At 60.4% G+C, this 57,671-nt stretch carries 53 protein-coding genes and 1 pseudogene (2 of these 54 cut by a window edge); 15 read left to right on the plus strand and 39 right to left on the minus strand.

Features of this window, described 5'->3' with window-relative positions:
* The 3 genes from EOS_RS18245 to EOS_RS18255 all read left to right on the plus strand — a co-directional run.
* Positions 1-1,219, plus strand: partial view of an ABC transporter substrate-binding protein gene (locus tag EOS_RS18245; protein ID WP_047848065.1) — the 3' portion only. The gene continues 353 nt to the left of window position 1, outside the view; only the last 1,219 of its 1,572 coding nucleotides appear in the window; its start codon lies off the left edge, out of view; the stop codon is at positions 1,217-1,219.
* A gap of 11 nt (positions 1,220-1,230) precedes the next feature.
* On the plus strand, positions 1,231-3,150 hold the full coding sequence (locus EOS_RS18250; RefSeq protein WP_047848148.1) for a CocE/NonD family hydrolase: 1,920 nt from the start codon (positions 1,231-1,233) through the stop codon (positions 3,148-3,150).
* 151 nt (positions 3,151-3,301) lie between these two features.
* Complete coding sequence (locus EOS_RS18255; protein WP_047848066.1) at positions 3,302-4,402, plus strand: porin; 1,101 nt, start codon at positions 3,302-3,304, stop codon at positions 4,400-4,402.
* Between the two features lie 53 nt (positions 4,403-4,455).
* Here the strand turns inward: EOS_RS18255 and EOS_RS18260 are convergent, their stop codons facing one another.
* The 6 genes from EOS_RS18260 to EOS_RS18285 all read right to left on the minus strand — a co-directional run bounded on the left by EOS_RS18260 (position 4,456) and on the right by EOS_RS18285 (position 12,050).
* Positions 4,456-5,613: a glycoside hydrolase family 53 protein gene (locus EOS_RS18260; RefSeq protein WP_047848067.1), complete on the minus strand. Its 1,158-nt coding sequence runs from the start codon at positions 5,611-5,613 to the stop codon at positions 4,456-4,458.
* Between the two features lie 83 nt (positions 5,614-5,696).
* On the minus strand, positions 5,697-7,670 hold the full coding sequence (locus tag EOS_RS18265) for a beta-galactosidase (protein ID WP_047848068.1): 1,974 nt from the start codon (positions 7,668-7,670) through the stop codon (positions 5,697-5,699).
* 37 nt (positions 7,671-7,707) lie between these two features.
* Entirely contained in the window at positions 7,708-8,559 is an 852-nt protein-coding gene (locus EOS_RS18270) for a carbohydrate ABC transporter permease (protein ID WP_047848069.1), read from the minus strand.
* 19 nt (positions 8,560-8,578) lie between these two features.
* Positions 8,579-9,484: a carbohydrate ABC transporter permease gene (locus tag EOS_RS18275; protein ID WP_047848070.1), complete on the minus strand. Its 906-nt coding sequence runs from the start codon at positions 9,482-9,484 to the stop codon at positions 8,579-8,581.
* Between the two features lie 65 nt (positions 9,485-9,549).
* Positions 9,550-10,803: an ABC transporter substrate-binding protein gene (locus EOS_RS18280; protein ID WP_047848071.1), complete on the minus strand. Its 1,254-nt coding sequence runs from the start codon at positions 10,801-10,803 to the stop codon at positions 9,550-9,552.
* Between the two features lie 107 nt (positions 10,804-10,910).
* Positions 10,911-12,050: an ABC transporter ATP-binding protein gene (locus EOS_RS18285; protein WP_047848072.1), complete on the minus strand. Its 1,140-nt coding sequence runs from the start codon at positions 12,048-12,050 to the stop codon at positions 10,911-10,913.
* 201 nt (positions 12,051-12,251) lie between these two features.
* Between EOS_RS18285 and EOS_RS18290 the strand changes: the two genes are divergently transcribed.
* The gene (locus EOS_RS18290; RefSeq protein ID WP_047848073.1) at positions 12,252-13,268 is read left to right on the plus strand and encodes a LacI family DNA-binding transcriptional regulator; all 1,017 of its coding nucleotides are present in this window, start codon (positions 12,252-12,254) and stop codon (positions 13,266-13,268) included.
* 107 nt (positions 13,269-13,375) lie between these two features.
* Here the strand turns inward: EOS_RS18290 and EOS_RS18295 are convergent, their stop codons facing one another.
* On the minus strand, positions 13,376-14,080 hold the full coding sequence (locus tag EOS_RS18295; RefSeq protein ID WP_047848074.1) for a Crp/Fnr family transcriptional regulator: 705 nt from the start codon (positions 14,078-14,080) through the stop codon (positions 13,376-13,378).
* Between the two features lie 191 nt (positions 14,081-14,271).
* Here EOS_RS18295 and EOS_RS18300 point away from each other — a divergent pair, with 191 nt between their 5' ends.
* Positions 14,272-15,039, plus strand: coding sequence for a class II aldolase/adducin family protein (locus tag EOS_RS18300; protein WP_047848075.1), 768 nt, complete (start codon positions 14,272-14,274; stop codon positions 15,037-15,039).
* 133 nt (positions 15,040-15,172) lie between these two features.
* Entirely contained in the window at positions 15,173-16,216 is a 1,044-nt protein-coding gene (locus EOS_RS18305; protein WP_047848076.1) for a 2-dehydropantoate 2-reductase, read from the plus strand.
* A 104-nt stretch (positions 16,217-16,320) separates the two neighbouring features.
* On the opposite strand, the pseudogene EOS_RS48160 reads toward EOS_RS18305, so the two are convergent.
* Positions 16,321-16,416: pseudogene (locus EOS_RS48160) on the minus strand (NADP oxidoreductase coenzyme); the annotation flags it as partial.
* Positions 16,417-16,464: 48 nt separating this feature from the next.
* Entirely contained in the window at positions 16,465-17,205 is a 741-nt protein-coding gene (locus tag EOS_RS18310; RefSeq protein ID WP_047848077.1) for an SDR family NAD(P)-dependent oxidoreductase, read from the minus strand.
* Between the two features lie 241 nt (positions 17,206-17,446).
* On the opposite strand from EOS_RS18310, the gene EOS_RS18315 reads away from it, so the two are divergent.
* The gene (locus tag EOS_RS18315; RefSeq protein ID WP_047848078.1) at positions 17,447-18,367 is read left to right on the plus strand and encodes a LysR family transcriptional regulator; all 921 of its coding nucleotides are present in this window, start codon (positions 17,447-17,449) and stop codon (positions 18,365-18,367) included.
* A gap of 157 nt (positions 18,368-18,524) precedes the next feature.
* On the opposite strand, the gene EOS_RS18320 is transcribed toward EOS_RS18315, so the two are convergent.
* From EOS_RS18320 to EOS_RS18360, 9 genes are all read right to left on the minus strand, one after another.
* Positions 18,525-19,823 (minus strand): L-fuconate dehydratase, encoded by a 1,299-nt coding sequence (locus tag EOS_RS18320; RefSeq protein WP_047848079.1) that lies wholly within the window; start codon positions 19,821-19,823, stop codon positions 18,525-18,527.
* Positions 19,824-19,931: 108 nt separating this feature from the next.
* Positions 19,932-20,873 (minus strand): ABC transporter substrate-binding protein, encoded by a 942-nt coding sequence (locus EOS_RS18325; protein WP_047848080.1) that lies wholly within the window; start codon positions 20,871-20,873, stop codon positions 19,932-19,934.
* A 108-nt stretch (positions 20,874-20,981) separates the two neighbouring features.
* Positions 20,982-22,007, minus strand: coding sequence for an ABC transporter permease (locus EOS_RS18330; protein ID WP_047848081.1), 1,026 nt, complete (start codon positions 22,005-22,007; stop codon positions 20,982-20,984).
* A gap of 24 nt (positions 22,008-22,031) precedes the next feature.
* Positions 22,032-23,543, minus strand: a complete 1,512-nt coding sequence (locus EOS_RS18335) for a sugar ABC transporter ATP-binding protein (RefSeq protein WP_047848082.1) — start codon at positions 23,541-23,543, stop codon at positions 22,032-22,034.
* Between the two features lie 393 nt (positions 23,544-23,936).
* On the minus strand, positions 23,937-25,067 hold the full coding sequence (locus EOS_RS18340) for a porin (RefSeq protein ID WP_053063955.1): 1,131 nt from the start codon (positions 25,065-25,067) through the stop codon (positions 23,937-23,939).
* Positions 25,068-25,110: 43 nt separating this feature from the next.
* Positions 25,111-25,656 carry a hypothetical protein gene (locus EOS_RS18345; RefSeq protein ID WP_047848083.1) on the minus strand — a complete coding sequence of 182 codons (546 nt, stop codon included), beginning with the start codon at positions 25,654-25,656 and terminating at the stop codon, positions 25,111-25,113.
* Positions 25,657-25,731: 75 nt separating this feature from the next.
* Positions 25,732-27,075, minus strand: coding sequence for an MFS transporter (locus EOS_RS18350; RefSeq protein WP_047848084.1), 1,344 nt, complete (start codon positions 27,073-27,075; stop codon positions 25,732-25,734).
* Between the two features lie 118 nt (positions 27,076-27,193).
* The gene (locus tag EOS_RS18355) at positions 27,194-27,553 is read right to left on the minus strand and encodes a protocatechuate 3,4-dioxygenase (RefSeq protein WP_047848085.1); all 360 of its coding nucleotides are present in this window, start codon (positions 27,551-27,553) and stop codon (positions 27,194-27,196) included.
* Positions 27,550-28,395, minus strand: coding sequence for a gallate dioxygenase (locus EOS_RS18360; protein ID WP_047848086.1), 846 nt, complete (start codon positions 28,393-28,395; stop codon positions 27,550-27,552). Before EOS_RS18360 ends, EOS_RS18355 begins: the two co-directional genes overlap by 4 nt.
* A gap of 393 nt (positions 28,396-28,788) precedes the next feature.
* Here EOS_RS18360 and EOS_RS18365 point away from each other — a divergent pair, with 393 nt between their 5' ends.
* Positions 28,789-29,490 carry a GntR family transcriptional regulator gene (locus tag EOS_RS18365; protein ID WP_047848087.1) on the plus strand — a complete coding sequence of 234 codons (702 nt, stop codon included), beginning with the start codon at positions 28,789-28,791 and terminating at the stop codon, positions 29,488-29,490.
* A gap of 55 nt (positions 29,491-29,545) precedes the next feature.
* Positions 29,546-30,826: a LysR substrate-binding domain-containing protein gene (locus EOS_RS18370; RefSeq protein ID WP_047848150.1), complete on the plus strand. Its 1,281-nt coding sequence runs from the start codon at positions 29,546-29,548 to the stop codon at positions 30,824-30,826.
* On the opposite strand, the gene EOS_RS18375 is transcribed toward EOS_RS18370, so the two are convergent.
* The 3 genes from EOS_RS18375 to EOS_RS18385 are packed head-to-tail and all read right to left on the minus strand — an operon-like array spanning position 30,814 to position 33,378.
* Entirely contained in the window at positions 30,814-31,941 is a 1,128-nt protein-coding gene (locus EOS_RS18375) for a 4-oxalomesaconate tautomerase (RefSeq protein ID WP_047848088.1), read from the minus strand. The two genes, EOS_RS18370 and EOS_RS18375, sit on opposite strands and share 13 nt — an antisense overlap.
* A gap of 16 nt (positions 31,942-31,957) precedes the next feature.
* Positions 31,958-32,653, minus strand: a complete 696-nt coding sequence (locus EOS_RS18380) for a 4-carboxy-4-hydroxy-2-oxoadipate aldolase/oxaloacetate decarboxylase (RefSeq protein ID WP_047848089.1) — start codon at positions 32,651-32,653, stop codon at positions 31,958-31,960.
* Positions 32,650-33,378: a PIG-L deacetylase family protein gene (locus tag EOS_RS18385; RefSeq protein ID WP_047848090.1), complete on the minus strand. Its 729-nt coding sequence runs from the start codon at positions 33,376-33,378 to the stop codon at positions 32,650-32,652. The genes EOS_RS18380 and EOS_RS18385 overlap by 4 nt, the downstream gene beginning before the upstream one ends.
* A gap of 248 nt (positions 33,379-33,626) precedes the next feature.
* Between EOS_RS18385 and EOS_RS18390 the strand changes: the two genes are divergently transcribed.
* Both EOS_RS18390 and EOS_RS18395 read left to right on the plus strand, forming a co-directional pair.
* Positions 33,627-34,835, plus strand: coding sequence for an aspartate transaminase (locus EOS_RS18390; protein WP_047848091.1), 1,209 nt, complete (start codon positions 33,627-33,629; stop codon positions 34,833-34,835).
* A gap of 42 nt (positions 34,836-34,877) precedes the next feature.
* A complete protein-coding gene (locus tag EOS_RS18395) occupies positions 34,878-35,552 on the plus strand; it encodes an RraA family protein (protein WP_047848092.1) in 675 nt (224 codons plus the stop codon).
* Positions 35,553-35,632: 80 nt separating this feature from the next.
* Here EOS_RS18395 and EOS_RS18400 read toward each other — a convergent pair whose 3' ends face one another.
* The 14 genes from EOS_RS18400 to nac form a co-directional block, all read right to left on the minus strand.
* Positions 35,633-36,397 carry a glucose 1-dehydrogenase gene (locus EOS_RS18400; protein ID WP_047848151.1) on the minus strand — a complete coding sequence of 255 codons (765 nt, stop codon included), beginning with the start codon at positions 36,395-36,397 and terminating at the stop codon, positions 35,633-35,635.
* Between the two features lie 50 nt (positions 36,398-36,447).
* Positions 36,448-37,296, minus strand: coding sequence for a transporter substrate-binding domain-containing protein (locus EOS_RS18405; RefSeq protein ID WP_047848093.1), 849 nt, complete (start codon positions 37,294-37,296; stop codon positions 36,448-36,450).
* 67 nt (positions 37,297-37,363) lie between these two features.
* The gene (locus tag EOS_RS18410) at positions 37,364-38,092 is read right to left on the minus strand and encodes an amino acid ABC transporter ATP-binding protein (protein ID WP_047848094.1); all 729 of its coding nucleotides are present in this window, start codon (positions 38,090-38,092) and stop codon (positions 37,364-37,366) included.
* A 26-nt stretch (positions 38,093-38,118) separates the two neighbouring features.
* Positions 38,119-38,868, minus strand: a complete 750-nt coding sequence (locus EOS_RS18415; RefSeq protein WP_047848095.1) for an amino acid ABC transporter permease — start codon at positions 38,866-38,868, stop codon at positions 38,119-38,121.
* 2 nt (positions 38,869-38,870) lie between these two features.
* Positions 38,871-39,572, minus strand: a complete 702-nt coding sequence (locus EOS_RS18420) for an amino acid ABC transporter permease (protein ID WP_047848096.1) — start codon at positions 39,570-39,572, stop codon at positions 38,871-38,873.
* Between the two features lie 304 nt (positions 39,573-39,876).
* Complete coding sequence (locus tag EOS_RS18425) at positions 39,877-40,875, minus strand: 2-hydroxyacid dehydrogenase (RefSeq protein WP_047848097.1); 999 nt, start codon at positions 40,873-40,875, stop codon at positions 39,877-39,879.
* A gap of 28 nt (positions 40,876-40,903) precedes the next feature.
* Positions 40,904-41,644: an SDR family oxidoreductase gene (locus EOS_RS18430; protein WP_047848098.1), complete on the minus strand. Its 741-nt coding sequence runs from the start codon at positions 41,642-41,644 to the stop codon at positions 40,904-40,906.
* 46 nt (positions 41,645-41,690) lie between these two features.
* The gene (locus tag EOS_RS18435) at positions 41,691-42,458 is read right to left on the minus strand and encodes a LamB/YcsF family protein (protein WP_047848099.1); all 768 of its coding nucleotides are present in this window, start codon (positions 42,456-42,458) and stop codon (positions 41,691-41,693) included.
* Positions 42,459-42,471: 13 nt separating this feature from the next.
* Entirely contained in the window at positions 42,472-42,900 is a 429-nt protein-coding gene (locus tag EOS_RS43595; RefSeq protein WP_053063956.1) for an acetyl-CoA carboxylase biotin carboxyl carrier protein, read from the minus strand.
* 4 nt (positions 42,901-42,904) lie between these two features.
* Entirely contained in the window at positions 42,905-43,909 is a 1,005-nt protein-coding gene (locus EOS_RS18445; protein WP_047848100.1) for a 5-oxoprolinase subunit C family protein, read from the minus strand.
* Positions 43,906-44,580 carry a 5-oxoprolinase subunit PxpB gene (gene pxpB / locus EOS_RS18450; RefSeq protein WP_047848153.1) on the minus strand — a complete coding sequence of 225 codons (675 nt, stop codon included), beginning with the start codon at positions 44,578-44,580 and terminating at the stop codon, positions 43,906-43,908. Before pxpB ends, EOS_RS18445 begins: the two co-directional genes overlap by 4 nt.
* 92 nt (positions 44,581-44,672) lie before the next feature.
* A complete protein-coding gene (gene accC, locus EOS_RS18455; RefSeq protein WP_047848101.1) occupies positions 44,673-46,022 on the minus strand; it encodes an acetyl-CoA carboxylase biotin carboxylase subunit in 1,350 nt (449 codons plus the stop codon).
* Positions 46,023-46,024: 2 nt separating this feature from the next.
* Positions 46,025-46,498, minus strand: a complete 474-nt coding sequence (accB, locus tag EOS_RS18460; protein WP_235442869.1) for an acetyl-CoA carboxylase biotin carboxyl carrier protein — start codon at positions 46,496-46,498, stop codon at positions 46,025-46,027.
* Positions 46,499-46,656: 158 nt separating this feature from the next.
* On the minus strand, positions 46,657-47,583 hold the full coding sequence (nac, locus tag EOS_RS18465; protein WP_047848154.1) for a nitrogen assimilation transcriptional regulator NAC: 927 nt from the start codon (positions 47,581-47,583) through the stop codon (positions 46,657-46,659).
* 430 nt (positions 47,584-48,013) lie between these two features.
* On the opposite strand from nac, the gene EOS_RS18470 reads away from it, so the two are divergent.
* The 3 genes from EOS_RS18470 to EOS_RS48980 all read left to right on the plus strand — a co-directional run bounded on the left by EOS_RS18470 (position 48,014) and on the right by EOS_RS48980 (position 51,042).
* Entirely contained in the window at positions 48,014-49,117 is a 1,104-nt protein-coding gene (locus EOS_RS18470) for a porin (RefSeq protein ID WP_047848103.1), read from the plus strand.
* Between the two features lie 171 nt (positions 49,118-49,288).
* Positions 49,289-50,323 (plus strand): L-idonate 5-dehydrogenase, encoded by a 1,035-nt coding sequence (locus EOS_RS18475; protein WP_047848104.1) that lies wholly within the window; start codon positions 49,289-49,291, stop codon positions 50,321-50,323.
* A 323-nt stretch (positions 50,324-50,646) separates the two neighbouring features.
* Complete coding sequence (locus tag EOS_RS48980) at positions 50,647-51,042, plus strand: hypothetical protein (RefSeq protein WP_160312511.1); 396 nt, start codon at positions 50,647-50,649, stop codon at positions 51,040-51,042.
* Positions 51,043-51,253: 211 nt separating this feature from the next.
* On the opposite strand, the gene EOS_RS18485 is transcribed toward EOS_RS48980, so the two are convergent.
* From EOS_RS18485 to EOS_RS18495, 3 genes are read right to left on the minus strand one after another with little or no spacing between them, the layout of a single operon-like run.
* Positions 51,254-51,886, minus strand: a complete 633-nt coding sequence (locus EOS_RS18485) for a response regulator (protein WP_047848106.1) — start codon at positions 51,884-51,886, stop codon at positions 51,254-51,256.
* On the minus strand, positions 51,883-53,910 hold the full coding sequence (locus EOS_RS18490; protein ID WP_047848107.1) for a hybrid sensor histidine kinase/response regulator: 2,028 nt from the start codon (positions 53,908-53,910) through the stop codon (positions 51,883-51,885). Before EOS_RS18490 ends, EOS_RS18485 begins: the two co-directional genes overlap by 4 nt.
* Positions 53,907-56,060 (minus strand): ATP-binding protein, encoded by a 2,154-nt coding sequence (locus EOS_RS18495; RefSeq protein ID WP_047848108.1) that lies wholly within the window; start codon positions 56,058-56,060, stop codon positions 53,907-53,909. The genes EOS_RS18490 and EOS_RS18495 overlap by 4 nt, the downstream gene beginning before the upstream one ends.
* Before the next feature lie 135 nt (positions 56,061-56,195).
* Here EOS_RS18495 and EOS_RS18500 point away from each other — a divergent pair, with 135 nt between their 5' ends.
* A complete protein-coding gene (locus tag EOS_RS18500) occupies positions 56,196-57,098 on the plus strand; it encodes a type 2 periplasmic-binding domain-containing protein (protein ID WP_152693143.1) in 903 nt (300 codons plus the stop codon).
* A gap of 8 nt (positions 57,099-57,106) precedes the next feature.
* Here the strand turns inward: EOS_RS18500 and EOS_RS18505 are convergent, their stop codons facing one another.
* Positions 57,107-57,671, minus strand: the end of a protein-coding gene (locus EOS_RS18505; protein ID WP_047848109.1) for a porin. 623 nt of this gene lie beyond the right edge of the window; only the last 565 of its 1,188 coding nucleotides appear in the window; the start codon falls outside the window, past its right edge — the gene reads right to left on this strand; its stop codon occupies positions 57,107-57,109.

The following is a 57,671-nucleotide window of genomic DNA, read 5'->3' on the forward strand; positions in this document are numbered from 1 at the left end:
CGCGCCCTTCTCCGGTGCGGTGGCGAATATCGCGTCCATTGACGTGCTCGATCCGCTCACGCTGCGCATCCATACGAAGACCCCTGCGCCCGGGTTTCTCGAACAGATCGGCATGCTGTTCATCGTGTCGCGACATGCGACTGAAGGCCATCAAAGCAACCAGTACGTGTCGCCAGCTGTAGCAGTCGGGACCGGTCCCTACAAACTGAAACGTTGGGTCCCGGGCGATTATCTCGAACTCGTGCGCAACGACGACTACTGGGGCCCCAAGCCGCCATTCGACACCATCACGGTCCGCTTCGTCGCCAACGACGCCGCGCGCATGTCGGCGCTGCTTTCCGGTTCCGTCGACCTGATTGATAACGTCCCGCCGGTCAATGTGCCACGACTCAAGCGCGAGCCGGCTGTGACGCTTTACTCAGGAGCATCGGCGCGGCTGATCTATCTCGCGCTGGACTCGAGCCGCCAGCAGTCCCCGTTCGTTACCGGCCCGGACGGCGAACCGCTGCGAAGCAATCCACTGCGCGATCTACGCGTGCGGCAGGCTATATCGAAGATGATCGATCGGAGCGCCATCACGCAATATCTGCTGAACGGAGCGGGCGTTCCCGCCGGCCAGATCGTGCCGCAGGGAATGGGCGGTTACTCACCGGCGCTGGCAGCCGATACTTATGATCTCGCGGGAGCGAAAAAACTGCTTGCGCAAGCGGGCTATCCGCGAGGCTTCACACTGACGATCCATTCATCCAACGACCGTTTTTCCTCCGACGGCGACGTCGCCCAAGCCATTGGACAAATGCTCGCTCGCGGCGGCATCCGGATCGCGAACGTGGTCACGCAGCCCTACAACGTCTATGCGGGCGCCGCGGCCAAGCAAAGCTACAGCGCCTTCATCTTCAGTTTCGGCAACACCACGAGCGACTCCACTATCGCGCTCTCCAACGTCATGGCGAGCTATTCGCGGAGCGCTGGAACAGGCGCGTTCAATCGCGCCCGCTACTCGAATCCCGCGCTCGATCATGCGCTCGCCGCGGCCAGCGCCAGCTTCGACCCCGAGCAGCGCGAGCGCTTGCTTGAACAAGCGGCAAACGCGGGATTCCGCGATCTCGGCATTGTCCCGTTGTATTTCCCCGAGAATTTTTGGGCGACGCGCAATGGCGTCACGTTTCACCCGAACAAGGCTGAATACACCACGGCAACTTATGTGGGAATCCGATAAAAATGATCGATATGGTTCACAACAACACATTCGACGCTGCATCCGGACAGGACGCAGCTTGCACCGAGTTCATGATCCCCATGCGCGATGACGTGCGCCTCGCCACGGACGTTTACCTGCCGGCAGGTTTTCGTCCGGGTATCGACGCACCATTGCCGACAATTCTCGAGCGCACGCCTTATGGCAAGCGTGAAGTGTCGCGTTCGGAGATCAACCGTGGAAAGCCGGCAGCGTGTCGTGGCGATATTGCCGCGTATTTCGTTGCCCGCGGCTTCGCGGTCGTGTTCCAGGATTGCCGCGGACGGCATGCATCGGAAGGCGAGTTCACCAAGTACCTGTCCGAAGGGCCGGACGGTTATGACACGCTCGAATGGATCACGCAGCAGGAGTGGTCGACGGGCCGCGTCGGCACCATGGGTCTCTCTTATGCAGCACACACGCAAATGGCCGCTGCGTGCATGAATCCGCCTGGCCTCGTGTGCATGGTGATTGACTCGGGCGGCTTTGCCAACAGCTATCAATGCGGCATCCGGCAAGGCGGCGCCTTCGAACTCAAGCAGGCAACCTGGGCGGTGAATCAGGCAAAGGGGAGCCAGGCGGTATTGAACGATCCGTTGCTCAAGGCAGCACTCGATGCGCAAGATCTGAAGGAATGGTTTTCACGCATGCCGTGGCGGCCGGGTCGGTCACCGTTGCGCTTCGTGCCTGAATACGAGCGGTATCTGTTCGATCAATGGACACACGAAACCTTCGATGAATTCTGGCAGCAGCCCGGCATTTACGCAGAAGGCTTCTATGACACCATGGCGCGCGTTCCGACCGTCCTGATGTCGAGCTGGTACGACGCATATGTACGCTCGACCATGGATAACTTCGCGGCCTTGTCGAAGCTCGATCCCGTTGCTGCGCCGACCTATCTGATCATGGGATCGTGGTTGCATGGCGATCGCAATGTGCCGTTCAGCGGTGACGTCGATTTTGGGCCTGCCGCCATGATCGAAGGGCGGATTGCGGAGGACTGGCTTGCGTTTCGCGCGCAATGGTTCGACCGGTGGCTGAAGCCGGCTACATCAGAAGTCACGCAGCCCGATCCTGTTGCAAGGATCTTCCTGATGGGCGGAGGAAGTGGCGCCCGCAACGCGGAAGGACGCATGCAACATGGCGGCGCGTGGATTCAGTCATCGCAATGGCCGCTGGCCGACACGCGCTTCACCTGTTTTTACTTGCGCGAAGGCGGCGTCTTGTCGGAGCAACTACCTGCAGAAGCGGACGCATCTGTTTCGTATGCGTTCGATCCGTCGAATCCTGTCCCTACCATCGGTGGAGCACTGACATCGGGGGCGCCGGTTTTTGAAGGTGGCGCGTTCGACCAGCGCGAAGATGAACGCTTCTTCGGCGCACGCAATCCGGGCGTCCCGCTCGCCGCGCGCAATGACATTGTTGTATTCGAAACGCCGCCGCTGGAAGAAGACATGGCGGTCGTGGGGCCGGTCATCGTGAGGTTGTGGATCTCGTCGGATGCGCCCGATACCGATTTCACCGCCAAGCTGATCGATATGTGTCCACCCAACAGCGATTATCCGGAAGGCTTCGCAATGAACCTGACCGATGGTATTTTCCGCTGCCGTTTTCATAAGTCGTGGAGCAAACCCGAGTTTCTCGAATCGGGCCGCATATATGAAATAAAAATCGAACCCTTTGCGACCGCGAATTTATTCAAGCGCGGGCACCGGATTCGACTGGATATATCGAGCAGTAATTTCCCCCATTTCGATGTCAATCCGAATAGCGGTGAATCACCTGCCCTGGCGCGCGCTCCGCGAATTGCCGTGAATACCGTGTACCTGGGAGCGGACAATCCTTCGCATCTGGTGCTCCCGATAGTGCCTGTCAACGCGCTCAGAGGCCTGGAGGCGCTCGCCGGCCACTAATCCCGCAGTAAGGGCCGGTACTCGCCGGAAAGCCCTCGAAGCCTATGCAGCGGCGCCCGTTCCATCGGGCGTCAGGGACAACTGTCGCCAGATTTTTTCATGCATCAAGCCAGCAGCAAAACTCAAAGCAATCAACTACAGAGGAAGGATCATGCACAAGCACACTCCGCGTGCAATATTGGCCGCGTCGGTAGGACTCGGCTTTATCGCGACGACCGCACACGCTCAATCGACGGTGACGTTATATGGCATTGTCGATGGAGGATTTACTTATACGAGTAATCAGGGTGGCAAAAGTAATTACCAGGCGACGGCCGGAAGCGAACAGGGCTCGCGCTGGGGTCTGATCGGCAAAGAAGATCTGGGCGGCGGCAACGCGGCGATCTTCCGGCTTGAAAACGGCTTCAATTTGCAGACTGGCGTGGCAAGCGCAAATGGCCGCATGTTCGGGCGCCAGGCGTGGGTCGGGTTGTCCAGCGACAAATGGGGCGCAGTGACGTTCGGGCGTCAGTACAACGCGGCACAGGACTCGCTCGAGCCGCTGCAGGTCTCGGCGGATACCTCACAATACGGCACCCATCCGTTCGACACCGACGATCTGAATAATACGTTCCGCACGGATAACTCCGTGAAGTACGTAACGCCGACGTTTCATGGTTTGCAGATCAATTCCATGTATGGCTTCAGCAACAACGCCGGCAACTTTGCGACGAACCGTTCATACAGTGTGGGCGCGTCCTACGCGGGCGGCCCATGGCGTCTTGGTGCAGCGTACGTTCGTCTCGACAATCCCGCGGTCGACACCACCGGTGCAATTCCTTCGGATAACTACTTTACCTTCATCAAAGGCGTGACGAAGCAGCAGATCTATGGCGCAGGCGGTCTCTACGATTTTGGCCGAGCGAGTGTCGGTCTGATGTACACGAGCACGACCTTCGATCTGACACCGGCTTCGCATCACCAGACGTATCAGAACGCGGAGGCCAGCATTCGCTATCAGATTACGCCCGCGCTCAGGGCTGCGCTCGGCGAGACGTATACCGAGGTGTCGGCGAATACCAAGCCTGCGAGTTGGCACTACTGGCAGACTACAAGCGCCTTGCAGTATTTCCTGTCGAAGCGGACTGATGTGTATATCGATTTGATCTATCAACGCTCGAGCGGCGCGGTTGCTGCGATTGAAGGGACATCGGGTGCGTCGAGCAGCCACACTCAGTTCTTGGCTGTCACCGGCATTCGGCAGAAGTTCTAAAAATCTTCCCAGTCTGCGTCACTGTTTTCGACAGTGACGCTCGGTATATTTGGCTAGCGCCTCCGAAACGCATCCAGCGAAGGCAACGCGTTCCCATGAAAATCGAACAACGTGTTGTTGTCCCACTGATCGCCGGCGCCGACTTTCCATCCGACGTTCGGAGTCGGTATCCATTCGGGCTCCCACCAGAACACGCCTTTGCCGTGGCCACCGGGTATCGCCGCCACGATGTCCGTCACCGCACCGAGAAATTGCGCCTGGCCGGCAGGCGTTGGCGGGAAAGTGGACGAGCCGGTATTGGTCATCGCGTTGGGTTCCGAATCGCCGTCGCTGGTCGTCCACGGATACGCGGTCTCGACGACCATCACATCCTTGTCATAGCGCGTCGCAAGATCGTTCGCATTGTTCTGCAGGTCGCTTAGCGAACCTTGCCACTGCGGGTAGTAGGACAGGCCGATCACATCGAACGTGACGCCGCGCTGTGTCGCGCTGTCGAACCACCAGCGGCTCGTCGCATTGTTGCCGCCACTGTCGAGGTGCAGCATGACCTTGATGCGCTCATCGACCGATTTGACCGCGTCGTGCCCAGCCTTGAGCAACTGCGCGAGGTTATCCCACTGGTCGTACTTGCCGAGCGGCCATAGCATCCCGCCGGTGATTTCGTTGCCGACCTGAACCCACTCGGGATGCACGCCGTCCCGCTTCAGCATCTCAAGGACATTCGATGTGTATTCGGACAACGCCGTACACGTTTGCACGAGATCCTTGCCGGCCCAATCATGAGGCGGATACTGCTTTCCCGGATCGGCCCACCAGTCGCTGTAGTGGAAGTCGATCAGCACGCGCATGCCGAGCGCGGCGGCACGGCGAGCCAGCGCGCGCACGTGTTCGGCATTGTTGTAACCGGCAGCGGGGCTCTGGTCGGCCGGATAGAAGTTCGGATTGCCAGGATCGTTCCACACCTTGATGCGAATCGAGTCGACCCCGTGGCTCTTCAGAATCAGCAGACAGTCGAGCGGCACGCCGTGCTCGTAAAACTTCGCTCCGTGTGCTTCCAGTTCCAGCAGCGTCGACACGTCTGCGCCCTTCGCAAACCGGTTGTCGCGGCCGAACAACTCCAGTGAACCCGCCACGGCCGGTGCGCCGACCGCCGCGCCAACGCCGAGCGCAGCAGCAGACGCCAGCCATCCCATCATTTCTCTTCTGTTCATCTGTCATCCTCCATTTATTGATTGCCTGCTCCGGGTTGAAGCGCTTAAATCCTTGCCTCCGATACCACCCTCCTCCTGCTGATTCAGCGGGTTTGCGCGTCCCTCCACGCGCAGACCTCGCCAGTTGCAAGCTGCGGCTGCCCGAGCACAAAAGTCGCATTGGCTGGCGCGGGTGCTTGCACTTGCTCCGCTCCGAAGTTGAACGCGAAGGTCAGATCGCTGCGTCGGCGAATGCGCAAGCCGTCAGCCAGCAGTTGCACCTCGATGGCTGCATCTTTCGCCGCCTGCTCCAAAACCGCGCGATGCAACGCGTGCGACAACCACGCCGCCACATAGCGAACCCGTCCGCTGGCGAGGATCGCCGGCCATGCGTCGTTGAACTGCGCATCGACACGTGTCTCGCTATTCGCACGAACGTGTTCACGCCAATGCATCGCAACACCGTGCGTGTCGCCGATACAAACCGCGGGCGCAAGCGTCGGGCGCAGTGTTTCCACCTCGAGCACCTGCATCGGCAATACGCGTTGCAGCGCGCCGGGCGGGAGGCTGGAAGGAATCGCGAATGCAGGTGTCTTCGAGCCGCTCCTCGGACCGAATACCCATTGCGCTGAACTCTGCTCGATCTGGTCGACGAGCGCGTCGTCGATCACGGCAATGCTCGGCACGACCACCAGCCGGTACTGCGTCAGATCGGCTTTGCTCGAGACAATATCGACGTCGAGGCCGAGTTCGCGCAACGCCTCGTAGTAATCGAACACCAGTGTCTGGTAGTCGAAGGTTTTGCCATGACGCTGAATCTCGAACATCCACTGCGTCTCGTAGTCGAACACAACGGCGGTGGCTGCGCGGGCCGGTGCCCCGAGTCCGGACAGCGCAGCCGATTCCGCAATCTCGCGCGCCGCCTGCTGCACCTCGAGGCCGCCTGGCGACAGTTCGTTGTTCGGCAGATTGAGCCCGGAATGCATCTGCTCCTGCGCATACGGGCACTGGCGCCAGCGGAAATACGACACCAGTTCCGCGCCGTGCGCGAACGCCTCGTAGGCCCAGAGCCTGACCATGCCCTTCGCCGGCACCGGATTCCACGTTGCCCAGTTCACCGGTCCGGCCTGCTGCTCCATCACCCAGAAACGTCCTGCGCCGATCGCCCGGTAGCGATCGTGGTCGAACGCAGAGACGTCGGGATGCGCGGTGCGTGCGTAACGGGCCTTCTGCTCTTCGGGCAGCGCGATCGATTCGGTTCGCGCGATCGGATAGCTGTCCCATGCGGCCACATCGAGCGCGTTGCCTTCGGCAAACCGGTAATGATCGAACGTTGTGAAAAATCCCATGAAGTTATGCAACAGGTCGGCCGCGGGCGCATGGCGCCGCAGCACCTCGATCTGCTCGCGATGGAAGCTTGCCACCTCATCCGACATGAAGCGGCGGAAGTCGAGCAGATGGATCGGATTGGCGTCGGTGGGCGTGAGGTTCGGCAAGCCGATCGCCTCGAATGACGAATACTCCATGCTCCAGAACACATTGCCCCACGCGTCATTCAGCGCATCGACGTTCTCATAACGGCGCTTGAGCCACGCGTGAAAGCGCGTTAGTGCGGCGCTCGAATAACTCGGCACGGTATCGTGACAGCCGAGTTCGTTATCGGTCTGCCACGCGACAATAGAGGGATGCTGTCCATAGCGCTCTGCCATCGCGGTGACGAAACGCACGCACTCGCGCCGATAGGTTTCGCTGGAAATGTCGTAGTGGCGGCGCGAGCCGAAATTCCAGCGCACGCCGTCCGCACGCACCGGCAACACGTCCGGGTGCGCGTCGATCAACCATTTCGGCGGCGACGCGGTCGGCGTGCCCAGCACGAGTTTCAGTCCCGCAGCCGCCAGTGTATCGATGGCTTCATCGAGCCATTCCCAGACGAATTCTCCGGCGCGCGGCTCCATCCGGCTCCACGCGAATTCAGCAATCCGCACATGCGTAATGCCGAGTTCGGCCATACGCCTTGCATCGTCGGCCCACATCGAGCGTGGCCATTGTTCCGGGTAATAACACACACCAAGTTGCATGAGAGAGTCTCGCTGGTAGATAACGGCAAACGGGCGATCAGCCCTTGCTTGCACCGAAAGTAAGGCCTGCGACGAAATGCTTTTGCATCGCGAAGAACATCAGCACGGAGGGCAGCGCGGCCAGCACCGAGCCGGCGGCGACCAGGTTCCACGCGGTTGTCCATTGCCCTTTGAGCGCGGCGACGCCCACTGTGATCGGCGCGGCCTCGTCGCCTTGCGTGAGGCACAGCGCCCAGAAGTAGTCGTTCCAGACAAACGTGAACACGAGGATGCCGAGCGCAGCGAGCGCGGGCCGGATCAGCGGCAGCACGATACGCAAGTAGATGGCCCATTCGCTCGCGCCTTCCACGCGCGCGGCCTCGATCATCTCGAACGGCAACTGCTTGATGAAATTGCGCAGAAACAGCGTGCAAAAGCCGGTCTGGAACGACACATGGAAAATCACCAGCGCCCACACGCTATTGAACAGGCCCACTTTCAGCGCCATGTCGCGTACCGGGATCATCAGTATCTGGATCGGCACGAAGTTGCCGGCGACGAACGCGAATAGCACGGCGGTGTTGCCCGGGAACCGGTAGGTAGCCAAAGCAAAACCCGCCATCGACGCCAGCAGGATCGCGCCGAACACCGACGGCACCGTGATCAGCACACTGTTGGCGAAGTAATGAAGCATCGGCGTTTGCGTGAGCGCGGTGCCGTAGTTTTCGATCAGCGCGAAATGCTTCGGCCAACCCCAGTAGTCGCCTTGCGACAGTTCGTCCGAAGAGCGGATCGACGTGACGAGCACGGCCAGCATAGGCAGTAACCACACCAGCAGCGCGAGTGGCAGCGACGCTTTGTACAGCGCGCGGTTGAGCGGTTTCCAGCGTTCAACGGGAAGCGGATACATGGCACGTGACTCCTGGAAATCAGCGTTCTTCGCGCAGCATGCGGCGCAGATGGAACACGATGTAGACGAGCATGATGGCGAACAGCACGACGGCGATTGCCGCGGAATAGCCTTCGCGGTAGTACTTGATGGCCTGGTCGTACATGTAATAGGCGAGCACGGTGGAGCTGTCGAACGGACCGCCGCCACTCATCACGGCAATCAGGTCGAAGCTGCGCAGCGCGCCGATCACGGTCAGCACCACGGCCATGAAGGTAGCGGGCCGCAATTGCGGCAGGATCACGTGCCACAACAGACGCACGCCCCTCGCACCCTCCATGCGCGCCGCTTCCACGACTTCTGGATTGATGGAGGTCAGGCCCGTGAGGTACAGCACCATGCAAAAAGGCGTCTGCGGCCAGAGCGCGGCGAAGATGATGCCGAAGGTCGCGGTATGGGGATCGCCGAGCACTGGAATTCCGTGGCCGACGAACAGGCGCAGCAGGCCGAAGGTTGGGTCGTAGAACCAGCTGAACACGAGTCCGACGACCACGCCCGAGAGTACGAACGGCGCGAAGAACAGCGACTTGACGACCCGCATGCCGCGCATCTGCTGGTTCAGGTATAGCGCGAACGCGAGGCCGAGCGGCGGCGCCAACAAGAAAAACGCAAGCCAGATCAGATTGTTTTTAAGCGCCGTGTAGAACGTGTCCGAGTGGAACAGCTCGATGTAGTTATCGAAGCCTGCGAACGTCTTCGGTGTCATTCCATCCCAGTTGTAGAAGCTGAGCGAAATGCTGCTGATGATCGGGTAGACCACGCACAGGCAAAACAACGCACAGCCCGGCAACAGGAAGAAAAACGCGGCGCGGTGCTGATGACGGCGTGTCGTCGAGACGTGGCGGTGCTGAGCCGCCGGTAACCGGCGCGCTGCGGAATGAGACATGATCGGGCCTTGTCGGTAATCGAAGGCGAGCGCCAGCCGTTGATACGCCGCTGGCGCTTCGGGGATTACTTCTTGTAGATGCGCTTGCGCGTCGCTTCGAGGCGAACGAGCACGGCATCGAGCTGCGACGGATCGCTATAGAACTGCTGCATCGCTTTCATCCCTTCGTCGGCCATTTCCTTCGTCATGTCGCGATCGTAGAACTGCGCGATGCCGCCCTTGGTATTCGCAAGCGTCTGGAAACCGACCTTCGAAATCTCGTCTTCAGGTTCGGCCGACTGGCTGTTCGACGGCAGTTGACCCCAGCCCTTCGCAAGATCCGCGTTGATCTGCGGCTGCTCCATGAAGGCCAGCAACCTGTGGGCGTCGGCCTTGTTTTTTGCCTTCGCCGGAATCAGCAGGACGTTGACCGGACCGTCTTCGGCTGTCGGCACATTCGCGTCGATCACCGGGAAACGGAAGAAGCCGGTCTGCGGTCTTATGGACGCCGGAATGCTCGCCGAGAAAAACGTGCCCATCAGCATCATCGATGCCTTGCCGTTCGCCAGGAAAGGCGCAATCGAATCGAGATCGTAGGACAACGCATCGTCGATAAAGTAGTGACCGTCGATCAGCGTTTTCCACGCCGCATAGACTTTTTTCACGCGCGGATCGGTGTACGGAATTTCGCCTGCCATCAATTGCTGATGGAATGCGTTGCCGTTGATGCGCAGGTCGAGATAGTCGAACCACGCGGCAAGCGTCCAGCTATCGCGCGCGGCAACGGCAATCGGCGCAACGCCGCTTGCCTTCAGCTTCTTGCAGGCATCGAGAAATTCATCCCACGTTTTCGGCTCGCCCTTGATGCCGGCCTTTTCAAACAGATCCTTGCGATAGAAGAAACCGTATGCGTCGTAACCGAGGGGCGCCGCGTACTGCTTACCCTTATACGTCGACGCTTCCTTGACCGACGCGTACTGTTGCGACCAGCCGTTCTTGCTCCAGTCCGGCGACAGGTCCTCGAGCAGACCGCGTTGCGCGTAATACGCCATCCGTTCGCCGTCGTGCCACGACACGATGTCGGGCGGATCGGTGGCGAGCCAGCCGCCCATCTGCACCTTGTAGGCCTCTTCGGTGATGTAGGTCACCTTGAGGTCGACGTCTGGATTGGCTTTTTTGAACTTGTCGAACGCGTCCTGCCAGGTCGAGCGTTGATTACCGCGCGCCGATACATTGACGGTAAGCGTGGCGGCATCGGCCGCAGCGCAGCAGAGCGCGCCGGCAACCACTGCGGCCGCAATCGACACATGCGCCAGACGGCGAAGGCGAAGAGCAATCATCTTTTGTCTCCTTGACTACTTTGTTGACCGGCAGCGCGCGGCTGCCAGGCGAGTTAACCGCTCTGTGGCGGAATTCGGCTTGGTGAATTCGGCTGTGCGGCTGTGCTTTACGCCGCAGCTCGCTCAGGCTCGAGCGGACTGCGCCGCAGTGCAATTCCATCTGCGTCGAACAAATGACATGCGGAAGGTGGGACATGAACGCGGATGCGCTCGCCCGAGCCGATCGGCGTATCGCCGGGGGCTTTCGCGACGAGCATGCCGGCCGCGTGATCCGCGTGAATATAGCTGTGCTCGCCGAGCCGTTCCGATAGCACCGTGACGCACTGGATGGCCTGCCCGTCGACATCGAGACACAGATGTTCCGGTCGCACGCCAAGCGTGACCGGCCGGCCGCGCTGCAGGTGCTGGCCGTCGACATAGGCGACTAGCCGTTCGCCGCTTTTCGCCAGCGTGACCGTTACACGGCCCGCGCCGATCGAATCGACAACGGCGTCGACGAAATTCATTCTCGGCGAACCGATGAAGCCCGCAACAAACCGCGACTTCGGATGGTGATACAGATCGAGTGGCGCGCCGGTCTGCGCGACGCTCCCGAAACGCTCGGTATCCGCACCTGCGTGCAATAACACGATCCTGTCGGCGAGCGTCATCGCTTCAACCTGATCGTGGGTCACATAGACAACGCTCGCGTTCGCAAAGCGCTGGTGCAGGCGAGCGATTTCGACACGCGTCTGTGCGCGCAGCGCGGCGTCGAGATTCGACAGCGGTTCGTCGAACAGAAACACGCCGGGTTCGCGCACGATGGCCCGGCCGATCGCCACGCGCTGCCGCTGGCCGCCCGACAATGCTTTTGGAAAGCGATCGAGGAAGCTGTCCAGCTGCAAAATGCGCGCGGCTTCACGCACCTTCCGGTCGATGACGTCCTTGGGCTGCTTCGCGATTTTCAGGCCGAACGCCATGTTGTCGAACACGGTCATGTGCGGAAACAACGCGTAGCTCTGGAACACCATCGCGACTCCGCGCCCGGCAGCGGGAACATCGTTCACGAAACGGCCGCCGATGTGCAGCTCGCCTTCGCTCAGGTCTTCGAGCCCTGCGATCATTCTCAGCAGGGTCGACTTGCCGCAACCCGATGGCCCTAGAAAAACGCAGAACTCGTGCTGCGCGATATCGAGATTCACGCGCCGGATGACCGGCGGATGGTCACCGTACGACTTCTGCACGTTCGTAAGACGAATTGTCGCCATGCTGCCTCCCGGATTTAACCGCTTAAATTTTCGAAAAAAATAAACGACCGACCCTTGTACGGCAGGCATTTAATCGCTTAAATTCGAGTCTCGCGGGAAAATTCATGGTGGGTGTCTCCGTTGTGTTTTCCAGAAGTTATCAACGCCGCCAACCGCTTGCAACATTTGAAGTGCGTTCCCTGAATGTGGGATAAATAGAAAATGGTCACCCTGTCCGAAGTTGCGAAGCGCGCGCACGTCACCGCCGCAACCGTTTCCAACGTTCTGCGCAATCGAGAAAAGGTCCGCCCGGAAACCGCTGACCGCGTGCTGAAGGCGATCGCCGATCTCGGCTACCGGCCCAATTTGAACGCGCGCGCGCTGGCCGAGGGCCGCTCGTCGACCTTGGCCTTGATGCTGTCGAACATATCCAACCCGTTCTACCCCGAGTTCGTGTTGGCAGCCGAGCGCGCGGCGCGCAAAGCGGGTCACTTCCTGATGGTTTGCAATACTGACGACGACGCGGAGATCGGCCGTGCGTATCTGAACCAGATCGCGGGAACGCTGGCGGACGGTGTCCTCGTGATGAACACGGACATCGCCATCAACGACCTGTGCGCTTCGGCCACGCACAACGCGCCGATCCTGCTGGCCATGTGGGAGCACCCGGAGACTCCACCCGCGTTACCTTGCATCGCCGTGGATTTTGCACGGGCGGGCGCACTTGCCGCCGGGCATCTGCTCGAACTTGGCCACCACGACATCGGCATGCTGATCGGTGACGGTTGCGGCGGCTTGCAGGATGCGCGTTCGAATGGGTTTCGCGCGGCGATGCACGAGGCAGGGATCGAAACAGACGCCGGCGCGGTGCTGCAGATACGCGACTCGATCGACGCCGGCTACGCCGCCTGCATGCAATTGATGGCAAACCGGCCGCATCTGACCGCCATTTTCGCGACCAACGATCTGCTTGCGATCGGCGCGGCGCAGGCTTTGATCACGCTTGGCCGCGCGGTGCCCGATGACGTGTCGGTCATTGGTATTACGGACATCCAACTGGCGCATCAGGTGCATCCTGCGTTGACGACCGTCGCGATCCAGACTGCGGCAATCGCGGAGTTGTCGATCGATCGGCTTATCCGCCTGATCGAGGAGCCATCACTGCAGCCGTCGATGGTCCTTGCTCCGCCGCCGCAACTCGTTGTGCGCGCATCGACGGGTCCACGGCGAGCGGGATGAGCTGGAGCTATCGGACCACCGAACGTTAGCGGTCGACATCGGCAATGCTATGGTGCCAGCCTCATGAGCGGCGCACCAACCCAGGACGTGACGAAACGGCGTGATAGTCACGGATTTGGATCGCCGAGACTGGCTGCGCGCAATCGGTCGAAATCCAGAATGGCGATTTCCCCGGACTTCAGGCTCAATATGCGTTGACTTTCGAGGTTCTTGAGCAACTGATTAGTAGTCTGTCGCGAAAGCGACACCATTGAAGCCAGGCTGTCTTGCGAGACCCTTATCCTGCTCTGCGAGGCGTTGAGACCGCCATAACCTCCAGCGATCATCAGCAAACGATTCGCCACGCGCTGTGCCGCGGGCAACAGGGTCATCGCTTCGGCGTTCTCGAACGAAACCCGAAGTCTTTGCGTCATCAACAACGCAAAGTCTCGCCAATAACGGGGCGTGGAATCGAGCAGACCCTGCAGCGCGGGCTCGGGCACGTGCAGCAAAAGCGTCCTGCTGACGGCAGTGACGTCGTTCGGACGTGGTAGGCCATCGAACAACGAGATTTCCCCTACCCATGCAGTCGGTCCGAGCACCGCGAGCAACGCCTCTTTCCCATCCACCCCGAGCGTGCCGATAGCGAGTGCGCCGCCCAGCACGGCGTACAGGCCATAAGACCGGTCGCCGCGCCGATACAGGAATTGGCCCTTCTCCAGCGTGATCAGGGTGGCATGGCTAACGAGGGAGTCCCGCAACTCGACGGGCAGGCCCCGGAACCACGGAGTCGTTTCGAGTTGTGACCGGTAGCGGTGCAGACTGGATTCCATTGGCGTGCTGACTTGTCGGGTATCTGACAGATTTTAGGCGGGGTCGCGAACATTATGTGGACTCGCATCGGACGACGCCATGACTTTGGCCCTTGATGCACCTGCTGCGTCGCCGCGACCCAATGAGCGATTTCCCAAGGCGTTGTCTCAGGTTATTCCATTGCTTGAATCATTGAATAAGGAGTGTCGACGTGGCCTCATCTGCTGTCAGTCTGAAGAACGACGTCTCACCTGCCGAATGGGAAGCGCGAGTCAATCTCGCGGCCGCGTACCGTCTCACAGCGCTGTTTGGGTGGGACGATCTGGTGTTTACCCACATCTCGGCGCGCGTGCCCGGTCCCGAACATCATTTCCTGATCAACCCGTACGGCATGATGTTTGACGAAATCACGGCGTCTTCGCTGGTCAAGATCGACCTCGACGGCCACAAGGTTTCCGAATCGCCGTACGACGTCAATCCGGCCGGCTTCACGATCCATAGCGCCGTGCATGCGGCACGCGAAGACGCCCATTGCGTGATGCACACTCACTCGGTCAACGGCGTGGCCGTGTCGGCTCAGGAAGCGGGGTTGCTGCCACTCTCCCAGCAGTCACTGGGCGTGCTGGCGTCGCTCGGCTACCACGACTACGAGGGCATCGCACTCGATGAAGCCGAGAAGCCTCGTCTCGTTCAGGACCTCGGAAGCAACACCTACCTGATGCTGCGCAACCATGGTCTGCTGACGGTCGGCGCTACGCCAGCGGATGCCTTCGTCGCCATGTACTTCTTTGAAGCGTCCTGCATGATTCAGGTGCGTGCCCAAGCAGGTGGCGGACCGTTGACTCTGATTGCGCAGCAGATTCTCGACGGCATCAAGGACCAGATCCGGATGGCGACGCGGGGCGTCACGGCAGGGGCGCTGGTGTGGCCCGGGCTGCTGCGTCGGCTCGACCGCCGCAACCCCGGCTATGCTGACTGACCGTGGTCCGTTCGCACGATGCACTGCGTACGATGCGATGGCATGTGCTGAGCGAACGGCGTAAGCGTCATGGGCCGCGTTTGCCGATTCAACGCATCGCGGACGGAATGGGGTAGGTCACGTGAGAACCTGTATGGCAAAAATCTGTATCTACGGCGCCGGCTCTATTGGTTGCTATGTTGGCGGGAGGCTTCTTGCCGGGGGCAGCGACGTCAGCTTCATTGGGCGTGCGCGCATGGCCAACCAGTTGCGCGGTCAAGGCATCACGCTGTCGCGGCACGACGATCGCCACTGGCATGTGCCGCCCGAGCGGACTGACGTGTCGACGGCCGCGGCCACCGCCGCCGCAGCCGATCTCGTGCTCGTCACCGTCAAGTCTGCCGCGACACCCGCGGCCGCCGCAGAACTGGCGAACGTGCTTCGCCCCGGCACGATCGTCGTGAGCTTCCAGAACGGCGTTGGCAATGCGGACGTGCTGCGCGCCGCGCTGCCACAGAGCACGGTGCTTGCGGGCATGGTGCCATTCAATGTCGTCGAACGCGGCCCTGGCGCTTTTCATCAAGGTTCCGCGGGCGAGCTGGAGATCAAGCATACGCCGGCCATGCAGCCGTTCGTTGACGAGTTCAGGAAGGCGGGTCTGCCGTTGATCCAGCACGTCGACATGTTGCCGGTGCAGTGGGCGAAGCTGTTGCTCAACCTCAACAATGCAATCAACGCGTTAGCGAACCGGCCTTTGAAGGAGGAGCTCTCGCAACGGGCCTATCGGATCTGCCTTGGCATGGCGCAGAAAGAAGCGCTCGCGCTTCTTAAGCGGGCCGACATACGACCCGCCAGAGTGACGCCGCTTCCGGTCACCTGGATACCGCGTGTTCTCGGCGTACCTGATGCGTTGTTTGAACGGCTGGGCCGCACGATGCTGACGATCGATCCGCTCGCGCGCTCGTCGATGTCCGACGACCTGGCGATGGGGCGCACCACGGAAATCGACTGGATCAACGGCGAGGTCGTGCGCCTCGCTCAATGCCTTGGGCAAACGGCACCGGTGAACGAACGGCTATGCGAACTCGTGCGGGAAGCGGAGCGAGCCGACGTGCGCCCTTCATGGTCGGGCGAAGCACTGCTTGCTGATCTACGGGCTGCAGCGGGTGCCTCGTTGCCTGTGCACGACAGAATCTGAACGCCGGCGGACGCGCATCCGTTCTTCAACATCCGCCGTCGAAGCGTCCCGACATCACCCTTGCTGTTGGTCGTATTTGGTGAGGTACGAAGGACCGCAATGTGTCGCCTGCCTGCCACGGCTACTTCGATCACCCGGCTGGCGAACACCTGGGCGATGGCCGCTCCGATCTTGCCAAGCCCGATGATTGCGTAGCTCATTGAAATCTCCTTTGTGTATTGAAAGATCGTGTCTGAGACCCTCGGGTCTCAGACTTGGCCGATACCACCATCTGCCATCAGATCCGCACCCGTCACGTACGAACTCTGGTCGGACACCAGGAAGAGCGCCGCGCTGGCAATCTCCTCAGCCCGAGCGAGCCGACCGATCGGGACCATGCTCTGGTACATGTTCACCAGATCCTCGCGTGTCGCCGACTGAGAGTCGAGAATCGGGGTGTCGGTGACGCCAGGGCTGAGCAGGTTGACGCGAATGCCGCGATCCTTGAATTCCGCAGCCCAGGTGCGGGCATAGGAACGCAACGCCGCCTTGGTCGCCGCGTAGGCGGTGTGGCCAGGAATGCCCATGACGTGCATGGCCGACGAGACCAAAACGATCGATCCGCCACCTGTCATCATCGGCAGCAATTTCTGCACCAGGAAGACGGGGCCGCGGGCCATGAGGTTGAATGCCTTGTCGAAATGCTCAGGCGTGATGGTGTCGATCGAAGCCTGCTCCGTAAAGCCCGCGTTCGACACGATGATGTCGACGACACCCTTTTCGTCCCTCACTGCCGCAGCGACACGGTCGAGGTCATCGAGGTTCGCAGCGTCAGCCTGGATGGCGGTGACGTTGCGTCCGATCAGTTTGGCGGCCTCGTCGACCTGTGCTTGCCGACGACCAAAGATAAAGACGTGGGCGCCTTCGGCAACAAATCGCTGGGCGATCGCTAAGCCGATACCGCTCGTTCCGCCGCTGATGACGGCAGTCTTTCCTGCGAGAGTGGACATACGATTTACCTTTTAAGAGTTGAAGTTAACGATGGATACCGACGTTGTCGGTGCCGATGATTGAATAAGTCATGAAGATTCCTTGGTCGGACGGTCGTAGATCTGCACGCCGCCGAACGAGCTACTACTTTTCGCGGGCAGTCTGGCTGCATAGGTACGGATGGTGACGACCAACGACACTTCTGAAAAGACGCTATATTGAGATGCAAACCATCTGTGATTGAGATGGAAGGACACTCGAATGCTTGATGGCGTCTCCCTGGACCAGCTCAGAACCTTCATCAGCGCCGTGGATGAAGGCAGCTTTTCGGCTGCGGCTCGGAAGCTCAACCGCGTTCAGTCAGCGGTGAGCGGCTGGATCAGTGGGCTGGAGGACCAAATTGGGGTCGAACTCTTTGACCGCTCGGGTCGTTTTCCAAAGCTCACGCCACAAGGGGCGCTTCTGCTCGCAGACGCCCGCAACATCGTGTCAGGGGTGGACACGCTAAAGGCGCGTGCCAAGCTCATGACTTCGGGCGTCGAGGCTGAACTCTCGGTAGTGGTCGACGTATTCTTTCCGACCGCCGTTGTCAGTGCCGTCGCGAAAGCGTTCGCGAGCTCATTTCCGTTGACGCCACTGCGCCTCTTCGTCGAGGGCTTGGGAGCGGCCTATCAACCTGTTCTGGACGGCCGATGCAGCCTGGGCATCCTGCCGCCGTTGCCGCAGGCATTTCCCTCATTGATTAGCGAGCGACTAGGCGAATTGCCGTTGGTCGCGGTCGCTGCAGCATGTCACCCGCTCGCGAGCTTTGGTCATCGGATACCACGGCGCGAGCTGGCGAAACATGTACAACTTGTGCTCACCGACAGGTCCGACCTCACGGCCGGTCGGGACTTCGCCGTCGCATCGCCGTCGACTTGGCGTCTGGCGGACTTGTCTACCAAATATGCGTTCCTCAAAGACTGCGTGGGATGGGGAGGGATGCCCTTGCACATGGTCGAGAAAGACATCGCTGCAGGCACGTTGGTCGTTCTGGATGTGGACGACATGCCGCGCACAGGTTTCATGTTGACGATGTCCGCATTTCACCAGCCTTCGCAACCGCCTGGGCCTGCAGGCAAATGGTTCGTCGACCACTTGAAGACCTTGTGGCAGCAACCCGATGCCGTCCAGGTGCCTTAGGTAGGTATTTCGCAAACGGTCACTCGTGACCGACCGGAAATGCCCGACTGCTGCCCACTATCAGTCATGTTGGACATCGGCAGTTCGACGCTTCAGACGATCTGGCGCGACTGCCCGCCGCATGTGTGTCGAATACAAAGGCCTCGGGCGCACTGCCTCAGGCCCGCCACGCCGGACCCTCAGGAAAGTCATACTGATCGAGCGACGCCGCATGCATTTCGATGCTGTAGCCGGGACGTTGCGGCGGCATATAACGGCCGTTTCGAATCACGACAGGATCGACAAAATGCTCATGCAGATGATCCACGTACTCGAGCACCCGGTTCTCCAGCGACGCCGACACGCAGATATAGTCGAACAGCGAAATGTGCTGGACATACTCGCACAAGCCCACACCGCCCGCGTGCGGACATACGGGCACGCCAAATTTCGCCGCCATCAGCAGGACGACGATCACCTCGTTCAGACCGCCCAGGCGGCAGCTATCCACCTGACAGAAGTCGATTGCCTGCGCCTGCAGCAACTGCTTGAACATCACGCGGTTATGGCAGTGCTCACCCGTCGCTACGCCGATCGGCCGAATCCGTTGGCGGATGGCCGCGTGGCCGAGAATGTCGTCGGGGCTCGTCGGTTCCTCGATCCACCACGGATCGAATTGCGCCAGGCGCCGCATGTTCGCGACCGCTTCATCGACATCCCACACCTGGTTCGCATCCATCATCAGTTTCCGGTTCTCGCCGATTTCTTCGCGCAGGATGCGAGCCCGGCGCATATCTTCTTCGAGATTGCCGCCCACCTTCTGCTTGAAGTGCGTCCAGCCTTGCGCGACGCCTTCACGGGCGAGCCGGCGGATCTTGTCGTCGTCGTAGCCGAGCCAGCCGGCCGACGTCGTGTAGGCCGGATAGCCGTGCGCCAGCATCTCCTTTTCGCGCTCGCCTCGGGTCTTTGCATGGCGGTGCAGCATGGCGATGGCTTCCTGCGGCGTGATCGCATCGGTCACATAGCGAAAGTCGAGGCAACGCACGAGCTCTTCCGGGCTCATGTCGACAAGCAGCTTCCACACCGGCTTGCCTTCCGCTTTGGCCCACAGGTCCCAGGCCGCATTCACGACAGCCGCCGTCGCCAGATGAATTGCCCCCTTGTCCGGGCCGATCCAGCGCAGCTGGCTATCTGACGTCAGAGCGCGCCAGAAAGCGCCCATGTTCGCGGCGATATCCTCGAGCGTTTTGCCGACAACCAGCGGGGGAAGCGCCTGTACCGCACTCACGCAGATCTCGTTGCCGCGCCCAATGGTGAAGGTCAGGCCATGGCCTGTGAGCGTCTGCGGCGAATCGGTTTCGAGCGTCACGTAGGTGGCGGAGTAATCCGGCGCGGCGTTCATCGCATCGGAGCCATCGAGTGAACGCGAGGTCGGAAACCGAATGTCCCGAACAGACAGCTTGGTGATCGTGGGCATCTGAACACTCTCCTGGGCGACAGCTATCGCCTTCCAATAAGCAAAGAGGGCCGTGGCGTCAAAAGGCGCCGCGACCCGTCCTCTCTCGCCGCGCCCTGGCGGCGACGGTCAATCGTAGAGCACGGCAGCGATCTTGGGATCGCTCATATTGCTCTTGTCGTACCAATAGAAGCCCGTGTCGACTTTCTTCGGCAGCTTCTCGCCCTTCAGCGCCTTCACCGCGGAGTCGACCACGCATTTGCCGATGCCCACCGGGTTCTGCGTGATGGCGCCGGCCATCAGGCCCGAATTGATGTCCTCCTTCTGCTCCTTGCCGGAGTCGTAGCCAATCAGGACGAGCTTTTTACCCGATTCCTTGACGCCGATCGCCGCACCTTCCGCCGAGCCTTCATTCGCGCCGAAAATGCCCTTGAGATTGGGATTGGCCTGGATCATCGTCTTGGCGATTTCCGCCGACTTCAGATGGTCGCCGCCGCCATACTGGACCGAGACAATTTTAATGTTCGGGTGCTTCGCCTTCATCTCATTCAGGAAGCCGTCGCGGCGATCGATGCCGGTGCGGCTGGTCTGGTCGTGTACGACCAAGCCGACCTCACCGGAATCGCCGATCGCCTCGGCCATCTTGTCGGCGGCGAGTGCGGCCGCGGCAATATTGTCCGTCGCACACGTCGTCAGCGGAATGTCGCTGTCAACGCCGGAGTCGAAAGCGATGACCGGTATTTTGGCGGCCTGCGCCCTCTTCAACAGGGGAATAGCCGCTTTGCTGTCGAGCGCGGCGATGCCGAGCGCCTGGGGCTTCTTGGCGAGCGCGGCCGAGAGCATGTCGATCTGCTTATCGACCATGGCCTCGGTTTCCGGACCCTCGAAGGTGATCCTGACCTTATGCTCCTTCGCCCCCTGTTCTGCGCCGGCTTTGACGGCCTGCCAGAACTGGTGCTGGAAACCTTTCGATATGAGCGGAATGTAGGCTTCGTCCGCGCGCGCAAGACTCGTCCCGCCAATGAGCGCGCCAACGCCGACCACGACACCGATTAGTCTTCTTTTCAACATGGTGGTTCTCCTCCTAAGGTGGGCCATTAACCTTCAGCCGTTGTGGGAGCCTTTGGCGCTCCCTTTCTTGATCTTGTCCTGTGCAGCATCAACCTTCGTCAGCCTTCGTCAGCTTTTCTTGCGCCGCAAAATATCGGCATAAACCGCGAGAATGATGATGAGGCCTGTCACCACGATCTGCCATTCCTGGGCGACGGACATGATGCGCAGGCCGTTGGTCAGCACGCTCATGATGAAAGCGCCGATGATCGTGCCCAGGATCGTGCCTGCACCGCCGCTGAGCGAGGTCCCGCCGATGACCACGGCGGCGATCGCTTCGAGTTCATAGCCTTGGCCTAGCGCCGGCTGGGCCGAATTCAGGCGCGAGGCGATGAGCAGCCCGGCGACGCCGCAAATTGCTCCCGCCAGGCCGTAAATGGCGATCTTCCACCTGTCGACATTCACGCCTGAAAGACGTACGGCTTCTTCGTTGCTGCCGAGCGCAAATGTGTAGCGGCCGAGCGCCGTGCGATTAAGCGTGATCGAACTCACGACCGCCAGAAAAAACAGGATCAGGACCGCGTTCGGAATAGGAAGGCTCGGCAGTACATAGCCGATCAGCGAATCCTGAGAGATCCTGTAGAAGTTTTCGGTGTCGGTGAAATAGATCGGCTTGTCGGCCGAGACGACAAGCGAAAGCCCTTTCAGCAACAGCATCATGCCCAGGGTGGCAATGAATGGCGGTATTTTCATCTTCGCCGTGAGGGTTCCCGAAATGGTCCCGCAGATTGCGCCCGTCCCGATCGCAGCAACGACGCCGATCCACATCGGCAAATGCCAATAGGTCAGAAACACGCCGCAAATGACCGCCGTGAAGGTCATCAACGTGCCCACGGACAAATCGATGCCGCCGGTGATGATGACGAACGTGCAGGCGATCGCCAGAACGCCGTTGACCGCCGTCGCCTGCAGAATCCCGAGCATATTGTCCGTCTGCATGAAAGCGGGCGAGGCGAAGCTGAAAAAGACCAGCAGCAGGATCAGGCTCGCGAAGGCGAGCAGCTTTTGCAGAGCGGCCGGTGCGAAGAGGCGGGCTCTGAGGCCGGACGGCCGTCCCTCATTAGCCAGCGCCGAAGTATCCGATGGCAGTGTCATAAAATGGACCTCTCCTCTCGAGGCTCACGCCGCTTTTAAGGTTTCACGCTGCGTCGCCAATTGCATGATGCGCTCTTGCGTCGCCTCTGTGGCTGAGAGCTCGCCGGTGATACGGCCCTCGCACATCACGACAATGCGGTCGCTCATGCGCAAGATTTCCGGCAGTTCCGACGAGATCATCACGATCGCCTTGCCTTCGCTCGCAAGCGAGCGCAGGAGCTTGTAGATTTCGCTCTTGGCGCCGACGTCGATGCCGCGCGTCGGTTCGTCGAAGAAGAGCACGTCGCAGTTGCGCTCAAGCCATTTCGCGATGACGATTTTCTGCTGATTACCGCCCGAGAGAAGCCGCACCTGCTGCGTCGCGGAGGGCGTACGAATCGCGAGCAGATTGATGAAATGGGAAGCTGTCCGGCGTATCTGAGCGCGGCGCAAGAAAAAGTTGAGCGACAGGAATTTGGGCAAGTTGGACATCACGATGTTCGATTCGACGTCCATTCCGGTCGCAAGGCCGAAGCGCTTGCGGTCTTCCGAGAGATAGCCGATACCGCGCGCCACCGCATCGCTCGGGCTCCTGATCGTCGCCTTCACGCCTCTCACTAGAATTTCGCCAGATTCGACCGGATCGGCGCCGAACACCGCTCGGGCGACCTCGGTTCGACCGGCACCCATCAAGCCGGCAAAGCCCAATATCTCGCCTTTGCGCAGCGCGAAGCTCACGTCCCTGACCAGCGGGCCGGCGTTCAGATTTTTAACTTCGAGTGCGACCTCGCCTGTGCCCGCGACGCTCTCAGAAGGCACGGCGTCGGTCAAAGTCCGGCCGACCATCATGCCGATGATCGCTTCGACGCTGGTGTCCCCGGCGGCGACGGTGGCCACATATTCCCCGTCACGCAACACGGTAACGCGGTCGGAAATCTGCTTCAGCTCGTCCATCTTGTGCGAGATATAGATGATTCCCACGCCCCGGCTCTTCAGCTCCCGGATGATGCGGAAAAGCTCGGCGATCTCGGCGTCGTTGAGCGCCGAGGTGGGCTCGTCCATGATCAGGACGCGCGAATCGAAGGACAAAGCCTTGGCGATCTCGACCATCTGCTGGCTGGCGACGGTGAGCGTGCCGACAACCGCGCGCGGGTTGAGAATCACATGCATGCGGGCAAGAATGTCGCGCGCTTGCGCGTTGAGCTTGTCTTCGTCGAGGAACAGGCCGAGGCGTCCGCGCGGCTCACGGCCGATGAACATATTCTGGGCGACGCTCAGATGATTCATCAACTGGAGTTCCTGATGAATGATGCAGACACCCATGGCCTGCGCCTGGCGCGGGCTTGAGAACTCGACCGGCTGGCCGTCATAGAGGATTTCGCCGGAATCCCGGGTGTACACACCGGCGAGGATTTTCATCAGCGTCGACTTGCCGGCGCCATTCTCACCCACCAGCGTATGGACTTCACCCGCCATGAGCTCGAACTGGACCTCGTGAAGCGCCCTCACGCCGGGAAAGCTCTTGCTGAGCCTTTTGACGGAAATGAGCGGCATCACGGCGCGGATTTAACGACAATTCCGCGACCGCCGCTGGCGTCATCGCGAGGAGCGGGTCGAAAAAGCGCCGGGCGTAGCCGGGTATTGCGGCTGAAATCGCGGCTAAAATCGCAACGAGAAGCCAGGTGCATTCCTGGGCCCCCAAAACCGATGTGCCACGATTCTACGACGCTGGATGGCAGGGGCTCAAGCGTAGGCATTCCCTAGTGTCTGAGCAAATGCATCTCGCGCTCGTTTCCCACTATTTGCCGTCCCACCCGTTCCGTTTTGCGTGTGTTTTGTGTGTGCAGCACTCAAACAGGCCGGTGGATCGCGAAGTCGCGAGACGCGGACCCGGGACATCGATGCGCCGCCCGAATAATGGCCCGCAGTTACCCGGGCGGCAATAAACCATCAGAACAGGTGACGAATGCCGACCTGCACGCCGGTTTCACTCTGACCTGCGCCTGGTGTCAGGAACGAGCCTGTTGTGATGCTGGCCCCCGCCATCTTGAACTGCGCAGTGTTGGAATTGTTCAGCCGCGAGACCACGCCATACACTCGCGTTCTCTTTGACAAGTCGTAGTTCATGATCGCGCTCATCTGGCGAGCGTTATTGCCAAGGGACGAACTATCCTTGATGAAAGCATATCCGGCACCGGCGCTCAGGGCAGCACTGAACTTGTAATCCGCGGAAAACGACCAAGTGCTGTGGTAATTGCCAGCCACGTTACCGACCGGACCGACTGTCGGATCGTATTTTCCGGCAGGATTGCTCAATGCATTCCCTGTCGTGGACGAGATCACGTCATTCGCCCTGAAAAAGCCGATATAGATCTTTCCCCGGCCATAGTCGTAGTTTCCGCCTGCCATGATCTCCTGAACACGGACGGTGTTCGTGGCGTTGGCGGCGTTCAGATATGCCAACGCGAAATAAACCGGACCCTGGTTCGTCTGCACCCCGGCCTGATAGACGGCATTTCCAGCCAGCGTCCCGGGTTGTCCCCCGACCGAATAGTGAACTTCGAGCTGAGTGTTCGCCACTTTCGGAGAGATGTAGCTGATGTCGTTATCAACGCGCGCAAGCCAGTTGGCGAAATTGTTATAGCCAGACCCATACGTTGCGGCGCCGAACGCATCCATATTTCCGCTCCATCCGAACATCGGCGTATTCTGCCGGCCGAACCTCACTTCGCCATACGGCGCTGCAATGCCAACCCACGCTTGCCGGTCAAAAAAGCGGTAGGAATTCTGCTGCTTGCCGGTTCCCGGATCAAACCCGCTCTCCAGGGCGAACGTGGTGCGGTACCCTCCCCCAAGATCTTCTGTTCCGCGCAGTCCCCAACGGCTCGTGAGTTCCCCGTTATTCCCGAGCACATACAGAGACGTATTTTTCCCTCCGGTTTTCGTCGACTGATAGCCCCCGAAAACGTCAAGGATCCCGTACAAGGTCAGCGATGACTGCGCGTGCGCCTGCCCTGCACCGATCGCGGCAATGACTGAAATAATTAGTAATGCTTTGTTTTTATCATTCACGTTTTTCACGTCATCTCCTGTCGTTAAACCAATCAGATCAAAATCGGACGGATCAGCGCCCCGGTTGCGAAGCCAACAGCCTCTTCACAATCAGGGCAAGCGGCACGGTAAAGCAGAAGTGAGACATGAACCCACCAATGATCACGACAGGGTCGTAATAATTCGGGTGGTTGTCGGAGGCGATCATGATCGCCACATGCATCACGACCCACGCCAAGATGGCGTAGAACAACGCCACGAAAGTGGCCTCGTACCCGCGCCGGCGAAAGTAGGGCCAAATTGTGGCGAAGAGAATGCCCCACGCAATCGCGAAGACGAAGTGGATCCCCGTGCCCACGACATACGCCCATATCCCGATCGACTCTTGTACGCCCTTGCCGAATACCAAACCCGTTGCATTGCGCGGGATGCCCGCCAAGGGCATCAGGTGTTGCGCCCCTACCCAAATAAGAGCTTCGTAAATCCAGATGATCAAGGCTCCAGCCAGTCCGCCGGCTACTCCTGCGCGAATGATCGCTTCGCGACTCGGTTTGTCGGAAACCTCCGACGTCAATCCGTTGTCGAGATCTTTATCGCTCATGCTTAAATTGCTGCCCATGTCTCTCTCCTCAAAAAACCTCATATAACGCCGATGGACCACACCATTGGACGTGCAAGACTGCTTTGAACGGGCTCACGCATCGGCCATCGGACTGGTAATGAACCGTAGCGCGAGGCGATTCATCACGATGGCCACTGCGGCGATGATTGCCGGAACCGCGAGCACGGAGAACACGGTCGAAAAACTGAACCCGAGGGACAGCAACGCCCCGCCGACGAGCGAACCGAGAATGCCTCCGAGCCGGCCGAACCCCAGCATCCAGCTCACGCCGGTTGCCCGGGCGCGAGTCGGATAACAAGTGGGGGCAAGTGCATTCAGACCGGTCTGGGCGCCGCTCATGAAAAAGCCGGCGCAAGTCACGAGGATCGGGAGCAGACTCGACTTGAGCGTGCCCATTCCCAGCGCAAAGATAAACACTCCTCCCAGCAGATAAGCAGCGCCGATCACTCCGTTGCGGTCCATCCGGTCCATCGCAAACCCGACCACGATCGCGCCCACCGTGCCGCCAAGCTGGAACATCCCGGTGATCGCCGCCGCCCGTTCAACGGGCAAGCCTGCGTCCTTGATCAGCGTCGGCAACCAGCCGGTCAGCAAATAGATGATCAGCAGTCCCATGAAGTACGTGAGCCAAAGCATGAGCGTACTGAACGCGTAACCGTCCGCGAACAACATCCGTACGGGCGCCTTGGCGGAAACCACCGGCTCTGGCGCGGTAAACCTCGTATCGCGATCGAAGGCGTGGCCGCAGACCCGCCCCAGGGTCGCGGCGATACGAGAGGCCTCAACCTTGCGCACAAGCATCAGGCGGGCTGATTCTGGGAGAAGCCACAGAAGCAATGGCACGCTCAGGAGCGGCGGGATGCCGCCGACCATGAACACGGCGCGCCAGCCGAAATGAGGAATCAGGGCCGCTGCAACAAAACCACCGCCGCCGGACCCGAAGTTAAAGCCGGTGAACATGATCGTGAGCAACAGCGACCGGCTGCGCGACGGCACGTATTCGGACAGCAAGGTCGTCGAATTCGGCATGGCGGCGCCAAGCCCGAGACCCGTCAGGAAGCGCAGAACCATCAGTTCGGTGGGAGATCCTGCAAACGCGCACATCAGGCTGAACAGGCCGAAGCAGAATACCGACCCAATAAGGACTTTCTTGCGACCCACACGGTCGGCAGCGGGCCCCGCGACGAGCGCGCCGAGCGCCAGCCCGACCATTGCCGCACTCATCACAGGACCGAACGCAGCACGGCTCACGCTCCAATCATGCATGATGACGGGCGCCACGAAGCCCATCACGGCAGTGTCCAGACCGTCCATCATGACGATCAGAAAACATAGAACGAGTACCAACCACTGGTAAGCCGACATCTTGCGCGCGTCGATAAACGCCTTGATGTCGACCGATTCTGCAAGTTTCATGCGCGTCTCCAGAAAAAAGATTCCCCGCCCCGGGTTCTGTCGACTCCGGGGTCATATTTCCATGCAAAAGAAAGGCGGTTAACCGCTAACCCGGCGCTAACGCGTCAGCCTCATAACCTCAAACCGCCCCCGGCACCTTGCGTGTCTTGAGAAACGCTTCGAGCGTCTCTCCCCGCATACTGGCGTACATGCCCAGGTTCGTAATCTTCACCACCCGAGCAAATTTCTCGAGCACGAAGAAGCACACGCCGTAGCGGATCAGGCCAAGCCAGTCTGTGTTGTCGACCAGTGCCCGCTCCTCCTCGGTCAAGCCTGCTGCGTCGTACGCAGATGCGCGGTCTTCGAGCCAGAGCGCTCGCGGCTGCGGCTCGCGCATCTGCCAGAAAAAACGGTTCAGACGCATCGCCTTGATGCTCTGGCGAATATCGAACGGATAGGTACCGGTCAGTTTTTCGATGCCGATCAGTTGAGGGTTCATTGCGTCACCTCGTCTTCATAGATCGTCACCGCCATCGCGGTGCTGGTCGCGAGATAGTAGCTACGATGAAGCTCGCGAACCCTGGGTCCTAGTGCGCCGCGCATCGCCAGCCACATGATGGTTTCGACGCTCTCGGCGCCACCGAGGCGCGCATAGTCGACGTGCTTCATTGCCGCCAGTCGCTGGGGATCATGGACGATCAGGTCCAGGAACTCCGTGTCCCAGTCCGTGTTGTTGAAGCCGCTCCGCTCTCCGTGAACCTGATGCGACAGGCCTCCGGTACCGACCACTACCACATCGAGATCCTGGTCAAACGACTCGATCGCGCGGCGTAGCGCCTCACCAAGGCGATAGCAGCGGTTTGCTGTCGGCAGTGGATATTGCAGAACGTTGACTTCAAGCGGCACGAGCGCCAATGGCCAGCCGCCCTCGTGCGGCAACATCAGCGACAGCGGCGAGTTGCAGCCATGGTCCAGCGGCCGGTCCTGAAAGATCGTCAGGTCGAACTCGTCCGAGACCAGTTGCTCGGCGATGTGGATCGCGAGATCCGGGTGCCCGGCAATGTCCGGCAGTGGACGTTTGCCCGCGCCCTCGTCTGCGAACTCGTGGTTCGGAGAAACGCCCAGTGCGAAGGTCGGATAGCAGTCGAAGAAGAAGCTGTTTGCGTGATCGTTGTAGAACATCACCATCACGTCAGGCTTGCGTTCCGCCAGCCACTTCGCCACCGGTTCGTAGCCTTTGAAGAGAGGCGCCCATGCGGGATCGTTCTGCTTGCCCTTGTCGTACGCCATGCCTATCGTGGGTACGTGCGACGTGCCGATCCCGCCTACAATCCTTGCCATATCGATGCCTTCCGTTGCTTCCGCCCGCTTTCTTCAAGCGCATAGATTGAATAGGTCGCTTCTGTCCATAGGGTACGAACAAAGGCCTGTTGGGATACGAAGATATACAAAACCGATACTTTCACAAAGTACGGGTTAACCTGATTCGATTCAATAAATTCGCATTTTTCAGCCATTTTTCGTTTGATCGTTGGAATTGAAGTCGCTGAAAGCCGTGCCGTGTAAGGACCATTTGGTATCCCAAATTCGCGACAGAGATGTATTTTCCGTACTGACCGATCTACAGGCCATAACCAAATCAGATGGAAAAATAACGAACTCGCAATCCCCCCCTTCGCGCGTTGTGCGGCAGTTCGCATGCCCCTATACTTCCAACAGGAGAGACAGGTAAACATGAACGAAACCACCCAGCAGGCAATTGTTCAGACGCTGCGCGAAAAAATCCTTTCCGGTGAGCTGGAACCGGGGCAGCGCCTCGTGGAAGCGCAGGCCGCACAATGGCTCGGTGTGTCACGCACGCCGCTGCGTTACGCCCTCAGCGTGCTGTCATCCGAAGGGCTGCTTGAACGGTCGGGCGCGCGAGGCTACGTCGTGCGGCGCTTCAGCGTACGCGACGTCCTGGATGCAATCGATGTGCGCGGAGCGCTCGAAGGGCTCGCCGCTCGTTGCGTTGCCGAACGACGGGTCGACACTGAACTCGCGCGATCGCTCGAAGAATGTCTGCGGGCAGGCGACGCAATTTTCAGCGCCGGTCGCCTGAGGGATAGCGATGAAGCGCGATATGCGGCAATGAATGGACGCTTCCACCAGCTCATTGTCGATGCTGCGCAAAATACCGCAGCCAGCGCCGCGCTCAGGCTGAATGACAAGATTCCGTTCGTCTCTCCCTCCACGGTCGTCTTCGATGAAACTGCGAGAGAGCGTCAGTTCGTGATGCTGATGTACGCGCACCGCCAGCATCATGCGATCGTGGGAGCACTTTTGAATGGCGAAGGTGCGCGTGTGGAAGCCTTGATGAAGGAGCATACGAATATTTCGAAGGAAAGCCTCAACCTCTCTTCTTCCAGGCTTCATCTGATTGCCGGGGCAGCATGACGCCGGCTTCATGCCCCCTCTCAACCATCGCGTGCCATTCACCACGACTCTATCCGTGAGCAACAGCGAACTTCTCAATCTCGCCCATCTGCGGGCGTTCAAACTCGTGGCCGATACAGGCAGCGCGACACGTGCCGCCGCTGAGCTCTTTCGCGCGCAATCCGCCGTCACGCGTTCCGTGCAGGAGCTCGAATCCGCGCTCGGTGAATCCCTCTTCGAGCGCAAACCGTCCGGCATGTTGCCCACGCCGACCGGCCGTGCCGTACTTGAGCGTTGCGAGCGGATCTTTGCTGAACTCGAAGAACTCGCGCAGTGGTGCGCGGCAAGGCAGGTACGCCGGCGTGCCCTTGCGGAAGGCGCACTGCCGGCCTATTTGCTCAATACGCGACGGCTCCAGATGTTCGTCGCGCTGGCACGCCACCGCCACATGCCGACGGCTGCGAGCGCGTTTGGCATCAGCCAGCCGGCTGTCAGCAGCGCTATCCGCGTTCTCGAAAGCGGGTCGGGCCTGGGCCTTTTCCATCGCAGCCCGCGCGGCATCCTGCTTACCACCGAAGGTGAAAGCTTCTTGCTGCATGTGCGTCGTGCATTGAACGAATTGCGTCATGTGCCGGACGACATCGCCGCGCAGCACGGAAATATCCAGGGTGCGGTGACGGTCGGCGCGCTGCCGCTCGGCCGGACACTGATCCTTCCCGACGCGATTGGCCGCATGAGCGCGCAGCATCCCGGCGTGCGCGTGGTGACCGACGAGAGTGCCTATGAAACACTCGTGGCCGGTCTGCGAGCGGGGGATATCGATTTCATCCTGGGCGCATTGCGCAGCAACGACGCAGCGAGCGGCCTGCAGAACGAGCGGCTGATGTCGGAAGACATGGTTGTGCTGGCTCGCCGCGATCATCCCCTTGCAAATGTACGTGGACTGACGATCGCTGACTTGCGCAATGCTCAATGGATTCTGCCTCGCAGTCAGGCTCCCGCGCGCGGTCTCTTCGAAGCCCAGTTCCGGCGCGCAAAGCTGAAGCCGCCCATGCCGACCGTCGAAACGGCGGACCTCGCGATCATTCGCGGGTTGCTGTCAGGGACAGACATGGTGGCCGCGCTGTCTGCCCAGCAGTTGTATTACGAGTGCGAGTCTGGTCAGCTCACAGCCCTCGACATTGCGTTGCACAACACGCGGCGCGATATTGGGCTCACCGTGCGCGCCGAAGGCACGCCCTCTCCTGCGGCGCGTGCGTTAATCGATGCAATCCGGCTGGCGGTAGCCGACGTGGCCCGCGCAACCCAAACCGCGGGACATTTATCCCGGCGCAAAGAGCCGCATCAAACAGTTTGAGACGACTGGCCGTTGAACACGGAGGGGGAAATACCCACGACTCCATCGAACAGCCATCGGGCGGTGCGAAGCAGGGCCGCGCTCAGCACTTCAGGCTTCATAGGATCGCCACCGAGCACAAGCTCCACTGTGAACTCGCCGGTCGGATGTTCGACGGACACTCGCACGTGCTCGCCCTCCGGTTTCACATTGGCAATGCCTTCGCAGACCGTGCCAGGCAGCACGGCAGCCGTCGCGACGCTCACTGCACCCAATACGCCGATCGATGCGTGGCACCGGTGCGGAATGAAGCTGCGCGTGCAAATTGTCCCCTCGTTGCGCGGCGCGGCGACGAGGCACATCTTCGGCACCGTGCGCCCGCTTACGTCACCGAGGTTCATCAGCGGCCCAACCACAAGGCGAATTGCTTCAATACGCGCCTTCAACTCGTCATCCGCGTCGAGCTGCTCGCGTGTCTCATAGCCGGTGCGGCCCAAGTCGCTTGCGCGCATTAGCACAAGCGGCATGCCGTTATCGATGCAGGTTACGTCGACACCATTGATTGTGTCCATCAGACGACCTGTCGGCAGTAAAGAACCGCAAGTCGAGCCTGCGGTATCCCGGAACTTGAGCGGGATGGCGGCAGCGGTGCCTGGCACGCCGTCGATCCTCGCGTCCCCTTCGTACATCACGCGACCACCGGGCGTCAGCACAGTCGCCACTGCAATCTGCCCTGTGTTCACCATATGGATGGCGACCTGCGTACTGCTCTGTCGCGCATCGACGAGACCGCGCTCGATCGCGAAAGGACCCACACCCGCGAGAATGTTGCCGCAGTTCTGCCCGAAGTCGACCCGCGCTTCGTTGACTACGACCTGAGCGAACAGGTAGTCGACGTCGGCGTCGTTTCGCGTAGAACGCGAGACGATCGCAACCTTGCTCGTCAAGGGATCGGCGCCACCGATCCCATCGATCTGACGCGGATCGGGCGAGCCCATCACGGCAAGCAGCACGCGATCGCGGGCGGCGGGATCGACGGGCAGGTCCGAGGCCAGAAAATAGGCCCCCTTTGACGTGCCGCCGCGCATCATCATGCATGGAATGCGGGTCTGGCTGCTACGTGCAGTTGCGGACATCGGTACCCTCCTTCCTTCAAGCGTCCGAAGCCGACTCGACGTAGCGCAGGCCCTTTTCCGCAAGCCGCTCGCGCATGGAGTAATAGTCGAGCCCAAGCGTGCCGCCGGCGAGCACAGCACGCGTTTTCTCTTCCTTGGCCAAGCGTGCCTGCGAAGCCTCGGCCACGCGTGACACCGTGGCGAGCGGGACCACCACGACACCGTCGTCATCGGCCACGATCACGTCGCCCGGATGCACGATCTGCTGTGCGCACACCAACGGGATGTTGACCGAACCAAGCGTTTCCTTGACCGTGCCTTGTGCGGAGACCGCTTTCGACCAGACCGGGAAATTCATCTCTTTCAATGCGCGCACGTCGCGACACCCGGCATCGATGATGAGACCGCGCACACCGCGCGCCGCGAGCGAGGTAGCGAGTAGCTCTCCGAAGTATCCATCTTCGCAGGGCGATGTGGGCGCCACAACCAGCACGTCGCCCTCACGACACTGCTCGACTGCGACGTGCAGCATCCAGTTGTCCGATGGCGGTACGAGCACGGTGACGGCCGATCCGGCAATTGTCGCGCCCGGGTAAACCGCACGCATATACGAGGCCAGCAGGCCGAGCCGGCTTTGCGCTTCATGCACGGTCGCAGCGCCCGCCTGTTGCAGCACCGCGATGTCGTGCGCATTGGCGCGCGGAATGTTTGTCACCACCACGCCGCGTTTCATGCCAGGTCTCCCGTCACTGCGGGCGTCAGTCGCATATAGCCTTCAGCGTATTTGATGTCGAGAGCCGCCGTGATGCCAATGTTGCGCTTGGCCTGCACGCCGCGCTGCAGTGCAACCCGCGTGTAGTAGTCCCACAGGTGCTCCTGACCGGCCATGCATTCGATTGCACGCCGTTTGATGTCCCACACCTCGGTGATATCAAGGAACGTGTTGGGTATCCACTCGCATTGTTCGGTCTGATGGGGCTCGAAAGCGTACACCGGCGGTGCGCCAACGATCTTCTGCCCGGGATTGTGACCCTCGGCCTGCGCGATGATTCGAGCTTCCTGCGCGACATGCATCGCGAGCGGATGATCGAAATTGTAGGGGTCTTTTGGCGAGTGACTCAGCACGAACGCCGGCTGCACTTCCCGATAGACATCGACAAGCCGCATTAGTGCTTCGTCCGACACGCGCAACGGATAATCGCCGAGATCAAAAAAGTCCACTTCGGCGCCAAGAATGTCTGCCGCCCGCTCCGACTCCTCCCGACGCGCCGCCTTGACCTTCTCCACGGTCATCTCGCCCTTGCGCCAGAGCTTCGCCGACTCTCCACGCTCACCAAAAGACAGACACACCACCTTGACCCGATATCCGTTTTGTTTGTGCAGCGCGATCGCGCCACCTGCTCGCCATACAAAGTCGGCGCTATGCGCGCTGACCACCAGCATCGATTTTTCTGCCATTTCCCGCTCACCTTTATTCAGCCGTTGCCAGAGCTAATTGTAGGAGCCGAGGCGCTCAACCGATCAACGAATCAGCCGTCGTATGCCATCGAATCTATTTATTGGGCACCACGTTGCAGGTCAGGCGGGCGACCGGATCGAACCATGCCATAAGCGTTTCTTCTCACGCGAGACCAAAACCGTCTTGGCTTAAATTTTCCGTCGCTTCTACTGTTACGGGTAATCCCACAGCCGTTGCAAGGAGTTCCGTGAGCACTTCCCGAATCGCCGCTCGAGTGCGGCGCATCAAGCCGTCTCCAAGCACGTCCGCGGCAGACCGCGCCAACGAGTTGCGTCGCCAGGGCAAGTCAATCGTCAATCTGGTGGTCGGCGAACCCGATTTCGATACCCCGAAACATATTCGCGAAGCCGCCGCTGCCGCCATGGACAAAGGCGACACCCGGTACACGCTGATGGCCGGCAAGCTCGAACTTCGTGAAGCCATTGTGGCGAAGCTGGCTCGCGAAAACGGCCTGGCCTACGCGCCGAACGAAATCATTGTCACGAATGGCGCGAAAAGCGCGATCTATAGCGCATTTTCCATCACGCTCGAACCCGGCGATGAAGTCATCGTGCCGGCGCCCTACTGGGTCTCGTACCCTGACATGGTGCTCGCCTGCGACGGGACGCCGGTAACAGTTGCATGCCCGGAAGAAAACGGCTTCAAGATCACGCCTTCGCAACTCGAGGCTGCAATCACGCCCCGCACTCGCTGGCTGCTGATCAACTCGCCGAGCAACCCCACCGGGGCCAGCTACACGCTCGCCGAGTACCGCGCTTTGGCCGATGTTCTGGCCGGCCATCCTCACGTGCTCGTCATGACGGACGACATCTACGAGCACCTGCGCTACGACGGCAAAAGCACACCCCACTTCCTGCAGGCCGCGCCGGAACTGCGCGACCGGACGCTCGCGATCAACGGCGTGTCGAAGACTTATGCCATGACCGGCTGGCGAATTGGCTACGTGGCAGGTCCGCGAGACCTGATCGTCGCACTCGACACGCTGCTTTCCCAGTCCTCCGGTAATTGCTGCTCGATCAGTCAGGCGGCTGCGACGGCCGCGCTCAACGGCGATCAAAGCTTCGTGACTGAAAGCACGGCGATCTATAAAAAGCGGCGCGACGTGACGCTCGAAATGATCAATGCCATTCCGGGCTTGAGCTGCCGTCAACCGGACGGCGCGTTCTATCTCTACATCAACTGTGCGGCGTTGCTCGGCAAGAGCACGCCTGAAGGCAAGGTCATCGCCAATGACACTGACGTGGTGATGTATCTGCTCGACAGTGTCGGCGTTGCAGTCGTCGCGGGCGTGGCTTACGGCTTGTCGCCCTACTTCCGGCTTTCAATCGCGACATCACTCGATGTGCTCGAGGAAGGCTGTCGCCGCATTGCTACTGCAGTAAAGGCACTGCGCTAAGCGACGTCGCGGAACTCATTAACCGTTTTCATCGATCACGTCATGTCCACTTATAAAGCCATCCGCAAGAATCCTTCAGCCAGCCAGGCCGATGCCGCGATCCTCGAGTCGTTGCGCGACATTCCCGTGTCGGCATTGAGCGACAACATGCATCGTAATATCGGCACGACAGGTCTTTCGCCCTACCATCAACCAGTCGCGCAGACGATGGCCGGAACAGCCGTCACCGTGCGCTCCCGCGGCGGCGATAACCTGACGTATTTGCGCGCCCTCGAGTTTTGCCGCGCGGGCGACGTGCTGGTCATCGACGCAGGCGGCGACCTCAACAACGCGGTCATCGGCGGCATTCTCACGTTCTATGCTGCGAGCATCGGCATGGCGGGTATCGTGATCGACGGCGCCATCCGCGATGTGGCCGAAATCCGCAGCCGCGTGTTTCCGGTCTATGCCCGGGGCGTTACGCACCGTGGCCCCTATAAGGACGGTCCGGGCGAAATCAACGTGACAGTCTCCGTCGGCGGCATGGTGGTGAATTCCGGCGATATCGTGGTCGGCGATCAGGACGGCGTGCTGGCGATTCCTCAGGAAGACGCCGCAACCGTGATCGAAAAGGCGCATGCGGTGCTGGCGGCTGAAGCGCGCACTATGCAGGCCATGAGAGAGGGCAAGTGGGACCGCGCGTTTATCGATGCGCTCGAGGAGCGGTGCAACAACTAAGGCCGTCCGAGACTTAAAAAAGCGCGTTGTGGTTCCTGTGACCACCAACGCGCTTTTTGCTTTCTTCTGTTTAGAGCGGTTTAAAGCGTGGCCGTCACGCCGCCATCGACATAAAGAATGTGTCCATTGACGAAGTTCGACGCGGAACTCGTGAGGAAGATGGCGGCACCCACCAGATCCTCCACATCACCCCAGCGCCGCGACGGCGTACGCCCGACGAGCCATGCGCTAAACGTTTCGTTGTTGACAAGCGCCTCGGTCAGCTCGGTCTTGAAGTAGCCCGGCCCGAGCCCGTTCACCTGGATGCCATGCTTGCCCCAGTCGATCGCCATGCCCTTGGTCAACATTTTCACTGCGCCTTTTGTCGCCGTATAGGCTGCTATATCGGGGCGTCCCAGTTCGCTTTGAACGGAGCAGATATTGACGATCTTGCCGGCGCCACGCGTGATCATGAAGCGCGCGACCGCCTGTCCGACCAGGAACACGCTGTCCACGTTCGTCCTCATCAACTCTTGCCACTGCTCGTGCGAAAACTGGTCCAGAGGTGCGCGACGCTGCATCCCGGCGTTGTTGACAAGAATGTCGATGGGTCCGTGCTCACGTTCGATGGTCTCGATCGCCGCCGATACCGACGACGGTGACGTCACATCGAAACTCATTGCATCGACACTCAAGCCTTCAGCGCGCAGACGCTCCACCGCTTCCGCAAGGCGTGCCTCATTCCGGCCGTTAAGCACCACCGTCGCGCCGGCTGCCGCGAGTCCTCGAGCGAGCGCAAAACCGATCCCGGTACTCGAGCCAGTAACGAGCGCCCGCTTACCCGACAAATCAAACATCTTGAGCATCTGATTCAAAAACGTCTCCTTGTTATTCGTGCGTTCACGATACGCCGTGCTCAGGAAACCGGCGTGAACTTGAGCTGATCGATCGGCGTCACCTTGTCGGTACGCGAGAGGCCGTAAGGCGTCTTCGGGCCGAGCCACTTGTCGAAAATCGCGCTCATTTCACCGCTCGCCTCAAGCGTCGTCAGCGCTTTGTTCACGGCGCCGAGCATGGCCGGCTCGTTCTGACGCAAGCCAACGGCGATGGGTTCGAGCAACATGGGTTCGGATGCAATCGCGACGGCGCCGTCAGATCCTTCGACCTGCTTGGTAATCTTGATCGCGGTCATCTGGTTGGTCACGAAGCCCTTCACCTTTCCCTGCTGCAGTGCCAGGAAGGCGGAACTGGTGTCATGGAACGTCACCGCCTGACCGTCCTTGATCGAGATAGGGATTGATTGCGCCGAAGTCGAGCCATCGGCTGCGCTGATTTTTTGCCCTGCGAAATCGGCGAGCTTTTTCCCGGCGTCGGCCTTCTTGACGACCAGCACTTCCTTGGTCAAATAATATGCATCGCTAAAGGAAACTTGCGTGGCTCGGGTCTTGGTGTAGGCGAGATTCGCGACCACCATGTCTACGCGGCCCAGTTTCAGTTGCGGAATGCGCGCTTCGACGGCAAGTGGCTCAAGACTCACTTTTACGCCGATCTGCTTGGCAATCGCCGTGCAGATATCCACATCCATACCTTCGAGCTGACGCGTCTGCGGGTTCGGATACGAGAACGGTTCTACATTGGAGTACACGCCGCAACTCAAGGTACCGTGCGCCTTGATATCGGACAGCTGATCTGCCTGGGCAGACGCGATGCACGCGACCCACCCTGTAAGCGCCAGCATGCTTGCTAATCCCGCTTTTGAACGCATCGAAAAACTCCTGACCTGGATTGAATTAAGAAAGACCTGGCTTGAAAACCGTGATACGAACGCCTCTTTAGTGGGTGCGCAAATCCGACAGGAAACGCTGGGCCCGTTCATGCTTCGGGTGCAAGAAAAACGCTTCCGGCTCGGCAGTCTCGATGATTTTTCCCGCATCCATGAACCACACGCGATCCGCCACTTCGCGAGCGAAACCCATTTCATGAGTCACGCACATCATCGTCATGCCGTCCTGCGCCAGGCTCTTCATGACGCCGAGCACTTCACCGACCATCTCGGGATCGAGCGCGCTCGTGGGTTCGTCGAAGAGCATGGCCGGCGGGTCCATTGCAAGCGCGCGGGCAATCGCCACGCGCTGCTGCTGACCGCCCGACAACTGCCCCGGGAACGCCTGCGCCTTGTTGCTCAGTCCCACGCGCGACAACAGGTCAGCAGCCTTGCGCTCGGCCGCGGCGCGTTTCATGCCGCGTACGCGCATGGGTGACAGCGTAATGTTGTCGAGCACGGAGAGATGGGGGAACAGATTGAATTGCTGAAACACGAATCCGACCTTGCTGCGAAACGCATTCAGGCTGATTTTCTTCTCGTGAATGTTCTGGTTGTCGAACGAGATATTGCCGCGGTCGATTTCCTCAAGACGGTTGACCGTGCGAATCAGCGTGGATTTTCCCGAACCCGATGGACCGCATACCACGACGACCTCGCCCTTGCGTACCTCGGCGTTCACATCCACAAGCGCGTGATATTCGCCATACCATTTGTTCACGCCAGAAAATTTGATCATGTCGGATCCTTTGAATGGTTAGGCGCTCAGTGCTCGCTCACAGCCGCTTCAAGGAGCGATTGCTCCGCACCGGGACGCGCCTTGTTGGCTTTTCCAGCCCGCTTGCGTGTCACGCGCCGCTCAAGGTAATGAGCCAGCTGCGTCAGCGCATAGCAAAGAATGAAATAACTCAACGCGAGAATCAGGTAGACGGCGAATGGTCTGGTCAGAAGCCGGTTGTTGATCTGGTCCGCTGCAAAGGAAATCTCCTGGACATTGATGATGTATCCAAGCGACGTCTCCTTGATGGTCGACACAAACTGCGTGACCATGCTGGGCACCACGTTATAGAGCGCTTGCGGCAGGATCACTGCGCGCATGGTCTTCAGGTAGCTCATGCCCAGCGCTCTTGACGCCTCGGTCTGTCCCTTCGGCAAGGCTTCGATGCCGGCACGAATGATCTCGCCGAGATACGCCGAGTCGTAGATCACGAGAGCGCAAAGCATGGTCACGAATCCGGTCACGGGATAACCCGTCAGCACCGGGACAAGGAAATAGACCCAGAATATGACCATCAGCAGCGGCACGCCACGGACTGTGTAGACAAGCGCCGTTGCCGGGGCGCGCAATACTTTGAAGTGACTGATGCGAGCCAATGCAACGAGGATACCTAACGGAATGGCAATGACGAGTGCTGATAGGGACAGCAGGATCGTCACCACAATTCCGCCAATCGGGCCGTGCGGATACTGCCCGATCAGCAACAAGGTCCAGTTGTCGCGCAAGACGTCGAACATGATCACCTGACTCCCGGAATGCGGTAGTGCGCTGCGATCCGGGCGCCGGCCAGCATGATCACGAGTGAAAGGGCGAGGTACAGCACGGTCGCAATCAGATAGGACTCGAACGACAGGAACGTCTCGTTCTCGACCTTGCGCGTGACGTAGGTGAGTTCCGCTGCCCCGATCGCCATCGCGAGGCTGGTGTTCTTGAACAGCACGACAGCATGGTTCACCATCGGCGGAATCGAGTTGCGCAAGGCTTGAGGAAGGATCACGTAACGCATGCCGCTGACGAAGTTCAATCCCAGTGCGCGCGACGCTTCGTATTGACCGTAGGAAATGGCTCGCAATCCGCTGCGAATGTCTTCCGACAAATAAGCGCCGCTGCAAAGCCCGATCGCGATGACCGCGAAGATGAACTGACCGTTGTACTGGTTCAGCCAGTCTTGCAGGGGCATGGGCAGCAGGGTCGAAATGCCGAAGTACCAGAACAGGATCTGCACCAGCGTCGGCACGTTACGGTGATAGGCCACGAAGGTAGCCACGAACGCCGTGGCCGGCCGCCGGTTGGTCAGGCGGATCAGAGTCAGCAGAATACCTACGACGAGCGACAGGCACCACGCCAGTCCGGCCATCGCGAGCGTAAGCTCGACGCCATGCAGAAACAATGCGCCGTAGTCGCCTTGAAGGACTGTCGCCAGATCGAAATGAAGTTTCATGTCACGCGTCCGAAGGGTTCAGAGCACCCTGATGCCGGTGCCCGGGTGGGTCGATGACATCCCACTTTGACTGCAGGAAGATCTTGTCGACGTTCGCCTTGAATCCATACTAGCTCGCAAAAAAACGACCATGCAGACGCCTTTCATCTGGGACGATAAGTTTCGGGAATGGCCGCGGCATGGATGCGCCAGAGCCAAGCCAGAAAAGGCTCCGCGCTGGTTTTTGAGTATCCCCTGAAGAGCATTCAATGCCCCTGTGAGTGTGAGCACTGCACGTCCTTGAGCGATGTCGATATCCGCCCGCTCAGGCCGGTGCCGACGCCTGCGTCAGAACCTGCGGGTTAACCGCGGTGAGCACCCGGCCGCCATTCATTGCGGCGATCAGGTTATCCACGCAGAGCGACGCCATGGCACGCCGGGTCCTGATCGACGCGCTGCCAATATGCGGCGTTAGCACAACGTTCTTGCACGCCAGCAACGCGGGATTGACCCGGGGTTCGCCCTCGAATACATCGAGCGCGGCGGCGGCAATGCTGCCTTCGGTCAGTGCCTCGGCGAGAGCGGAATCGTCGACTACGCCGCCTCGCGCGATGTTCGTCAGCGTTGCCGACGATTTCATTTGCTTGAGCTCCGCCCGACCGATCGCGTGATGCGAACTGGCGGAATAAGGCACGACCAGAATCAGATGATCAGACTCGCGAAGCAACACTTCCTTCTCCACATAACGCGCGCCGCACTCTGTCTCTATCGCCGCCGCCAGCGGCGTGCGATTGTGATAAATCACATCCATGTCGAACCCGCGCGACGCACGTTTTGCGATCTCCTGTCCGATGCGGCCCATGCCCAGGATGCCGAGCGTGGCGCCATACACGTCGCCGCCCACGAACATGTCAAAGCGACCGGTCGTGACCCAGTCGCCCGCCCGCAGGAAATGCTCGGACTCGGTCATTCGACGGGCTGCGGCCATCATGAGGGCAAAGCCGAAATCGGCCGTGGTGTGTGTCAGTACGTCCGGCGTGTTGGTGACGAGCACGCCACGCGCGGTGCACGCGTCGACATCGACGTTGTTATAGCCCACACCAATGTTGCACACGGCCTTCAGTTCCGGACAGGCATCGAGCAGCGTTGCATCGATCCGGTCACTACCCGCCGTCACCGCTCCGCGCTTGCCTTGCAGGCGTGCGATCAGTTCCTGCTGGGTCCACACCGTGTCGGACGGGTTGTCGGTCACGTCGAAATGTTCGCGCAGTTTTTCCACGATGTCGGGAAACGATGCCCGCGTGACGAGAACGGAAGAACGCATAGGGTGATCTCCTGATGATGCAATGAGCTTAGTCGCGCTTGATCGTCGTCAGGCCGCCAGGCACCTGCAACGTCGGCAGAATTTCCATGTTGCTGATGTTGACCGCGAGCGGCGCCGCAATGGCGAACGCAATGGCATCGGCAATATCAGACGGCAAAGGCAGTTCGAAGCCGTCGATGAATTGCTTGCGCGCCGCTTCAATATCGCCGTGCACGTGCCCGAAGATATCGGTGGCCACGCGGCCCGGGCAGATCTCCGTCACGCGCACGCGCTTGCCGGTCGCATCGACGCGCAACTGGCGCGACAGCGCGTGAATGCCCGCCTTGGTCGCGTGATAGATCGAGTTGCCGCCGAAGTTATAGATGGCTGCAATCGAGCTGATGTTCACAATATGGCCGCGGTCGCGCGCCACCATGCCGGGCATGGTCAACCTGACAATGTGCAGCACCGCCTGAAGATTGACTTCAACCTGCACGTCGACATCTTCTACGCTAGCGTCGAGAATCGAGCCCTTGCGCGATACGCCCGCATTGTTCACGACGATATCGAACGGCACTTGCTCGGTGAGCCGGGTCACGGCGGCAAGATCGCAGACATCGATGGCGTGCGGGATGCATCCGGTGCGCTCCGCCAGTTCCTTCAGTCGCTCCGCGTTGCGCGCGAGCGCGTGGACTTCGAGGCCTTCGCGGCAGAAGCGTTCAACAATCGCAGCGCCCATTCCGGTTGAAGCACCGGTCACTAAAGCGGTCTTGTAGTCTGAAAACGGCATGAATTACCCCTCTGCTTGATTCACTAAAAATGGCGCGCCGTGGCGCTCACTTGATGAGCCGCGATACCGGCACGATGCGCCCGCCGGCCGATTCGATCGCACCCCGCACCGTGCGCGCAAGTTCGACTGCGCCGGGTGTGTCGCCGTGGAGCAGGATCGACTGAGCGGCGATCTTCAGGCGCTGGCCGGTGATTGTCGTGACCGTGCCGTCCTCGAGCAACTGCGTGACGCGGGCAAGCACGGCTGCGCGATCCTTGATTACGGCGCCTTCGAGCTTGCGCGAGACGAGGTTGCCTTCGTTGTCGTAGGCACGATCGGCGAGAAAAGTATTGGCGACCCGCAAGCCGATCTTGTCGGCGGCACGCTCGATCTGCGTGTTCGTCGATACGCTGACGATGATGCGGTTGTCGAAATCGGCCACGGCGCGCACAAGCGGCTCAGCGAGTTCGTACGATGCCGCCGCCATGTTGCCGAGCGCGCCATGAAAACTCATGTGCGTGAGATGCGCTCCCGCGGCTTTCGCAATGCCCGCGAGCGCGCCCATCTGGTACAGCACGTACTTGGCGAGTTCAAGCGGATCGGCTTGAATCGGCCGGCGTCCAAAGCCAAGGAGATCCGGAAAGCCGACATGGGCGCCAAGGTCAATATCCCGTCCAAGCGTCATGCGCACGGTCCGGTCCATGATCACCGGATCGCCCGCGTGATAGCCGCACGCCACGTTGGCCGACGAGACGATCTCCATCATGGCTTCGTCTTCGCCCATGCGGTACATGCCAAAACCTTCGCCCAGGTCCGCGTTCAGATCGATTTCCACGTTGTCACTCCGTTTAAAGGTGGCGGGCCGGCGCGAAGGTCATCAGTGCGGTCCCGTATCCCACTGTTGCGCCCGGCTCGACCAGCCACTTCGCAACGACACCGTCGCAGGGCGCGACCACCGGCAGGCAAAGCTGTGCAATGCGCAGCAAACCCAGCACATCGCCTTGTCTGACCGCAGCACCCGGTTCGACGAAAGGTGTCGATCGCATCGGATGGCATGTCAGCAAGACACCCGGGTAAACGGCTGTGACCTGCGTCTCCCGCACGCTTGGCGCAGGTTGCGGATTCACCGCGCTTTTCCCCCCGAGCGTCTGGCCTTCGAGCGTCAGCCGAACCACCGTCCCTTTCCCGCCTATTTCGATAAACCCGATACCCGCCGTTTCGAGCCATCCGGTGATTTGTTCAAGCTCGCTGATCTGCAATTCTTTTCCCTGTGTCATCTCGCTACGGCCTGTCGCCCCGATGGAGCCCGACGAGGTGCCGCAACTTCGTCATATAGCGGTCGAGTTCATCCAGCGCGTCGACGGCTTCCTCATAGTTCGTCTGCACAAAGCGCAGCTTCGAGCCGATACGCGCCTGCGCCAGCCGCCAAAGATCCGCTTCGATGACCGTGCCAATCTTCGGGTACCCGCCCGACGGCTGGGCGTCGCGCAACTGGATGATCGGCTGGCCACTGGGCGGCACCTGGATCACACCCGGCACGATGCCGTGCGAGCGCATTTCCACCGGACGTTTTGAATTCAGCACCGGCCCGGCAAGGCGATATCCGTAGCGATCGCTTTGCGGCGTGACCTTCCAGCTTTCCCGCCAGAACGCTTCAATGGAGTCCTGCTCGTAAGCCTCATATTCGGCGGCTGGCAACACACGCACAACCGTGTCAGCGGGGTCGGCTACGGGACTCGTTTCAAGCCCGCCAAGCGTCCATGAAGGCGGCATCACGCCGAACCCGGCTACCTCCCCTTCCTTCTCGCTGTGCGCCGATTCAACCGCCGCTGCCTGAATGACATCGCCCTTTTGAAGCTGCCGGCCGAGGAAACCGCCGAACTCGCCTCGCAGTTGCGTACTGCGCGACCCGAGCACGATGGGCACATCGACGCCACCCTTGAGCAGCAGATAGCACCGCGCGCCACTTGCGGGCACGCCGATGGTGAGCACGTCGTCCTTCTTCGCCTGCAAGGTCCACCACGGCAATACCGGACGCTCGCCAAGGCGCGCCGAACAGTCGGCTCCGGTCAACGCGAACGCCACGTCTTCCGTGAAGCGAACGCGAAACGGGAACAGCGGGATTTCGATGCCGGCAGCATCGTCGGGGTTGCCCAGCAGCAGGTTGCCCACGGCGAGCGCCACCCGGTCCATCGCGCCCGACGTGCCCACGCCGTATCGCAGATAGCCCTGGCGGCCCTGATCCTGAATCGTCGCCAGAGCGGCGTTGGAAAGTACTTCGATCATCTGACAATCCTCTCGACCCGGAAGCGGATCATGTCACCGGGCGCGAGCATGGCCGGGTTCGTGCGGGCCGGGTCGAAGAACGACATGTCCGTGTGACCGATCGTGTTCCAGCCGCTCGGTCCGGCTGACGCCGAGACGCCGGTCTGGACGCCGCCGATGGATACCGCGCCGCCCGGCAACCCGAGCACCGGCACCTTGCGGCGCGGCGCGGCAATGCGCGGGTCCATGCCGCCGAGATAGCAATAGCCCGGGTGGCTGCCGAGGGCATAGACGGTGTAAAGCGGTTCGCTATGCAGCGCGACGATCTCGTCCACCGGGAGCCCTGTGTGCGCGACTACATCGCTCAAATGTGGTCCGAAATCGCCGCCGTATTGAACGGGCAACACAACGGTCTTGCCTTCGAGCGACAGCTCTTGGGCTTCTGCCCAGGCGTCGTGCAGCGCGGCTGCGAGGGAGGCCGGCTGGCGCGGCGGCCGGTCGAACGTGAGCATGAGGTTCGACATGCCGGGAACGGCTTCCCGGATACCCTCCCACGTCGCGGCGCGTTGCCCGAGTGCCCAGATGCGGCGCTGCGTCCGCAGATCGAGTTCACCGGGTGCTTCGAACAGCATTGCGCTCGTCCCCAGCAGGCTGATTCGCGGTTTTTGATCCGGGTCGTCGATCGGGGTCATCGAGTGCGCTTTCCTTTGCACATGTCGTTGAGGGCGCTCGGAAGTCATGGTGCCCGCAGTCGTTGCGTCGAGCACGTGCTCGAGGATCGGGCTCAATTCGTTCTCCTTGCCAGCCAGCGTTCCAGATGGTGAATGTCGACACCGCCCGCGCAGAAGTCGTTATCGTCGAGTACGGCGCGATGTAGCGGCACATTCGTTCGAATGCCTTCAATACGCATTTCCGACAACGCGATCCGCATGCGCGCGAGCGCTTCCGCGCGACTCGCGCCGTGGGTCACGACCTTGGCGATCAGGGAATCGTAATACGGCGGCACCGTGAGACCTGCGCTCATGTGGGAATCGACGCGTACACCGTTTCCGCCCGGCAGTTCCCAATGCGAGACACGGCCGGGGCAAGGCATGAAGGTCGACGGATCTTCCGCATTGATACGGCATTCGAGCGCGTGACCTTGTGTCACGACGTCCGCCTGACTCATCGAGAGCGCGTGACCTTGCGCGACGCGAATCTGCTCGCGGACTACATCGATGCCCGACGTCATCTCGGTCACCGGATGTTCAACCTGCAAACGTGTGTTCATTTCGATGAAATAGAACTCGCCGTTCTCGTAAAGAAATTCGAACGTCCCCACGCCGCGGTACCCGTTCTGCCTGCACGCTTCTACGCAGCGTTCACCGACCTGACGGACCAGATCCGCATCGATGCCGGGCGCCGGCGCCTCTTCCAGGACCTTCTGATGCCGCCGCTGCATCGAGCAGTCACGCGATCCAAGCCAGAGCGCGTTGCCGTGGGTATCGCACAGAACCTGGATCTCGACATGGCGCGGATGCTCGAGGAATTTCTCGACATAGAGCTCGGGTTTGCCGAATGCGCGACGGGCCTCCTCGCGCGTCACGGCCACAGCGTCGAGCAATTGTCCGGCGTCAGGCACGACGCGCATGCCTCGGCCGCCTCCCCCACCGGCCGCTTTCACGATCACCGGATAGCCGATCTCGGCAGCCGCCTTCAGGATGCTCTGAGGGTCCTCAGGCAAGCCACCTTCGGGGCCGGGAACGCAAGGCACACCCGCTGCGCGCATCGCGCGCTTGGCGGCCACCTTGTCGCCCATGGTGCGTATGGAGCGAGGTTCCGGGCCGATGAAAATCATACCCGCTGCCTCGACCTGTTCGGCGAAGTCCGCGTTCTCCGATAGAAACCCATAACCCGGATGCACGGCCTCAGCGCCGCTGACATGCGCAGCGAACAGGATCGCCGCGCCATTCAAATAGCTTTGCCCGGCTGCCGCCGGACCGATGCAGAGCGCCTGGTCAGCAAAACGTACATGGCGAGTATCCGCATCGGCTTCCGAGTAGACCGCGACTGTTTCCAGTCCCAGCTCGCGGCAAGCGCGCTGAATGCGCAGCGCGATCTCTCCGCGATTGGCGATCAAAACCTTGTTGAACATGATCAGCGTCCGATCCGAAACAGCGGCTGGCCTGACTCGACTTCGTCTCCTGCATTGACGAGGATTGCGAGGACCGTGCCGGTGAACTCGGACTCGATCGAATTGAACATTTTCATCGCTTCGATGGTGCAGAGCACCTGGCCTTGCGTCACGGTATCGCCGACCCGAACGAACGGCGCTTCGCCCGGCGCCGGTGTGAGATGCACGATGCCGAACATAGGCGCCTCGATCACGTGGGCTTCGCTTTCAGCGTGGCCGGGTGCAGACGCCGGGGACTCTGCTTGCGCTTCTGCTTGTGAGTCGGCTTGTGACCCCGCAGGCATCATGGGTGCCGTTGCAACGCCGGCAGAACCCTCGCGACTACCCGGCGTCTTGACGAGCCGAACCTTGTCGTCACCTTCTATCAACTCGAGTTCCGCCAGCGGCGACTGTGCGAGCAGCTCGATCAAGGCTTTGATTCTTTCTAGATCCATCATTGAGTCCGGCCCGGTTATTTGTGCGCCGACGCTCAGGCAGCGTGCGGCAAACCGCGACGCCTGCGAGCCACACTCACAGGCAAATTACGATGAACTCAATGTATCCGGCGCTTAAGATTCGCGCCAAGACAGTTTGGCTTTGTAGCGATAAGGCGCGCTTATGGTTCGGCGCAGGTCACGGGCGTGACGCCCAGCGCAAGGTCGGCAGCCAGTTCGAGCAGGATGTCCTTGACCGCCGCGGCCGGCTCGGAAAGCGGAAGATGGTCGGACAAACAGACCGAGAGCGGGATCTTGATGACGGGCGAGACAATCCGGCATTGCACGACATCGCCCGCTCCCGCCACCACGCGCGCAGTCGAATCCGGCAGGATCGTGGCCCCGATGCCGGCGCTCACCGCCGCAGCCAGCGTGGTTGCCGACTCGATCTCCGCGACGACCTTGGGCACCATCTGGACGCGTGCAAACCCTTCGTCGACGTATTTTCGAAGGTAGTTGTAAGGTCTGGGCAGCAGCAGCGGAACGTCGCGCAAATCGGTAACGGCAATCTGACCGGGGGCGATACCCATGCTGCGTGGAGCCACGAGAAAGAGTTCCTCATTCAGCAACAGCTGAAATGAGAGGCCATGGACCGGCTTGTCGCCGTACAGCACGGCCATGTCCATGCGCCCGTTCATGATGAGTTCGCTGAGCGTGGTGCCGAAGTTCTCGTTGATATACAGAAGAATGTCCGGATGACGCGCCCGCACCGAAGTCAGCAACGGCAGCGACAACGCGGAAGCGCCGGTCCCCGGCGCAAGCCCGACAGACACGGATCCCGACAAGGTCTGCCCGGCGCTCTTTACATCGGCCTGGGCTTGCTCGTATTGCCGGAGGATAAGTTGTGCATGCCGATAAAGCGTCGCGCCCGCCTCTGTCGCCGTCACGCCACGCTTGGTACGCACGAGGAGTTGCTGCTGAAACTCGCTTTCGAGCGTGATCAGTTGCTGACTGAGCGCCGGCTGGGCAATATGCAGAACCTCGGCAGCCTGCGTGAGGCTGCCGATATCCACAATCTTCACGAAGTACCTAAGTCGCCGCAGATTCACGTTCGTTGCCTGAAAAGTCATTCGATTTTCAGATGATAGGGCAAGGTCCGCCCCGCTGACAGCCATCAAAAACCCCAGTCTCGCGCATTCGCCCCTCGGATTTCTCATCCATAAGTGGATGTTATTGCGTCAGCGCAAAGACGTCTTGGCGCTAACTTTTTCACCCGCTTAACGTTGCGCATCAACAAAGGCCGGTTGGTACCGACCGCGCGAGACGGCCATGCCGGAGTACCTCCAATGCTCCGCTGTGCCGGGTTTCCGATCGGACGCCCGGCGTGTAACGGGTAGTTCCGGGAGCGCAGTGCAGCACGCAAGCGCCCGGAATGTTGGGCGACGATAAGCGAATGCAGCCCGCCCAGGAGCGCGCCGGCAATACGCAAACGCTTGCCATGAAACACAGGGTTTGGATTTTCGACAACAGGGGAAAAACATGAAAAAAATTTGCTTCGCGGTACTAAGTGCAACGTGTGCCATGAGTGTCGCCCACGCGCAGTCGTCGGTTACGCTCTACGGGATTATCGATGAAGCCATTCGCTTCGATACCCACCAGAACCGAACCGGTGGAAAGCTCTTCACCATGGGAAGCGGCGGCGAAATGTCGGGCAGCCGCTGGGGCTTGCAAGGCTCGGAAGACCTGGGCGGCGGCATGAAGGCGATCTTCCAGCTCGAAAACGGATTCACACCGAACACCGGCGTGACGCAGCAGTCAACCCCGTCGGGTGCGGTCCGGCTTTTCGGCCGCACCGCCATGGTCGGGCTCGTGTCGCCCTACGGCACGGTCACGCTTGGCCGCCAGTACACGCTCGTGCATGAAATGGGCTACACGCATGACATCTATGCGTTCTCGAACTACACCGGGACCACGGGCTTTCAGGGTGCAGGGGAAACCGGCGGTGGACGCCTCGACAATACGGCTCGCTATACCTCGCCAACCCTTGCCGGCTTCACCCTGCGCAGCGCCTACACATTTGGCCAGACCGCAGGGAACGTTCATCAGAACTCTTCGCCGGCCGTCAGTCTTTCTTATGATCGCGGGCCGCTCAGCGTGGGCGCTGCTTATCAGATCATCAACAATATCGGTGGCCTGACGCCATCAACGACGGCTTACGGCAGCACCTATTTTGGCATCACGATCCCTGACAGTTCGCAGAAGGTATTTACTGCAGGCGCGACCTATAAGATCGGCGATGCCAAGATCTACGGCTCCTACATTTATAGCCACGTGTATCCGGCTGACTACAGGAATGATTCGTTCTCCGTTGCAGCAAGCTACTTCATCACGCCCGCGCTGCAAGTGGCGCTGCCGTTTTATATCGACTTCCTGCATCACGCGAATACAAGCGGAACGCGGATCACGACTGGCCCGACGCTTGACTACTTGCTCAGCAAGCGGACCGACGTTTATGTCGGCGTGGACTACAACCACCTGACCGGCGCATGGACCACGCTGGCGGGTAGTACAGGCTCTAACCAACCCTTCTTTGGCTATAACTCACTGTTTGAAGCGACGATCGGCCTGCGTCACAGGTTCTGATCGACTGACCAGCTCGTTGTGAATGCGCGCGGCCTAGGCCGCGCGCAGTGGGATCGCAGCACGATCATAAGGCGCGCCTATTGGTCCAGACCGAATCGATCTTGTTCAAGCTGAAGACCTGGCCGTAGAGTTGAGCACGCTCAACGCACTGCTCAACAAGGGGTTTTCGCCATGCATGCACTCGTGATTCACGCGCCGCTGGATTTACGCATTGAAGATGTTCCGACTCCCGAACCGGAAGCGCATCAACTGCTGATCCGCGTTCGCGCCGGCGGCATCTGCGGTTCCGATCTCCATTACTTCAATCACGGTGGCTTCGGTACGGTTCGCATCAAGGAACCGATGGTGCTCGGGCATGAAGTATCGGGCGTGGTGTCGCGCACAGGCACCGAGGTCACTGACATGCCCGTCGGAACCCGCGTGTCGATCAGTCCCAGCCGGCCTTGCGGACACTGCGAATACTGCCAGCAAGGTTTGCAGAACCACTGTCTCGACATGCGCTACTACGGCAGTGCAATGCGTACGCCGCACGTCCAGGGTGCGTTTCGCCAGGAGATTGTGATCGATCGATCGCAGGCCCATAGTGTCTCGGATGCACTGAGCGATGCCGAAGCCGCCATGGCCGAGCCACTGTCGGTTGCGCTTCACGCGGTTCGCCGCGCGGGGCTGTTGCTCGGCAAGCGTGTGCTGGTCACGGGATGCGGTCCGATCGGCGCATTGATTGTGGCGGCAGCGCGCCGCGCTGGCGCCGCGCATATCGTGGCAACCGATGTCAATGAATTGCCGCTTAAAAGCGCACGCGAGGTTGGTGCCGACCAGACGTTCAACATCTTGCAGGCGCCCGACGCGCTCCTGCCTTTTGCCGCAGGGAAAGGCACGTTCGACGTGCTGTTCGAAGCCAGCGGCAATGCCTCGGCATTGCGTGGCGCGTTCGACGCGATCCGTCCGCGGGGCGTCATCGTTCAGGTCGGTCTCGGGGGCGACGTGCCGCTGCCGATGAATGTCATCGTGGCCAAGGAATTCGACTTGCGCGGCGCATTCCGGTTTCATGAGGAATTTGCCATCGCCGTTGAGCTGCTCAACAAGCGGTTGATCGATACCAAGCCGCTGATATCGGATATCTTCTCTTACCGCGATTCGCTCAAAGCTTTCGAAACCGCGAACGACCGGTCGAAAGCGATGAAAGTCATAGTGGATTTTGGCTGACCAGTGCGGCTCGCTCGCGCCGGTGGACGGGGTTTGGCGGTTTTAGGGTTAGCGGTCGGAGGTGGGGCTGGGTTGGTGCTTTCGGCCTTAGTGGTCTATCAGCTAACTTAAACCGACCACTAACCCCCAAACAGAACCCCGAGTGCGAACGAAAAAAAAGGCGCCGTGCGAACACGACGCCTTAAATTCTAGCTCCGAGGGGAGGGCTAGAACTGAGAGCCTGACCATCTCAACCTCCCGGCGCAAGGGCCGCTGAAGGTTCTACAACCTTGCCGCATCAACGTGCGGCGGCGTGACCGTCAATGCATCACGCCGAAAAAAGCATGAACGGCATCGCCTGGCGTGAGGCCTACATCAAAATAGCCCTGGAGACGATCCGCCGTCGAATCGTCCAGAACGAACGGAGGCTGGATGAACCGCGCGGCAACCGCCTTGTCGTACCAGACACTGATCCAGCCGCCGAGGTCAACCACTTCTTCCTGTCGTGGCATTCCGGATTTGTTAGCCATGGGATCTCCGCAGAACTCACCAAGGGTCGTCGAACTACCGTCCGGACACGCTTCATCGAAGCCTTCCGGGAGACGGTGGGAACACTTGCCAAGAGCCATCGTGATGAAAGGAAAACAAGCGTTGAACAACAGACGGATTTTTTGCGCCTAAACGTAACCGCAACCGCTGTACTCGCCGGGGAAACACCAAACAAACTGACCTGCACTTGAGCCGTAGCGGCCACCAACAACTACCGTCAAGTGACGGCTCACGACCCAGGGAATTTGCCATTACCGGCCTATCCGTCCAGACCGTTTCGCATGACACCATGCTATCTGGTTCAGATGGTTTTTCCAGTCGGTAGAAGCGGAATTTGATTTAGGAATATCCTGCAACCTCTATAAGGATTTCCTGACAAGCCAGGCACGCCATTCAACTTCCTTACTCCGTCACCAGACCGTGCCTGACCGCGTACCGAATGACTTCGGAATTGTTGTTAAGTCCGAGCTTCTGCATAAGCCGCATCTTATGCGTGCTGATGGTTTTTGCGCTAAGCGACAACGCATCGGCAATGTCGTTGATGCTGTTGCCGGCCGCCAGCATTTGCAGCACCTGGAACTCGCGATCCGAGAGGATTTCGTGCGGAGGCCCGTCGCTTGAAGGCGAGTCGAAAACAATCGCATCGACCAGTTTAGGATCGATGAACCGCCCCCCCGCCGCCAGCTTGCGGATAGCAGCCAGCAGGACCTCGAGGTCGCTGTCCTTGGTCACGTAGCCCGTCGCACCCGCGCGCAACGCCCGCGACACCACCTGCCCCTCGTTGTGAATGCTCAGCACCAGGATCGGCAACGTGGGCTGCTCAGCCCGCACGCGCCGGATCAAATCCACGCCGCTAATGCCGGGCATGGTCATATCGAGCAATAGCAGATCCACGTGGCAAGCACGCAGCTTGTCGACGACTTCGGACCCGTGCGCCGCTTCACCGACCACCGCAATGTCGGTGGTCGTGGCAACGATCTGCTTCAGGCCGCTTCTTACGATTGCGTGGTCATCCGCTATAAAAATACTGATCATCGTTCCCGTCCGCCATCCAGCGGTAAATTGATTGAAACCATGGTTCCGGCTCCTGGTGCACTGTCGATCTGCAACGTCCCTCCAATCAGGCGGGCTCGCTCGCTCATGCCGAGCAAACCGTAGGAATAGGCGCCTTGCGCCGACTCCGGATCGAAGCCCTGCCCGTCGTCGCTCACCCGCAAATCGAGCGCCACGTCGCTGCTGACAAGCGTCACAGCCACGCGAGACGCGCCGGCATGCCGCGATACATTCGTGAGCGACTCCTGGACGATACGGAACACGGCCGTCGCATGGGCGTCGGCAAGACTGGGTTCGCCGCCTCGAACCACCAGTTGGCAAGGCATGCCGTTACGCCGGCTGAAGTCTTCCGCAAGCCACTCCAGGGCCGACACAATACCGAAGTTGAGCGCCGCCGGTCTCAAGTGGCTCGCAACGTTGCGTACCATCCAGATGGTTTTCTCGACCAGCTCCCGGATGTCGTCGATCTTCCGGGTGGCTTCCGCGTCCGGGACTACGCGCATCTTGAGCAGCGCGACATCCATTTTTAGCGCGGTGAGCAACTGACCCAGCTCGTCGTGAATCTCCAATGCTATGCGACGCCGCTCCTCTTCGCGGATCGCCTCCAGGTAGGCCGACAACTCGCGCAACTGCTCGCGCGATGCAAGCAGTTCCTCCTCGGTACGCTTGCGCTCGGTGATGTCCTGGACAGTGCCAACGATACCCCACGACTGCCCGTCTCTCGCATCCACGAGTTCTGCCTGAAGCCGTACGATGCGCGTGGTTCCATCCGGGCCCACGATGCGATGGTCAATGCCGAACGGTTGCCCTTTGGAGAGCAATACACGCATCGCACGCCTGACAACGGCATGGTCGTCGGGATGGACCACTGCGAGATAAGCGCTATAACACGGCTTGGCGACCGACGCTTCGAGACCGAGAATACGGTAGAGCTCGGACGACCAGTGCGTGATGCCACCATCTCGATCCCACGCCCAGTCGCCGAGCCGGGCAAGGCGCTGGGCGTTGGCGAGGCTCGCTTCGCTCGCTCGCAGTTTCTCGTCGGCTTTCCTGCGCGCGGTGACGTCGTAGAGTCCCACGTAGATAGCAGGGATGTCGCCGTAGGTAGCCACGCGCGCGTTCGCCACGGCCCAGAACGAGGTCCCGTCAGGTCGCCTGAAACGCAACTCCGCGTTGCGCAAATTTCCCTCGTCGCGCAGATGATGCACTAACTCGTCGCGCTCTTGGGGCGAAGCATAAAAGTCGATGATGTTACTAACGGAAGACCGCGTTGCGTCGAGCGCAAAGAGTTCACGCAGCGGCTGGTTCATGTACAGGATGTCGCCTTCCGGCATGGACGTGATGCACAGCGGCACCGGACTGGTCTCGACAATCGCGCGAAACCGCGCCTCGCTTTCCTTCAGCCGCGCCTCCACACCTCTGCGCTCGACAATCTCCAGATTGAGGCTGACATTGGCCCGCGCCAGCTCCTCGGTGCGTTGCGCGACCCGCGCCTCGAGTTCGTCTCGTGCATCGCATAACGCTTGTTGCGTTTTTTCGCGCGCGGCAATTTCATGCTGCAACTGCATGTTCCGCGTCACGAGTTGCTGCTGCAAGGTGCGCAATGCCAGATGCGTGCCAATGCGCGCCACGACTTCGTCAACCCGGATCGGCTTGGTCACGTAGTCGACGCCGCCCGCCGCAAGCCCTTCGACCACGTCGGCAGCCGCCGACATCGACGTCATGAAGATCACCGGAATGTCGCTGGTATCGCTATTCGATTTAAGCCGGCGGCAAGTCTCGTAGCCGTCTATGCCGGGCATCTTGACGTCCAGCAGGATGAGATCGGGCTGCGAGAACGCCGCGCGCTCCAGCGCCTCCAGACCGTCCAGCGCCACGAGCACGCGAAACCCCTGGCCCTCGAGGCTCTCCACCACGACGCTCAGATTGGCAGGCGTGTCGTCCACGATCAAAACCGCGGGAGGCTCCATGGTTGCCGCTGCAATGTCGATAGCGGTCTCGCTCATGACGCGTGTCCCCCTTCAAGATGTTGTTCGACGAATTGCACGAGAGCCTTGGTCCGATAGTTTTTTGCGAGTGTGCGTAATTCAGCGGCGAACGCGCTATAACGCTCGTCGAGCATCGTAATGCGTTCCGCCCACAGCATGATTTCGCGCATGTTGCCCTGACGTGCAAGCCGATGCAGGTTCTCCATCTCGTGAGAAGGCACGGCCGGGCACGGCGTCACCGACGTGGGCTCCACCAGCGCGTCGCCAAGCGGCGCGTAAGTCCAGGTCAGTTTCAGCAGTCCCGCAATCTGCGTCAGCAGCGTGTCGAGGTGGATGGGTTTCGCCACGAACGCGTCTGCGCCGGCAGTCAGGCTGCGCTGTTCATCGCCACCCGACGGACTTGCCGAGATCGCGATGATCGGCACATTTGCAAGGTCCGGCAGAAGCCGCAAGCGCCGCATGGTTTCGAGTCCGTCCATCTCCCGCATCACGATGTCGGTCAGGACCAGCGACGGACGCTTCAACCGGGCTTTCTCCAGCGCTTCCGGGCCGCTGGCGGCTTCAATCATCTCGAAGCCGATCTGGCCCAGCATGTCGACCACCACCGCGCGGTTGGTCGGCACGTCGTCAATCACCAGCACACTCATGCGCGGTCCTGCGTAGCCGGTCACCACCCACGCGGCATGAGTGACTGCCGACACGGACGGTACCGGAACTGCCTCCAGGTCGAACCAGAAGGTGCTGCCCTCGCCTTTGCGGCTCTCGACCAGGATGTCGCTTCCCATCGAACGCATGAGCTGCCGGCTGATGCCAAGGCCAAGCCCCGCTCCGCCACGATGCCGCTGTTCGACGCCGGTTTGTTCGAACGGTTCGAAGATCAGCTCCCGTTGCGTTTCGCCAATGCCGATTCCCGTATCTTCGACCGTGAAGCGGACCCGGCCGTCGAGCAACAGCGCCACGCGCAGGCTCACGTGGCCGGAGTCGGTGAACTTCACCGCGTTCGCCAGCAGGTTGAGCAGTACCTGGCGCAGCCGCCGCTCGTCAGCACGCACGGCATTCGGCACGTCGGGTGCTGCGTCGCACACAAAAACAAGCTGCTTTTGTTCGGCCTTCACACCGATGATTTCCCTGATGTCGCCAAGAAGACCGGGGAGCGGCACCGCCACGATATCGAAGGGCATTTTGCCTGCCTCGATCTTAGCAATATCGAGAATGTCGTTGATCAGCGCCAGCAGATGCTCGCCACTGCGCTGGATCACGCCGAGCCCGTCACGCTGCCGCTCGCTAAGCGCCCGGTCGCGGCCCAGGACTTGCGCATACCCCAGAATGCCGTTCAGCGGCGTACGCAGTTCGTGGCTCATGTTGGCGAGGAATTCGGATTTCGCCCGGTTGGCCGCCTCGGCGGTGCGCCGGGCTTCGCGCCCCTCGGTAGCTTCCCGCTCGTCGTTATAAGCGCAATGAAGGCGAGCGCACATGGCGTCGAATGCGGCCACTACGCGCTCCAGTTCGTCCGGCCGGCGTGGACGCCTGCGTTGCAGCGTAAAGGCTTCCGGCGCCTGCCGGAAGTCATAACTTTCAACGCGTCGCGCCACCGTGGCGAGGTGGCGCGTGACGAGTCGCGAGAAAATGTAGATGGTGAACAGGGACACGAGAAACGTATTGGCGCCCTGGCTTAGTAGGATCACTAGTGCCGTCCTGAACAGTTCGTTATACAGGTTCGCGAGTGTTGCCTCCACGCGCAGCGTGCCGATCGCCTCCTCGTGCCCTTGAATACGGTAGACGATCGGAAAACTGCGCACGATGACCGGGCCATTCGGGTGAGTTCCGGCGGCGACCACCATGGAACTGTCGCTGGCAATCACCTCCGTGACTTCGGCTAGCCGGATGTCCGGCAGATGGAGGATGCCTTCGAGCTGGAGTTCGAGCTGCGGCCGGTCCAGCCGCCAGAGCGCTTCGCCCAGGCTGCCGCGATAACTTCCATCGATCTCCGCAAGCCGGCTTTCAATGAGCATCACTCCCCGGTTGTAATCGCGATACAGTTGAAGCGCCGTCAGCGTCAACGTGACCGTGCAACTGAACAGAAAGACTGTAGCGAGCAGCCGCATCACGACACTGCTGCGGTGGCGGCCAACCAGGTCACACAGTCCGCCAAACGTGTTGAGCGCCATATTTCCTCAGACCAGCCTTTGTTCTTGACTCGCCTATTCTGCGCTCTCTAAAAGGGCGGCGGTCTAACGACGTGCTAACAAGAGGAACTTAAGGGACTCGCCGGCTGTCGCGGCAATCAGGCGACGCCGTCAAGCTTGCCGGCGTTCCGTGGTTGGGAGAAAAGCGTGCGTATTGTCCTCATGGGATGGCTAGCCGTGCTCGCGATGACCTCGACGGTGTGCGCGCAGGATATCGTGAAACCCCTAAAATCCGAGGAATACCTCGTCCGCTACGCGTATGCGTTCGAATTGCTCACCGAAGTGCTGCGGCGGACAACGCCGAAATACGGCCCTTACATCGAGCGTGCCTATACGGACGACATCTCCGTTGCGCGCTCGCATCTGGAAGCGATCAAGGGAAAACGGATCAACATCATGATCAGCGACGTGGGCCACAAGGACTTGGACGAGGGCATGATTCCAATCCCGTTTCCCATCGACAAAGGTTTGCTTGGCTACCGTGTAGCGCTGATTTCAAAGGACAGTCAGGAGAAAATTGCCCAGGTCGGGACGCTGGATCAATTCCGCGCACTTTCGGTCGGCCAGGGTGCGTTATGGGGCGATGTTCGCGTATACGAGTACAACCGCGTCCCGGTGAGAACCGCCGAGACCTATGACTCTTTATTTCTCATGCTGACGCATGGGCGCTTCGACATGTTTCCGCGTGGCGTAACCGAGGCGCCCGGAGAGCTTGCCGCCTACCGCGGACTTTATCCCGAACTCGCGATCGAGCAGCATCTGCTAATTAAATATGCGTTTGCACAATGCTTCTACGTCAGCAAATCCGATCCGCGTCTGGCGACCCGCATCAACGACGGCCTGGAACAAATGGAGCGCGACGGCAGCTTTGACGCCTTCTTCAACCGCCATTTCGCGAGGCAACTATCCGAACTCAGGCTAAATACGCGAACCATCATTGAGCTCAAGAACCCGTTCCTGCCGCCGTGGGTTCCCTATGCCCGCAAGGAGCTATGGTTCGATCCTGCAAAGGCGCAGTAACTTCGCAATCAGAAGGCATGCCTGATCCCGACAATGCCGACAAACTGCGACGGTCCCGAAGAGGGCGATGTGTTCTGCGAGTCGCCGACCACAGCTACCGCGTCCACGATGCTCGTGCCAGTCGTGCCCACCGCGACAAGCGCCTTGCCCTGCGCGCGCTGATAAGCCTGGAGCGCGTATATCGTCGTGCGCTTCGACAAACCGTAGGTTTCTTCCAGCGATATCTGATGATAGCGAGCCGGATCGCTCACGCCATTGGACTTGCTTGCCCGCGTGTAGCTGTACCCAGCCCCAACAATCGCTGCAGGAGTGAGGCGGTACGTCGATATGACGCCGTAGGTGTTGAACACGGCTTCGCTCGCGAAGAGCGAGCCCGAGCCCGGCGCGTACTGCACGTTCGAATAGTTGACGCCGACCATCAGGTCGTTGAAGTTGTAGCGCGCCGCTGCGGCGATCAGCTGCGCGCTCCGGGCAGACGCATAGCCATTATTCACGGGCGAATTAATGGCAAAGGCGCCGAGCGCCGGGCTCGTCACAATGTCCTTCAGCTTGACGTAACCGGCGGCAGCGGCA

The sequence above is a fragment of the Caballeronia mineralivorans PML1(12) genome (genome assembly GCF_001028175.1).
Lineage (GTDB): Bacteria > Pseudomonadota > Gammaproteobacteria > Burkholderiales > Burkholderiaceae > Caballeronia > Caballeronia mineralivorans.

Bases quoted from the DNA above. Each gene is read 5' to 3' on its own strand.
- EOS_RS18395 (WP_047848092.1), top strand. From the start codon at position 34,878: ATGTCCACTTATAAAGCCATCCGCAAGAATCCTTCAGCCAGCCAGGCC.
- EOS_RS18270 (WP_047848069.1), bottom strand. From the start codon at position 8,559: ATGTATCCGCTTCCCGTTGAACGCTGGAAACCGCTCAACCGCGCGCTG.
- EOS_RS18375 (WP_047848088.1), bottom strand. From the start codon at position 31,941: ATGTCCGCAACTGCACGTAGCAGCCAGACCCGCATTCCATGCATGATG.
- EOS_RS18280 (WP_047848071.1), bottom strand. From the start codon at position 10,803: ATGATTGCTCTTCGCCTTCGCCGTCTGGCGCATGTGTCGATTGCGGCC.
- EOS_RS18385 (WP_047848090.1), bottom strand. From the start codon at position 33,378: ATGGCAGAAAAATCGATGCTGGTGGTCAGCGCGCATAGCGCCGACTTT.
- EOS_RS18250 (WP_047848148.1), top strand. From the start codon at position 1,231: ATGGTTCACAACAACACATTCGACGCTGCATCCGGACAGGACGCAGCT.
- EOS_RS18415 (WP_047848095.1), bottom strand. From the start codon at position 38,868: ATGTTCGACGTCTTGCGCGACAACTGGACCTTGTTGCTGATCGGGCAG.
- EOS_RS18355 (WP_047848085.1), bottom strand. From the start codon at position 27,553: ATGAACCCTCAACTGATCGGCATCGAAAAACTGACCGGTACCTATCCG.
- EOS_RS18265 (WP_047848068.1), bottom strand. From the start codon at position 7,670: ATGCAACTTGGTGTGTGTTATTACCCGGAACAATGGCCACGCTCGATG.
- EOS_RS18305 (WP_047848076.1), top strand. From the start codon at position 15,173: ATGGCAAAAATCTGTATCTACGGCGCCGGCTCTATTGGTTGCTATGTT.
- EOS_RS18310 (WP_047848077.1), bottom strand. From the start codon at position 17,205: ATGTCCACTCTCGCAGGAAAGACTGCCGTCATCAGCGGCGGAACGAGC.
- EOS_RS48980 (WP_160312511.1), top strand. From the start codon at position 50,647: ATGAACGGCATCGCCTGGCGTGAGGCCTACATCAAAATAGCCCTGGAG.
- EOS_RS18295 (WP_047848074.1), bottom strand. From the start codon at position 14,080: ATGGAATCCAGTCTGCACCGCTACCGGTCACAACTCGAAACGACTCCG.
- EOS_RS18445 (WP_047848100.1), bottom strand. From the start codon at position 43,909: ATGATCGAAGTACTTTCCAACGCCGCTCTGGCGACGATTCAGGATCAG.
- accB (WP_235442869.1), bottom strand. From the start codon at position 46,498: ATGATGGATCTAGAAAGAATCAAAGCCTTGATCGAGCTGCTCGCACAG.
- EOS_RS18410 (WP_047848094.1), bottom strand. From the start codon at position 38,092: ATGATCAAATTTTCTGGCGTGAACAAATGGTATGGCGAATATCACGCG.
- EOS_RS18260 (WP_047848067.1), bottom strand. From the start codon at position 5,613: ATGAACAGAAGAGAAATGATGGGATGGCTGGCGTCTGCTGCTGCGCTC.
- EOS_RS18325 (WP_047848080.1), bottom strand. From the start codon at position 20,873: ATGTTGAAAAGAAGACTAATCGGTGTCGTGGTCGGCGTTGGCGCGCTC.
- EOS_RS18285 (WP_047848072.1), bottom strand. From the start codon at position 12,050: ATGGCGACAATTCGTCTTACGAACGTGCAGAAGTCGTACGGTGACCAT.
- pxpB (WP_047848153.1), bottom strand. From the start codon at position 44,580: ATGACCCCGATCGACGACCCGGATCAAAAACCGCGAATCAGCCTGCTG.
- EOS_RS18420 (WP_047848096.1), bottom strand. From the start codon at position 39,572: ATGAAACTTCATTTCGATCTGGCGACAGTCCTTCAAGGCGACTACGGC.
- EOS_RS18470 (WP_047848103.1), top strand. From the start codon at position 48,014: ATGAAAAAAATTTGCTTCGCGGTACTAAGTGCAACGTGTGCCATGAGT.
- EOS_RS18495 (WP_047848108.1), bottom strand. From the start codon at position 56,060: ATGGCGCTCAACACGTTTGGCGGACTGTGTGACCTGGTTGGCCGCCAC.
- EOS_RS18360 (WP_047848086.1), bottom strand. From the start codon at position 28,395: ATGGCAAGGATTGTAGGCGGGATCGGCACGTCGCACGTACCCACGATA.
- EOS_RS18255 (WP_047848066.1), top strand. From the start codon at position 3,302: ATGCACAAGCACACTCCGCGTGCAATATTGGCCGCGTCGGTAGGACTC.
- EOS_RS18380 (WP_047848089.1), bottom strand. From the start codon at position 32,653: ATGAAACGCGGCGTGGTGGTGACAAACATTCCGCGCGCCAATGCGCAC.
- EOS_RS18275 (WP_047848070.1), bottom strand. From the start codon at position 9,484: ATGTCTCATTCCGCAGCGCGCCGGTTACCGGCGGCTCAGCACCGCCAC.
- EOS_RS18425 (WP_047848097.1), bottom strand. From the start codon at position 40,875: ATGCGTTCTTCCGTTCTCGTCACGCGGGCATCGTTTCCCGACATCGTG.
- EOS_RS18345 (WP_047848083.1), bottom strand. From the start codon at position 25,656: ATGGGCAGCAATTTAAGCATGAGCGATAAAGATCTCGACAACGGATTG.
- EOS_RS18350 (WP_047848084.1), bottom strand. From the start codon at position 27,075: ATGAAACTTGCAGAATCGGTCGACATCAAGGCGTTTATCGACGCGCGC.
- EOS_RS18365 (WP_047848087.1), top strand. From the start codon at position 28,789: ATGAACGAAACCACCCAGCAGGCAATTGTTCAGACGCTGCGCGAAAAA.
- EOS_RS18490 (WP_047848107.1), bottom strand. From the start codon at position 53,910: ATGAGCGAGACCGCTATCGACATTGCAGCGGCAACCATGGAGCCTCCC.
- EOS_RS18430 (WP_047848098.1), bottom strand. From the start codon at position 41,644: ATGCCGTTTTCAGACTACAAGACCGCTTTAGTGACCGGTGCTTCAACC.
- EOS_RS18405 (WP_047848093.1), bottom strand. From the start codon at position 37,296: ATGCGTTCAAAAGCGGGATTAGCAAGCATGCTGGCGCTTACAGGGTGG.
- EOS_RS18290 (WP_047848073.1), top strand. From the start codon at position 12,252: ATGGTCACCCTGTCCGAAGTTGCGAAGCGCGCGCACGTCACCGCCGCA.
- EOS_RS18315 (WP_047848078.1), top strand. From the start codon at position 17,447: ATGCTTGATGGCGTCTCCCTGGACCAGCTCAGAACCTTCATCAGCGCC.
- EOS_RS18320 (WP_047848079.1), bottom strand. From the start codon at position 19,823: ATGCCCACGATCACCAAGCTGTCTGTTCGGGACATTCGGTTTCCGACC.
- EOS_RS18485 (WP_047848106.1), bottom strand. From the start codon at position 51,886: ATGATCAGTATTTTTATAGCGGATGACCACGCAATCGTAAGAAGCGGC.
- accC (WP_047848101.1), bottom strand. From the start codon at position 46,022: ATGTTCAACAAGGTTTTGATCGCCAATCGCGGAGAGATCGCGCTGCGC.
- EOS_RS18400 (WP_047848151.1), bottom strand. From the start codon at position 36,397: ATGCTCAAGATGTTTGATTTGTCGGGTAAGCGGGCGCTCGTTACTGGC.
- EOS_RS43595 (WP_053063956.1), bottom strand. From the start codon at position 42,900: ATGACACAGGGAAAAGAATTGCAGATCAGCGAGCTTGAACAAATCACC.
- EOS_RS18475 (WP_047848104.1), top strand. From the start codon at position 49,289: ATGCATGCACTCGTGATTCACGCGCCGCTGGATTTACGCATTGAAGAT.
- EOS_RS18330 (WP_047848081.1), bottom strand. From the start codon at position 22,007: ATGACACTGCCATCGGATACTTCGGCGCTGGCTAATGAGGGACGGCCG.